Origin of the sequence: Streptomyces sp. NPDC048389, from assembly GCF_040706335.1 — a bacterium.
Lineage (GTDB): Bacteria > Actinomycetota > Actinomycetes > Streptomycetales > Streptomycetaceae > Streptomyces.
The window spans coordinates 56,637-106,966 of sequence record NZ_JBEZKP010000001.1; the positions used below are offsets into that span (position 1 = coordinate 56,637).

A 50,330-nucleotide genomic window follows, 5' to 3' on the forward strand; every position below is an offset into this window, starting at 1 on the left:
CCACGCCTCGTAGCCGGTCACCGATCCACGTCGGTCTGGCCGGCTGGGTGAGCGCGATGGCGTTGCGGGCTTCGGCGAGAGCGGCTCTATCCGCCTCGGAGACGCGTTCGCTTGCCGATGCGCGCTCGACCGCAGAGTCCGCGCGGCGCCACCGGTCCCGGCGCTGTCGGGTGAGCCTGCCGGTCAGCCACGTCGGACCTGAGAGCAGCCACACCCTCTCCACCACGCCGCCGAGTCCACGCGCCAGCAGACCGATTCCGGCCCCGACCACCAGGATCACCACGGACAGCAGGACGGCCCGCACCGGGCGATGGTCGAAGTGGGCGGCGAAGTCCTCGGCGGCGCGAGCCAGCCGCCGCCAGGCGAGGGCCTCGCGGTGCCCGAGCACGGACCCCGCCGCGGCAAGGACGATGAAGAGCGCACCGGGCAGGGCCAGCAGGCTCACCCAGCGTTCGGCGAGCTTCTTGCCCAGCTCGGACAGGAACGTGTTCATCCGAAGGACATCGGCTCGCCGAACAGGGCACATTCAGGCAGCGGGCCGCCCGGATCGCGGCGCTTCGCACGCGAACAGCGCCGGCCCGGACAGGTGTACAAGCCGGCCGGTGGCGGTGCGGGCGCCTGGCCGGGGGCTGGCTCGTACCCCCGCCGCCGCGCCGGCAGGCCCAGGCGTCGGCGGATCTCTTCCGCTACGGCTGCCACCGGCCGCGTACCGTTCCGCAACTCGTCGACGGCCCTGTCCAGATCGACGGCCCACTCCCTCTTTGCCGCCCTTGTGCGCAGCTCCGGCAGGTCACCGCAGAACCACGTGAGTTCGCTCATGTCCGCAGCGGTGGGTTCCACCCGTTCGCCCCCTCTACACGACCTTCACGGCATGGTCTCATTGGTCATACGAGTGAGTCATGAGTTCGGCGGCTTTCCACGCGGCCACCCGGGGGGGCATGAGCATCGAAACACTCACCTTCGCCATGGAGGACCGGCTCGCCGCCTTCTCCGCCGGCGGCGATCCCGCAGTCCTGCGGGGCCCCGAGGCACAACAGCTCGCCGAGCGCCTCTACTACGCCATCGACTGGTTGGCTCCCCAGACGGAGGCCGTGGAGACCGCGCGGGCGTTCAACGTCGCCATGCTGCTGGCCAGCTTCCACTGGCAACGCTTCCAGGACGACGGCTCGGCCGAGGACGCCGGGCGCGTCGGCTTGTTCTACAAGTTGGTGAGTCGGGTGGCTCCGCACCACGTACCCACCGACCTGTTGGAAATGTTCATGGAGCAGGGGGAACCGATAGGCGACACGCCCACGAATCAACTGACCGCGTGGACGGCCCAGGGCGTCAACCTGCTCAAAGAGGCGGAGACCAACGGAGATGCCCGGCTGCTCGACGACGCCGTCGCCTTGTGCCTGTTCGCCGCACGGGCGAACCCGCGGCAGGACGTGGTGTGGGCGGAGTCCCTCGTCATACTCGGGAACGTGCTCACCCGCCGGTACGAGTACACGGGCGACGTGGATTCCCTGACCCGTGCCTTTAACGTGACGCTCAAGGCCGAAGACGTACTCCCGGAAGGTGACCCGTACCGTCCGAAGTTCTTCTCGGCTCTCGGGCACATCGCGATCAGAATGTACGAGCGCGATGGGGACCTGGACAGGCTGGACCTCGCCGTCCGGGCGCTGCGCGAGGCAGCGTACGGAGCCCCCGGCTACGACCAGTACCGCGCCGCCTACCTCACCAACCTCGCCACGGCCCTGAGCAACCACTACGGTCACACCGGTCGGGTCGACTCCGCCAACGAGGCGCTGGAAGCACAGTTCGAGGCGGTCCGGACCACCCCGCGCGACCATCCGGATCTGCCGAGCCGACTGGTGAACCTGGCGGGGGAGCTCCAAGGCCACCCCGGAACGGTCCCGAACGGAGTCGACCGGCATGCGGAAGCCGCCGCCCTCCTCCGGGACGCCCTCTCGCTCACCACAGACGGCCACCCCGACCGGCCCCACGGCCTGCGCCTCCTAGCCGGTGTCCTTCAGGAACGCTTCACATCGAAACGCGACCCGCGCGATCTCACCGATGCCGTCGAGGCAGGCCGGGCGGCGGTCGAGGCCGGCGGAGTCAGCAGCTACCAGAGGCCGTACCTGCTGCGCGGCTCCGCCGAAGCCCTGATGGTGTACGCCGGCCACTTCTCGGCGCCGAACGCCCTCGACGAGGCCATCGGGGCTCTGAGGGAGGCCGACGCACTCCTACCCGAAGACCACCCGTACCGCACGGCCACCCTGATGACATTGGGGTACGCCCTGCGAGACCGCTTCACAGCCGGCGCGGACCCCGCCGACCGCGAGCAGGCGTTGCGGGCCCTGCGCGACGCCTCCTCGATCACCTCCGCACCGGCTCGGGACCGCGCCCGGGCGGCCGCCGCGGCCGGGTACCTCGCGGCCGACTCCAGGGACTTCACCGGCGCTGTCGAGTCCTTCGCCCTCGCCCTCGAACAGCTGGAGCTGACCGCCTGGCGCGGGCTGGACCGGGCCAACCGGGAGCGCCTGATCGCGGAACACCCGGACCTGGTCGCACACGCCGCCGCCGTCGCCGTACGGGCCGGCCGTGCGGAACGCGCAGTGGAACTCATCGAACAGGGCCGTGGCATCCTGCTCGCCCAGGCACTGGAGAACCGCACCGACCACAGCGAGCTGCGCGCCCGGGCACCGGAGCTCGACCACCGACTCCGTCAGATCCTCGACGAACTGGACCGGCTGCCCGACCGTTCGTACAGCACGGCCGCGGACGAGGTGCACGAGCGCCGACGTGCGAACGACCGACGCGCGGCCCTCTCCCGCGAGCGGGAGAAGGTCCTCGCCGACATCCGCAAAGAACCCGACCTCGCCGACTTCCTGCGGCCGCGGCCCTTCGCCAAGCTACTCGCCGCCGCGGAGCTCGGGCCGGTGGTCCTCCTGTGCGCGAGCCGGTACGGGTGCTACGCGCTGCTCCTGAGCGGGGCCGGGGTGAAGGTCCTCGACCTCAAGCTGGACGAGCGGCACGTGGCCGACCGGGCCGCCCGCTTCACCCGCGCCGTCGACGGCGAACCGTCACCCCTGAGGGCCAGTGAGGCCCTCAGGGAGGGCCTGTCCTGGCTGTGGGAAGCCGTCGCAAAGCCGGTGCTGGAAGCACTGGGCCACACCGAGCCGATCGGCCCCGGGGGCGAGTGGCCCCGTCTGTGGTGGTGCCCCACCGGACTGTTCACCCTGCTGCCGATGCACGCCGCGGGACGTGATCTCCCGCAGAGCGGCGGTGACACGGTGCTGGACCGCGTCGTCTCGTCCTACACCCCCACACTGCGCACCCTGCTGCACACCCGAACGCACCCGCCGAAGCACCCCTTGACGCACCCCCGGCCGCCTGGCGCCGGGGACGCCGCACGCGGCCTCATCGTCTCCATGCCCTCGACTCCGGGCTGGCCCGACCTTCCGGCCGCCGAGCAGGAAGCCCGGGCAGTGCACCAGCGGCACCCGGACGCCGAACTGCTCACCGGCCCCGCCGCTACGGCGCCGTCGGTACGAGAGGCCCTCACCCACTGCTCCTGGGCACACTTCGCTTGCCATGGCGCTCAGGACCTTGGTCGCCCATCGCGCGCCGCCCTCATCCTGCACGACGGTCCGCTGACACTGCGCGACATCGTGAATCTCCGGCTGCCGCATGCGGAGTTCGCGTTCCTCTCCGCCTGCGAGACCTCGCGCGGCGGCATCGTCCTGGCCGACGAGTCCATCAGCTTCGCCACAGCACTCCAGCTCGCCGGCTTCAGGGACGTCGTCGGCACCCTGTGGTCCATCGACGACACCCTCGCGTCCGACATCACCGACCTCGTGTACGAGCACATGTCCCGTCGGCCCGCGCCCAACCCTGCGACCGCGCTCCACGCCGCACTGCACGCCGTACGGGCACACCACCCCGACGCCGTGATGAGCTGGGCACCGTACGTCCATGTAGGCCCGTAGGAGGTCGATCGGTTGGTGGCCGAGCGGCCTGGGGAACGATTGATGTGTACCTGCCGCTGAGCACTGGGCTGCAGACCAGAGCGTTGGAATCTGGCCTGCCCTGAAAGCCCTTGGTGGCCGAGCCGCCGACGAGGAGGGGCAGTCCGTTCGCGTCCGACAGGACGTGCATCTTGGAATCCGGCTTGCCCCGGTCCACGGGGCTCGGGCCGGTGAGTTCGCCCCGTTTTCGCGCGGACGTGGGCGGAGTCGAGGACGGCGCGTGAGAGGTCGAGCAGGCCGGCGTCGTCCAGGCGCTGCAGGATCTCCTCATGGAGACGGCCCCAGACACCGGCACGCGACCAGATCAGGAACCGGCGGTGCGCGGTCGACGTCGCCGCTCGACTTTCTCCCCTACTGTGAGGGCAAGCCGCTGCCGGGCGGGTTCCGGCTCGGTGTCTCGCCCGGCATGGTGAAGCACGAGGGTTGTGCTTGCCGGAAACCTCATCCATGCAGGTGAGGGCCTATCTGGGGGCAGGGTACTCGCGCGGCTGGTGGTCGCCCCGGCATGATGGCCGGTCGTGCTGCTGCGACTGGCCTGTCTGGGTGTGACGAACGTGTTCGCCCTGCTGCGCCTACTGCCGATGAGCGACCATGGCAAGGACGCCGAGATCCTCGCTCTTCGCCATCAGATCGGGGTACTGGAGCGCCAACTCGACGGCCGGAGAGTGCGGTTCGCCCCGGGCGATCGCTCGTTCCTGGCAGCATTGCTGCGCCGGTTGCCGACGGAGGTGCTGCGCGGGGTGCGGCTGCTGGTGCGGCCGGACACGGTGATGCGCCGGCACCGTGATCTTCTCGCGCGCCGCCATGCGGCCCGTTCCCGTCCGAAACGTTCGCCACGGCCACGCACGGTGCGCTCGATCCGCGCTCTCATCCTGCGCCTGGCGAGGGAGAATCCCGGGTGGGGATATCGGCGCATCCACGGTGAGCTGCTCGTCCTGGGCGTGCAGGTGGCCGCTGTCAGATTCCGTAGTCGTCTGCGCTGATGTCCGAAGTCCTCTGCACGCGCGTCGGCTGAGGTCGGCGACGGTCGCGCTCGTCCGAACTTCCCGTGCACTCGATTACGACCGCGCTGGTCACCCGTGCAGACGACTTCGGACATTGACAGCGGCATCCCGCCCAGGGACTCGAACTCGCGTACGCCCGGGTCTCCACCACCATACAAAGCCTGGAACACCAACTCGACGCTCTCGGTGCGGCGGGCATCCCGGAGACACGGATCTGTGTCGACAAGAAGAGCGGCGCCACCGTCGAGCGCCCTGGCCTGAACGACCCGCTCGCGTACGCCCGCCCCGGCGACACGATCGTGGTCCACACCCTCGACAGGCTCGGAAGGAACCTGCGAGAGGTCCTCAACCTCGTCCACGACCTGAACGACAAGCAGATCGGCGTGCGCTCCCTGGCCGATCCGCTGCCGATCAACACCGCCGACGAGGGTATGGGCCGAATCGCCGTCCTGCTGCTGGCCCTGTTCGCCGAGATGGAACGCACCTTCACCGCCGAACGCGCCACCCACGCCCGCGCCGTCGCCGAAGCCGCCGGCCGCCGCATCGGCCGCCCCGTCGCCCACCCCGCCGACAAGATCGAGTACGCGCGCCTGCTCAAGGGCCAGGGCGCCAGCTACGGGGAGATCAGCACCAAGACAGGCATCCCGAAGACCTCCCTGCACCGCTACCTACGGGGATAGCCGACCGAGGCCGACGGACCACTTCGCGCCCCAGGTCCACGGCCAGGCCGTGCAGCGGCGGTATCGATAATCTCCTCGTCGATCGGCCGAGTGCACGGCGCGCCTCGGCCGGCGCCGGTGCGGGCCGGTGAAGGATCGTTCGAGGCGGCGCCCGGCGATGTGCCAGCCGGTACCGCCGCGCCCGCTGAGGACCGGGCACTCGCACTCTTCGCTGGAGGTACCGGATGACCGCCGGAGCGAACACCTCGCCCGCCGAGCTGGAGCGTGTCTGGGATCTCCATACGAACAGCGAGTTCGTCATGCTCGACGTCGACGCGACAATGGCCACGATGACGGACGATGCCCAGGTCCTCCATGTGCCCACCGCGATGGGCGCCCGCGGCCGGCAGGCCGTCCGCGACTTCTACCGGCGCTGGTTCGTCGGCCACAACCCCCGGGACTTCAGTCCCACGACACTCACCCGCACCACCGGGCCCAACCGCATCGTCGACGAGATGCTCGTCTCTTTCACCCATGACACCCCCGTGCCCTGGATCCTTCCGGGGGTGGCACCGACCGGCCGGCGTGTCACGGTCGCCGTCCTCGCCGTCGTCTCCTTCGACGGCGCCCTGATCGCGAGCGAACACATCTACTGGGACCAGGCCACGGTCCTCGCCCAGACAGGGCTCGTCGGGCCAGAGGCGATGGCCGGGCTGCCCGTTGTGACCGACCAGCACGCCACCCTGACCGACGGGCCCCTGAACCGGCTGGCGATGGCGGGTGAGGACAAGCGCAGATGACCCTCAGCGACAGCACGGCCCCGGCAGCTGCCCGACGGCCACACGCCGATCGCCGCCTCGGCCTGCATCCCCGTCGTACGACTTGACTTCTTGGCGCCCCACCTGACCCTGCCCCGGACGGCCTCGGAACTCGGCACGACGACCACGGACCTCCAGCGGGTGATCAGCGGCGAATCCCGATGAAACCTTCTCACTCAGCGCTACACGCCACCTGGCCAGAGCTACACGAGAGCAGCACACACACGACGAGCTCCGCCGCCAGGTCCGGATCAGGGCCGGACACGACCCCGAGCCGTCGGCCACCGTGATCGACGCCCAGTCGATCAAGACCAGCGAGGGCGGCGAGGCACGGGGATTCGATGCGGGCAAGCGAACGACAGGACGGAAGAGACACGTGGTCGTTGACACGATGGGCCTGCTGCCCGTCGTCGCCGTCACCTCCGCGTCCGTGCAGGACCGCGCCGGAGGCCGCACCGTTCTGGCCCGACTCGCCGCCGGCTTCCGCACGATCAGTCTGGTGTGGGCCGACGGCGGATACGCCAAATCCGTTGATTCCACGCTGCTTTCATGGTCTCGCGACGCGTTGAACATCGTCGTCGAGATCGTGAAGCGGACCGACGACGTCAAGGGCTTCAAGGTCCTGCCCCGCCGCTGGGTGGTGGAGCGAAGTTTGTGCGCCACGAGGCGCTCTGTTTGTATCCCCGGCGCAGCCGGGAGGAACTCGCAAGGAGGTTCCTGGGCCGGATGACTTACCTGGATCCGAAAGGTGAAGGGGACAACAGCATGTCAGAAAACCAGTGACCGGGTTCAGTTGTCAGAGACGGTGCGCTGGGCGGCCCGCGCGATATGGCGAAGACTGGATTGTTTGAAGCCCAATCTCCAGAAGATGCAAGTTCCCATCCGCCGGAAACGACAGCTGAAACCGGCGCCGTGCTCTGCCCTGGATTCGAAGGTTGTCCGGGGCACTTCCGGAGTGCGGAGCGATGTCCAGCGAGGACATTCAAGGAGATGAGTGGGACGCCTGTGTCGCGCCAGAACGTACAGACAGGGACGAACGTGGGATCGCCTAAGGGATGAGAGTCCTATGGCGACGGAGGCCCCGTAGTAGTCGCCGGAGTCACGACCGGCCAGGGAGGGCGGGAAAGCCGTCCACATCGGGCGAAGGAGGCCAGGTGATTCGGACACTCGAACCCGGGAGGTATGCGGAATGCAGAGCGCCAAAACGGTGCTGGGTGTCCTGCGTGAACGCGGCAGACGCGGTCTGCCGTGTGATGAACTGTATCGGCAACTGTTCAATCCGCAGTTATATCTGCTGGCCTACGGGCGGATCTACGCCAACCATGGTGCGATGACGCCCGGGGTCACGTCGGAAACTCCGCGTACGACGTGCTGGGCCGCCCGACCACGGTCAGCGACTCCGTGCCGTCGTCGGTGACGTACACCTACGACCACACCACCGAGCCTCGCGGCCTCGCCGTCAAGGCCACGGACTCCGTCGCGGGCGCCTTCGGCGCCACCTACAGTGCCGACGGCGACATTGTGAGCGAGTCCCTTCCGGGCGGCTACACGATGAAGCAGGTCCGCGACGCGGGCGGTGAGGTCGTCCAGCGCACCTACACCCGCGACTCCGACGGCGTCAGCGTCTACACCGACGCCGTCGCCCGCACCGGTCTCGGCCAGGTCTCCCGTCACTCGGGCTGGTCCGACCAGCAGTACACGTACGACACCGCGGGCCGCCTGGTGAGCGTGGCGGACACCGCCGACACGGTCTGCACGGTCCGCACCTACACGTTCGACAAGCGGGCCAACCGCACCGGACTGACCACGGCGACCGGCACCGCGGGCGCCGACTGCCCGACCACCGGAGGCACCAGCACCACCAACACCTTCGACAGCGGCGACCGCATCACCAACAGCGGCTACGCCTACGACGCCTTCGGCCGCACCACCGCCATGCCCGGCGGCGCGACCGTCGAGTACTACGCCAACGACCTGGCCCACCGGCAGACCGCGAACGGCACCCGGCAGACCTGGAACCTGGACCCCTCCTTGCGGTTCCGTTCCTGGACCGTCGAGACCGGCAGCGGTACCACCTGGACGCAGACCCAGTCCAAGGTGAACCACTACGACTCCGACGGAGACAGCCCCCGCTGGATCACCGAGGACACCAGCGGAGCCGTCAGCCGCATCGTGGAGTCCCTCGGCGGCCCGCTGGGCGCGACCACCGGAAAGACCGGTGGGGTGATCCTTCAGCTGGCCAACATCCACGGCGACGTGGCCCTGCAGCTGCCGCTCGACACCGCCGTCGCGCCGGTCGCACTCGACAACGACGAGTACGGCCGGCCCCGCACCGGCCAGACGGCCGCGCGCTACGGCTGGCTCGGCCAGAACCAACGCTCCGCCGAGACGGTGACCGGCGCGATCCTGATGGGCGTGCGCCTCTACGACCCGACGGTGGGACGCTTCCTGTCCGTCGACCCGGTCCACGGGGGCAACAGCAACGCCTACGAGTACTGCTCGGGTGACCCGGTCAACTGCACCGACCTCGACGGCCGCTTCAGCCGCTCGAAGGCCCGCTACTTCTCGTGGGGCCGCATCTCCGCCAAGTACTGGGCCCCAACTGGGGCACCGGCTTCGGCGGCGTCTCCCTCAAGATCGTGGCACCGCCACCGTCGACCGCGCCTACGGTGCACCCCTGTTCTGGAGCGCCACGGTCAGCTTCGCCGTGGCCTGGTACATCCAGCGCAAGGCGGCCGACGGGCGCTGACGGCGTCCACCACCTGCTGCCTCTCGCTCCGTGGGACTGACACGAAAATGACCCCTTGAATCGGGGTGGTTCAGGCTGTGATCGGTTCGAAGCGGATGGTCATTCCGAGGCTGTTGGCTTCCTTGATCATGCGGCGCATGGCGCGTTCGGGATCCCGGCGGGTGAAGTGGTCGGCGCCGAGTTCTCGGTAGGGCGCGTGGTCGTGCAGGACGTGCCGGATGGCGATGGCGAGTTTGTGCATCACGGCGACCAGGGCCCGCTTGCCTCCTCGTCTGGCTGCCAGTCGGCGGAAGAAGACACCGAGGTAGCAGTCCTTCTTCCTGATGGCGACCATCGCGGCGATTCCGAGAAGGCGTTTGAGGTTCTTGTTCCCGGGACGGGTGCGTCCGGACCGGTTCACCCCGACCGACTCGTTCTGCCCGGGGCAGACCCCGATCCAGGACGCGAGGCGGTGGGCTGAGGCGAACTGGGCCATGTCGCCCCCGGTCTCGGCGATGACGATCTCCGCGGCGAGACGGCCCAGGCCAGGAATGGTGGCCAGATTGGCGAGGTCCCTCTCCCGTTCCGCCAGCAGGACGGAGACCCGGGCATCGAAGGCCGCGATGACGCTCTTCCATCGGTCGATCTCGTCCAGGTAGTGCCGGACCCTGGGAGCTGCCGATCAATAACTCTTCGGTTTTCGTGGGCTGTTGGGTCGTAGGATGCGGGGGTGTCGGAGGGGACGAAGGCAGAGCTGGTGGATGTGTTCGGGCTGTTGCCGCCGCATCTCGATGAGCGGCAGCAGCGACTGACGCTGGGTGCCGCGGCCCGCGTTCTGGGCCACGGCGGGATCAGCTCCCTGCCCCGAGCACGGCCAGTTTAGGTTCTCGGTTTCCGCCTGCCACTCGTGCGCACGACGACCCCGCACTCGCTCACTGCGGAGTCGGCCGCGCGCAGGCCGCCCGCCCGGTTCACAGCAGCGATATGCGGTGCCCCTGCGGGGCTGGCGGCGCTGGGTGATCCTGGACAGCAGCCCTGACGATCTGGGAGGACCGATGGCAGCGAAGCCGAAGCGGACCGTTTACCACATCACACCGGCAGCCGGCAGCGGTGAGGAGCGGTGGTAGGTCCAGCACACGGAGGGCGCCCGTAAGGTCGCGGAGCCGCATCCGACGCAGAGGGACGCGATCAATTCCGCCCGCCAGCAGGCCAAGCAGCACAAGCCGGCTCAGGTCGTCGTCCACGGCCGCGACGGGCGCATCCGCACCGAGTACACCTACGGCGACGACCCTCGCGACATCCCCGGCTGAACGGGGCAGGGGCGTGCCAGCTCAGGCGGAGTGATCAAGGAGCCGACAACATCGGGTCCGCCGTCGGCTCCGCAGCTGGCTGTCCGAATCGAGGAAGTCGCTCTACCGGCCGCCCGACAGTCCCCTAGGCGTCCATGGAGAGGACTTCGAAGGAGTGGCCGGGGAACGGGATGGCCTGGAGCGGCAGGTCACAGGCTTGCACTGCTGCCGCGCTGCCGGACCACCAACGCCTGCTACCCCTCTTCGGCCCGCCGTGTGTTCGCATGACCACAAACTACTGCGGGGTCTCGCTGGGCGCGGCAGTCACGGAGAACTGCGCGGGCCGGGCTCCTGGCGGTCTGGCATCGTTCACTCCGAGACCGTCACTGGTCAGGTCGTCGGACCCTCTCCCCTGCGGACCAGCCGCCACGCCTCGGTGAACAGCTCGGGGAGCGTGCCCGGAAGCAGCTCGAAGGCCCTCACCGTGCTCCCGTCGGCGCTCAGTTGCGCGCCGACCAGAGGCGCTTTCCAGGACTCCATCGGCGGCAGCGGCTTCTTGCCGTGCGCCCACGGGCCGGGCAGGAAGAGGGTGCGTCCCGCACGGGCCCGGCGCTCCTCCACCACCAGGCCGCGGGACAGCAGTTCCGCTGCGGCCGCCTTGTGGCGGGCCGGCGTCCAGGCGTTCCAGCGCCGCACAGTGCGGTCCGACGGCGCGGGAAGTACCAAGAGTTGGAGGTAGAGGGCGGCGGGGTCCTCGGACAGGGCGAGGGTTGCGGCGACGTCGGCGACCAGGTCGGGGACGCAGGCGCGCGGGTCGGACTCGTAACGGCCCGCAGGCAGGTCGCCGGTGGTGATGCGGGCCATGACGCGGTCGCAGGTGCCGTCCGTCAGCCAGTCCCAGCGCCGGCTCCCCCGGTTGCCGCGGATCACGCCCGAGTGGAGGACCCGGGCTGGTGAGTCGCGGCCGGCCAGCACCTTGCGCAGGTGGTGGACGGCCTTCGGCGCCCCGGCGCGTACGGGGTCCCCGGCGGGAAGGTTCGCGTACGCCCACGGGAGACCGGTGAAGAGGGCGTCAGCGACGGTATCGGCGTCGTAGCTGCCCATGACGTCCCACGCGGTGCGCAGGTGGCGGTGCTCGGGAGGGCAGGGCCAGACCCGCAGGTAGAAGCCCGGCGGCAGGGTGGCATTCGCCGGGTCGAGGAACAGGTGGCACAGGTGGGTCGCCGGCATCCGGGTCTCCAGGGCGACCGCGGCCTGCCAGGTGCTCCAGGGAGCGTGCGGACGGCCTCCGTGCTGCTCCACCCAGACTGCGGCGGTGCGCTCCGCGACGCGGGCAAGGCCGCCCGGCTCCCACAGGTCCACGGGGTCCGCCGGCATCACGTCGGCGAGCAGGGCGAGCCGCTCGTCGTCGTGCAGCATCGACAACTCAGCGCGTGCCGCTTCGAGCTCCACCACCTTGAAACCGAACACGGCGCGCTCGTGCTCGTCGAGGAAGGGCTGGTAGCAGCCGTCCGCACCGGGGTTGCCGGCCAGGACGAGGGCCGCAGCAGGGCGGCTCAGACCGGTCGCCTCGCTCAACGCGAGAACAGCTTCCGCGTCCCAGGCGAATGGGCCGCGCTCCCGGACGAGTTCCACCAGGCGCAGCAACTGCGCCGGGGTACCCCAACCACGGTGGCAGTCCACGACGTAGAGCGGTTCCTCGGGGCGCGGGGCGGCCTCGCCACCGGGGAGCACGGCCTCGAAGTAGCGAGTCTCGCGCGCAGCCGGCAGGTGCAGGCCGAAGGAGGCGCCCTGGTGGTCGCGAACGGTGAACGAGGTCGTCTCGGCCAGTCGGCCCAGGCGGAAGCGGTATGCCGGGTCGGCGAACGGCGTCCGCGCCCACATCTCCAGGAAGTCGAGCAGAACCTCACGGCGCTCCGGCCTGGTGGCGGGAGCAGCCGCACGCAGCGCGAGAGCGCCCGGGCGCCCTATCAGCTCCGTCCAGCTACCGGCTACGGGCGGTCGGACATCCCGTTCACCCGGCCCGGGCTGCCAACTGCCTTCGATGTAGCGGCCGATACGCCTGATACTGGCGAAGGAGTCCTCGTTCCAGCAGCCCAAGGCCCCGACAAGGCCCTGCAGAGCGGCGGATGCGGCAAATCCGCTCCACGTGCGGGAAGTCCAGGATTCGGCCGTGGCGATCTCGTTCATGCGCCCCATCATTACGGACGGCACCGACAACGGGTCGCGCTGAGATCTCGGGGCTACAAGGGGCCGTCTCCATGGCCTGGATCATTTCGTCGGTGACGTCACCGGGTCGGAGTGCACTCATCGCCCCACCTTGGACGACGGCCTTCGCTGATGGCCATACCTCCAGGGCGCTGACCCATGACGTGACGGAGAAGCCGGCCAGTAGCCGTACGAAACAAGGCCGGCCGTTGGCTGGCGGTGGGGCGTGCCCCTGTCGGGGCCGCACGCGTCGGGAGTGGGGGCCGGGTTCCTTGCAAGGCCCGGACTGACGTCCGGGCCTCACCTCGGACCGGGGCTCGCGCCCTGGCAGCATCGACCGCCCACCCTACGGGCACTACCGGCTGGCGTTCTTAGCTCCCCATCGCATCCCGAGACGGCTCAACGCCTCTTCCTAGTCAGCAGGCAGTCGGCCGTCGCGAAACGCGGCGCGTTGACGGCCGAGCCAAGCGTCCAGGCGCAGCCCGTCGGACTGGTAGCGCCGTGGCACGCGCAGGTGGCCGTGCACGCGGGAAAACTCCTGCGCGGCGGCGTACCCGCGCTCCCATCCCTTGTCGGACCGAGCCTGGTGGGCTCTGGATTGATCCGGGATTCTGCGGGGTGGAGGCTGGGTCCCCTTCTTTGGGTGAGTGGAGATGCCGGAGACCGCGTACTGCTTGTACGTGGCCTGGGTCCTCGCGGTCCGCGGCCACGACGCCACCGGGATCGAACGGCACCTCCATCTGCCGACCCGAAGCTGCCAACCTGCTGGTCGCTGCGGCCCACCGACGGAGTTGATCACCTGGGACGGGACTCGGCCGCGCCGGTCGCCTCGGTAGTCGTCGAGGGTCAACCTGAAGGCAGATCGTCGATGTCGCGGCGGGGCGCGCCGCCTGCCGTTGGAAGGGTACGGTCCCCGTGCCGGCGCTCATCCCCATGGCCTGCGAGGAGGATGCGTTGACGTTCACCGCCGCGCTGATCGTTCTGGGTGGCGCTGCCCTGTTGATGTCTGTGGCGGGCAGGCTGCCTGCGGACCGGGGCCTTCGCTGGCGCTTTCCTGTGGTCACCGTCCTGATCGCCGCGGCCGACGCCGGTCTCGCGGTGACGGCCATGGCCCGGCCGGGACGGGAGGTCGGGCTGGTTGCTCTCCTCGCGGCGGCCCTGCTGGTCTATGGCACGTACCGGCGTCTGCGGGCCGTCCGCAGTGTCTGACTCCGTCCCGGGGGTGGGTTCAGACGCCCAGGACGGCTTTCGCGGTGAGGAAGTAGATGATCAGGCCGGTGGCGTCCACGAGGGTGGTGACCATGGGGGCGGAGACGACCGCCGGGTCGATCCGCAGGCGTTTGGCCAGCAGTGGCATGGTGCCGCCGATGGTCGCTGCCCATCCGCAGATGATGACCAGGGTGATGCCGACCACCAGGGCGATCTTCGCGCTGACGACCAGCGTGCCCACCACCAGGCCGAGCAGGGCCAGCAGTGAGCCCAGGACCAGTCCTACCCGGCATTCGCGCCAGATCACCTTCAGCAGGTCCGAGCCGCGGACCTCGCCGACCGCCAGGGCGCGGACGCAGGCGGTGGCGGCCTGGGCGCCTGCGTTGCCGCCCGCGCCGATGAGCATGGGGATGAACAGGGCGAGGGAGGCGACCTGCTCCAAGGTGGCCTCGAACGCCTGGGTCACGCCGACAGTGAGGGTCGCCGCGACCAGCAGCAGGCTGAGCCACAGCGCCCGGTAGCGGGCGAGCTGCCACACGGAGGCGGCCATGTAGTGACCGGCCCACGGAGCGGCGCCGGCCTGGCGGGCGACGTCCTCGGTGTCGGCCGCCTCGATGACCTCCACGGCGTCGTCGATGGTGAACAGCCCGACGAGCCGGTCCTCACTGTCGACGACCGGCAGGTTCAGGTCGTTCGTCTCCCGCATCAGACGGGCCGCGGCCTCGGCCGAGTCGGTGGCGTACGCCGAGGCCGGCTCGGTCACGACAAGTTTGGTGATCATCGTGTCCGGCGCGTTGAGTACCAGCTCGCGCAGTTCCACGATGCCGGTCAGCCGCCTGCCGGAGTCGACCACGGGCAGCGTGTACACCGTCTCCGCGTCCGCCCCCTTCGCCCGTACGGTCCGCAGCGCCTGCTCGACGGTCAGTTCCTGCGGCAGCGCGACCACCTCGGGTGTCATGTAGCGGCCGACGGAGCCCTCCGGGTAGCCGAGCAGCGAGGAGGTCATCTTGCGCTCGTTGGGGCTCAGCCCGCCCAGCACCCGCTTGACGACCTTGGCAGGGGCCTCCCGCAGCATCCTGGCCCGGTCGTCCGGGTCCATACCCTCGATGAGATCCAGGAAGGAGCGGTCCCGCAGCCCTACCAGGATCTGCTGCTGGTCGACCGGCTCCAGCTCCTCGAACACCTCCAGGGCCCGGTCCTTGCCCAGCAGCCGGAACGCCACCCCGGCGTCGACCGCGTCCATACGCGCCAGCTCATCGGCGATCACATGCGGCGGATGCGCCTCCAGCCACTCCTGGGCGGCATCCAGCCGCTGGTCCTTCACGATGTCCCGCAACGACTCGGCCGGCTCCGCGCTCGGCTCCTGGGACAGGTTCGACTGCGGCATGGCAGGTCCTTAGGCACAGCGGTGGGATCAAAACATCGGGCATGAACCGCACGCGAGCACCAACCGATACTCCGCTCCTACAGCAGCGGGACGGCGGCACCACGCGACATGCGGACTAGGAGGCTCGCTGCTCATCGCAGCACCACCCCCGTTCCTCAGATCCACTGCCGGCACCCCACGCCACCTTGAAGACGCGATCGCAGGATACCGGGTGCAGTCCGTCAGGCACGTGGCAGTCCCGGTTGCCTGACCGAGCGCATCGAGCGGTTCGGCGAGTACGGAGGGCTTGTACTCGGCTGCCGCCCGAAGCGCGCGAGGGGAAGCTGGAAGGTGGTCTTCCCGCTCGCCTGTCCACAACCTCCCGGGACAGAACACCTAGCCCGCCCTGCCATCCAGGCGGTCCGGCGAACCGGGCCACCCGCAGCGGAAGACGCGCGGCTCGCCTGCCAGCGGCTTCAGGGCGCCACGGTGAGGTGGGCGGGGCCTCCTGCTGACCTCACGGCCTCAGCGACCGAGCATCGGCGTTTCGGCCACCGTCCCCGAGCCGCGTGTCCTTGCGCGGCAAGGGTCGGTGCACCGCACACCTTCGGAAACCCGCTCAATCACAGGGTGCACAACCCGTCCAAAAGGAACAGGTGCTCGAAATCGTGCGGCGTCGTTGAACACGTCGACGCCACCACCACGTCCACGAAGGGGGAACACATTGACGCTGATCGAACCAGGCAGCGACAAGTCTGCGGACCGCCCGAAGGCCGGAGCCACGGAGAACATCTCGGACGCCGAGCGGGAGCTGTACGGAGGCCGACTGCGCTACGACCAGTCCTACGTGCGCCACGAAGGCCCGCTCACCCGGCTGGGCTTCGGGCACATGGCGGCCGCGCTCCCCCGGATGGTGGGCATGGTGCTGCGCACCGGCTGGCAGGTGGACCGGCGGGCGCTCGCCGGTCTCGTGGCGGCGCAGCTCGGGCAGGGCGTGGCGGCCGGGTGGGGGCTGGGTGGCAGTCAACAGCGTGCTCACGCAGCTGTTCGCCGACGGTCCGACCGCGGACAAGCTCCGCGAGGCGCTGCCGTCGCTGGCGGTGCTCGCGGTCGCGGCGGTGGCCACAGCAGTGCTGTCGGCGTGGTCGACGGCGATGTCGGGCCGGCTGGAGCCACAGGTGGAGCGGGCGGTCTCCGCCCGCTACTACACGGCCGTCACCGGCGTGGAGGTGGAGGCGACCGAGCGGCCGGAGGTCCAGCGGATTCTGGAGGCGGGGAAGTTCGGCACGGACTCGGCCCGCAGCATGCTGCGGCTGTCGGTCGGCGTCGGCAACGTGGTGATCGCCATCCGTACGTCGACGGCACGGCTCACGTCGCTGGTGCAGCAGGTCAACCGCTTGTACGAAGAGTTGCTGTTCCTCACCGACACCGAGGACGCCATCGCGGCGGCGGGCGAGAACGCGATCCCGCTCACCGGCACGCCGCTGCCCGTGCCGGTCCGGGAGGTGCGCACGGAGGCGGTGTCCGTCACCTATCCGGGTGCCGACGGCCCCTCCCTGAAAGGGGTGAGCGTGTGCGTGCCGCGGGGAAAGGTGACGGCCCTGGTGGGTGCGAACGGGTCGGGGAAGACCACGCTGACGAAGGTGCTGGCCGGGCTGCTGCTGCCGACCGAAGGAGACGTGTGGTGGGTGGGTGAGTCGGGCGAGCGAGTCGGGCTGCGTGAGGCGGACCGCGCCCAGGTCTTCGCCGAAGTCGGGTTGTTGGCGCAGGACTTCCCGCGCTGGGAGATGACGGCGGCCGCGAACGTGGCCATCGGTGCCGGCGACCGTCCCCGGGACATGGACCGCGTCCGCAAGGCCGCCGGCGAGGCAAACGTTCTCGAGCTGGTCGAGGGCCTGCCGCATGGCTGGGACTCGATCGTTTTCAAGGGCTACGAGCGCGGTGTCCAGCTCTCGGGAGGCCAGTGGCAGAAGCTGGGGACCGCTCGAACAAGGTACCGGCAGGCGCCGTTCCTGCTGGTCGACGAGCCGACCAGCGCCCTCGACCCCCACGCGGAGATCGCCGCCTTTCAGGGGCTGTGGTCCCTGGCCGAGAAGGGGCACGCGGTCGTCCTCGTCACCCACCGGCTCGCCGCCACCATGCACGCCGACCACATCTACGTCCTCGACCAGGGGCGCGTCGTCGAGGACGGCACCCACGAGGATCTGATGGCTCGCGAGGGCGGCCTGTATCAGGGGATGTTCACCGCCCAGGCCGCCCAGTACGGGCTCGCGCCGGGGACCGACAGGCTTCCCGGCCCCCGTGGTGTCCAGCCGTCCGGCCACGAGGCGGCGAGCTGACCTTCAGCAGCGCGACTTCCACCAGCCCGGCCCCGCAGCACCCCGCCCCCTACGTCGAAGGCGAGACGACGCTCATGCCACCCAGCTCCTCCTCGATCCGCAAGACGGTCGAGGCATACCTCGACCGCCACCCAGGCGAGCGTGACGCCCTGGCCGGACTGCTCGCCGCACTGGACCGTCCCGTCGACGTGACCGCCCGGACGACGCTGCCCGCGCACGTCACGTGCAGCGCCGTCGTGATCGACCGCCGGTGCCGGGTCCTGCACATCCGGCACCGGGCCACCGGTGGCCTCGTGCTCACCCCCGGTGGCCACATCGAGCCCGAGGACCGCACGCTGCTCGCCGCGGCGCTGCGCGAGGTCTCGGAGGAGGCCGGGATCCGGCCCGGGGCCCTGTGCCTGACCCGGCAGACGCTCGGCTCCCCGGTCGACATCGACGTCCACGGCATCGACGCCAGCCCCTCGAAGGGGGAACCGGCTCACGAGCACTACGACTTCCGCTACGTGTTCTACCTCGCCGAGGAGGAGCCGCCGTCCGTCACCTTGCAGGACGCGGAGGTGTCCGGCGCCGAGTGGCTCGCCATGTCGGAGGTCACGTCGCCGGCACTGCGCGAGAAGCTTCTCCAGGCGCGGCTGGACGGCCGGCCGGAGCCGGTGAACGCGTCCGCGCTCACCTACGACGGGGACGGCCGCTACTTGCTCCATCTGCGTGACCACAAGCCCGGTGTCATCTGGCAGTCGGGGGCGTTCGCCCTTCTCGGCGGCGGCCGCACGCACGACGACCAGAGCCTTGAGGGCACGCTGCTGCGAAATCTGTCCGAGGAGGTCCCCGACCTTCGCCTGGAGGGCTTGGAGCCGTACGCCGTGGAGGAGGCCACCAGCGTCGACGGCCTCAGCGTCCCGGTCCAGGTGTTCGCGGGCCGGTGGCGTGGCAACCCCGACCGGCTCCGGCTGCACGAGGGCGTGTTGCTGAGGTGGTTCACTCTGGACGTTCTGGATCGGCTGCGCCTGAGCCCGGCGACGCGAGACCTCATTCGCCGGCACGCGGCCGAGAACGCGTCGGACGGCGGGCCGGCTGTCGTCCCTGCTCCGTGCGCTGGGGGCAGTCGGACCGTGCTGAACGGGGTCGGTGTCCACCTCCACCTGGAGGACGACGAGGGGCGGGTGCTCCTGGGTCTGCGCCATCCCGACTCGGCGTACGCGGGGAACACGTGGCACTACCTGGCCGGCAGGTGCGAGCAGGAGTCTGCGGTCGCGTGCTTGGTGCGGGAGGCGTGGGAGGAAGCGGGGCTGGTCATCGAGCCTGCGGACGTGGATCTCGCGCACGTCGTCCACGTCGTCGACACGCCGGGCGGCCAGCCGTTGATACAGCTCGTGTTCCGTGCCCTCCGCTGGAAGGGAGAGCCGAAGGTCCTCGAGGACGACAAGTGCCTGACCTGGCAGTGGTTTCCGACCCACGAACTCCCGGAGCGGCTCGTCCCCTACACCCGGACGGCTCTGGCCGCCATCGCCGAAGGTCGCCCCTACTCCCAGTTGGGCTGGTGAACGGCGTGAGCACACCTCTCGGGAACGGGCGGCGAGCCCTGTCCGTCCGCAGGCCAGCGCCGTCGGGGGTGCCGGGATGAGTGCCGAGTCCGACGTCATGGTCATGGCCGGGATCCTGGCGCTGCTGTACAGGATCACGCCGACCGACATGAGCGAGGGCCCGGCGGGAACGGCGACCCGTAATTACGTGGCCGAGGACCGCGAGGGCGGGCTGTCGGTGTCCGTGACGGAGTACGTCGCGGGCGCGGAGACGGCCGAGGGCGGGCTGTCCGGCGGCCGGTGGGCGGCGGTGGGCGAGGCGGTGGGCGAGGCGGTGGGCCGTCTGCATCGGGTCCTGGCCTGCCACCCCGTCGGACCGCCGTGCCCGGTGGCATCCCGGCAGGTGTGCGACATCGCGCGGGCCGGGCGGCGGCTGGAGGAACTCCTCGCCCAGTGGGCCGCCGCGCCGCCTGCCCCGGAAGGGTTCGCCGCCTGGTGCGCCCAGACCGCGAAACGGCGGCTTGCGACCACCCACGGTCCGTACTGACCTGGCTTCGGACCAGCTCCGGCCCGAAGATCCTCACCGAGTTCGTGTCCCAGGACACGGAGATCACCCATGCGTCTCTGGACGCTCTGTCCGCGGACTACAACACGACCCATCACTTCCGGAAGCTCTTGGTGGCGACCGGCGTCCTGCCGGAGCGAAACGAGAACCTCGCCCGTCTGGAACTGTGGTCTGCCGATGCTCTGGCACGACTTCCGCAGCATCAGATGAAGATCATCCGCCCCTTCGCCGAGTGGCACATCATCCGCAACGCACGACGCCGGTCAACCCGCGGCCGGTACACCACCAACGCCGCCACCAGCGATCGCAGGGACATCCGCGCCGCGATCGACTTCCTGAACTGGCTCGATGAGAAGCAGCTCGACCTGGCCGCAGCCGGCCAGGAGGACCTGGACATCTGGCTCACCACTCATGCCACACGCCGAAGGTCGATCGGAGCCTTCATCCGATGGGCCAAGGCCCGACGACTCAACAGCACGATGACCCTCACGGCAGAGCGAACCGGTCTCCCAACGCAGTTCATCACCGAAACTGCGCTGAACGAGCAACTAAAACGCTGTCTGAACGACGACCAACTCCCCCTCGACGTTCGCATCGCGGGCGCTTTGATCGGGCTCTACGCCCTGCCCGTCGTCCGCCTGGTCGAACTGACCACTGACAGGTTCGAACGCACTGGAGACGACGCCTACCTCACCATCGAACGCAACCCAGTTCTCCTGCCGCCCAAACTGGCACTGCTCATCGAGCAACAGATCGCACGACCGACGGTCCACTCCATGCTCCGGCCGCCACAGGACGGCTGAGGGGCCCCGAAGATCCCGGACAGGGACCCAATAGGGTTGTCCTGTAAGGAATCGAGGGAAGAAACAGTGGCGCCACCGAGCAAGTACTCGCCGGAGTTCCGCGACGAAGCCGTCCAGATTGCGCTCCGGTCCAGCAAGACCATCTCCGAGACAGCTCGCGAACTTGAGCTCAACCCGGAGACACTCCGAGGCTGGGTGAAGAAGTACCAGAAGCAGCACGAGCCGCCCGCCGATGCGGATCTCTCGGTGAGTGAACGCGCCAGACTGAAAGAGCTCGAGCGCCGCAACCGTGAACTGGAGATGGAGAACGCTTTCCTGAAAAAAGCCGCGGCGTACTTCGCGAAGGATCCCCGGTAGCGAGCAAGTACGAGTTCATCGATGAGATGCGGATCGACACGGCGGAGTACGCGTACAGCGTCGAGTTCATGTGCATCCGGCTCGGCGTTTCCAAATCCGGCTACTACAACTGGAGAAGCCGTCCGGAATCCGCGACGGTCCAGCGGCGCGAGGAACTGAAGCTGCTCATCCAGAAGGCATTCCAGAACTCCGACAGCACCTACGGCTACCGGCGCATCCACGCCCAGCTGCACCGCTGGGACATCGCCGCAGGCTTGGAGCTGGTCCGCCGACTCATGCGCGAGCTGGGCCTCGAGCCCTGCCAGCCGAAGCCGAAACGCTTCGGCCTCACCCGGCATGCACCCGGCCCCCTGCCCGACCTCGTCGGCCGGAACTTCACCGCTGACGCGCCGGGAGAAAAACTCGTCGGCGACATCACCTATATACCGACTGGAGAGGGGTGGCTGTATCTGGCGACCGTCATCGACTGCTGCACGAAGGAAATCATCGGATACGCAATGGACGACCACTATCAAACCCCTCTCATATCCCGGGCCATCCGGAACGCGGCACGGAACAGGAAGCTCGCGAAGGGTGCGATATTCCACTCCGATAGCGGAAGTAACTACATGTCGGCCGAGTTCGGGAAGGAGCTCAAGGGACTCGGGCTCCGTCAATCTGCCGGCCGCACCGGAATCTGTTTTGACAACGCCATGGCCGAATCGTTCTTCAGCGTCCTGAAGAACGAACGCGTGTCACGGGTGACTTACCTGACCCGTGAGGCCGCTCGCCAGGACATCACCCGCTACATCGAATTCTGGTACAATCGCAAGCGCCTTCACTCGGCGGTGGGTTACCGCCCACCGCGCGAAGTCCACGTCGAGTACCAGAAGTTGCGTATCGCCGCGTGAAATCAGCGGTCAGACGACTGTCCGGAAAACGCGGGGCCCCTCACTCCCCAGGTAAGAACGATCACTGTCCCTGGATCCCCGCCGCGTTTACGCACTGGCCTTCTTGGTGGAGACGGGCTTCACCTTCCGTTGCAGGCTCACCCGGCCAGCACGCCTCATACACGGTTCGTGTTCCTCGGTACCCAGGTCTCGCCTCGGGCTTCCTCCAGACCCCACCTCACGATGACGCCCTTGCCTCCGGCTCGGGGTTAGCACCACCTCTTCCCCCAGGGGACTTCCACCCCCAAGCAATCGCCCATGCTGGGCGCACAACGCGAGAGGCCCCGGACTTTCGTCCGGGGCCTCTGGCCTGTGTGCACTCGGCAGGATTCGAACCTGCAACCTTCTGATCCGTAGGATCGGGCAGCCTACGAGACGGGGGCTCCCTCATCCTCTTGGCTGTTCGCTGGTGACTGTGATCAACGGTGCGTGAGTGCCGTCGTTGCCGTCACAGTTGCCGTCAGCTCCGGCTAGGGCCTGTCCGGCGGATCATGCTGGACAGGCACCGGTCCGGGGAGCCGGGCGGCGCGAGCGGTGAACCGGGGCCGCCCGCCCGGATCAGTGGTGCCACGCGTCACCTTTCACGTTGTGGATCATGCGCTGGAGGACCTTGAGGGTGCGGGCGTACTCTTCGTCCGGAATGCCCTCGTGTACCTGGCGGCGCAGCTCCGACTGCCGCGCCGCCGCACGGGAGTACAGCTCCGCGCCCGACTCGGTCCGCAGCAGGTGCCCGTCCTCGTTCTGGGAGACCAGGCCCCGGGCGACGAGGCTGTCGATGTCGCCGGGCAGGTCATCGTCGGGGCCCGGGTAGTAGCTGAGGAATTCGGTCAGTTCCGCGCGGCCCCAGCCCTTCGGGCGCTCGCTGAGGTGGTGCAGGACCCACCAGGCGGGCTGGGTCAGGCCGAGGACGCCGAGCGCGGTCCGGATGTTCTGGACGACGGCCTGGCCGGCCGCGTTGGCCCAGTATCCGATGGGCTGGGCGATGAGGCCGGCGTCGTCGTGGGAGGGGGCGAAGGGGGCTGAGGTACTGCTCGAAGTGGTCATGGGAAGAACGTAGAAACTCAACTTGACTTGAGGTCAAGCGCCTTGGGGTAACGAGTCGGGCCGGACGGCCGACGGGCGGACTTGTCCGGTCGCTCATGTTCGGAGCCAGATAGTGAGGGCTGCGGCTGTTGCGGTGCCGAGGAAGACGTATCCGCGCTTGTCGTATCTGGTCGCGCCGGCTCGGTGTTGTTTGAGCCGGTTGATCGCTCGTTCGACGGTGTTGCGTTTCTTGTAGCGCTCTTCGTCGAAGCCGGGTGGCCGTCCGCCGCGTGAACCTTTGCGCAGGCGGGCGGCCTGGCTGTCGGTCTTCTCCGGGATGGTGTGCCGGATGCCGCGTCGTCGCAGGTACTCGCGGCAAGGCCCGTTGCTGTATGCCTTGTCCGCCGCGACGCTGTCGGGCTTCTTGCGGGGCCGGCCCGGGCCACGCCTGAGGACGCGGATCTTCTCCAGCACGGGCTCGAACTGCGTGCAGTCCGCGCGCTGCCCCGGTGTGACGATCAGAGACAACGGGCGGCAACGGCCGTCCGCGCTCAAGTGCAGCTTGGTGGTCACCCGCCGCGCAGAGGGCGACTACGCCGACCTCGTGCAGCGGGCGTTCGAGTTCTGCGGGGACGACCTGGAAGAGGCGAACGAGAAGCTGAAGGAACTGGTGCAGCTGCGCCGCGCCCGTTCCGCGTCCATCCGCCGCGTGCTGGGCGTGAAGAACTTGTGGCACGTCGGACCCTCGGAGGACTGGCCGCTGATCGTCATCGTCATCGACGAGGCCCACACCTACTTCCGCGACTACAAGGGCTCTGACCCCGCCACCAAGAAGCTGGCCGCGCTCGCGGCGGAGAACGCCCGCCTCGTGGAGGACCTGGTGAAGAAGGGCCGCTCGGTCGGCTTCCTGACCTTCCTGACCACGCAGAAGACCACCGGAGACGCGATCCCCACCTTTATCCGCGACGTGTGCCCGATCGGACTGTCCTTCGCGCAGAAGACCGCCGACGCCGCCGTGGCCGCGCTCGGTGACGACATCCGCGAGTGGCCCGACGCCAGCCCGGTCAACCTCCAGGACCCCGCCTACGTCGGCGTGGCGGTCATGTCCCAGCACGGCCGTCCCGGCTTCGTCCGCATCCGCACCCCCTACGTCGCCGACCAGGACGCCGCCCGCGTCGCCGAGCAGACCGCCCACCTCGTGCGCCACCCGGCCCAGCTCCTGGAGGACCTGACCGGACGAACCGTCGTCGACCTCACCAAGACCGACCCGGACGACGACGGCTCCATGCCGCTCGCCGCCTGACAGTGAGGATGTACGTGAGCGTTCCCCGGCGGGGTCTGACCCACCGCCTGACTGACTCAGGGTCCTCAACGGGATTTGTCGGCTCTGCCCGGGGGGCGCTCGCGTGCATCCGCCGGACCGGGGGACGTGACTTCATAAGAGCCTGGCCAGAGGCCCCATCACTGTCTTGTCCGTCCTCCCGGCCGACGGGTGCCATCCCGCCCGGTCGAATGGAGAGGACGGCACGATCCACGATGGCACAGCATGAGGTCGAGGTCACCGGCGGCGTCGACACCCACAAGGATACCCACACCGCAGCCGCGATCGACTCGGCGGGGCGGGTCCTGGGTTCAGCCCAGTTCCCCGCCTCCGCGCTCGGCTACCGCAAGCTCCTGACCTGGCTCCGCTCCTTCGGCACCCTGGTGCTGGCCGGGGTCGAGGGGACCGGAGCCTACGGCGCCGGTCTGTCCCGCTACCTTCGTGAACACGACGTGACGGTGGTCGAGATCGACCGTCCGGACCGCAAGACCCGCCGCTGGCAGGGCAAGTCCGACCCGGTCGACGCCGAGGCAGCGGCCCGGGCCGCCCTCGCCGAACGCCGCACAGGCACGCCGAAGTTCCGTGACGGCCGAGTCGAGGCTCTTCGAGCCCTGCGAGTCGCCCGTCGCAGCGCGGTCCAGCAACGGGCCGACGTCACCAGACAGATCAAGACCCTGATCATCACCGCACCGGAAGGCGTCCGCACCATGCTGCGACACCTGAAGGACAAGGACCTGCTGACCATCTGCGCGGGATTTCGCCCCAGCCTCGACCAGGCGGGTGACCCCATCGCCGCGGCCCAGCTCAAGAGGCGACTCGGCATCGGCCTGCCCATGGCCACCGCCCTCCACGCCACCCTGTAGCGCCGCACCCTCCGCCGGCCTTCCCGGCACCGCCCGCCTTCGCCCGCCCCTGGGCCAGTCGACCCGTCATGCCTGCGGGCAGCAGCCCGAGCGCTGATCGCTGCTGCCCGCAGGTCCCACCCTCACGCCAGAAGGGAGACCCCGCCACTCATGCGCCGCCCCCTCGACCTGCACCACATCATCAGCCCCGGCCTGCGGGACCTGATCGAGCTGGCCAACACCCACGACTCGACCGCGTACAGCAGCAGATCCGCGACCTGCGTGGCTGCACAAGCCCCATCAACCTCCACGGCTTCACCGTCACGACCGACGCGGCCACCAAGGAAGTGGTCCGCTCCTACAGCTCCGAAGACGAACCCTCCGGGCGCCTGCTCACCACCTGCGGCAACCGCCGCGCCTCGCGCTGCCCCGCCTGCTCCCGCGTCTACGCCGCCGACACCTATCACCTGATCAAGGCCGGACTGTCCGGCGGCAAGAACGTCGCCGGAACTGTCCGCGACCACCCCCGCGCCTTCGTCACCCTCACCGCCCCCTCCTTCGGCCCCGTCCACAACCGCCCCACCACCAACGCGGGCAAGCCCCGCCCCTGCGCCTGCGGCGACACCCATGCCGAAGACGCCCCCGAACTCGGCACCCCACTGAACCCGGCCACCTACGACTACTCCGGCGCCGTGCTGTGGAACGCCCACGCCGGACAGCTCTGGGCACGCTTCACCACCTACCTCCGCCGCGCCCTGGCCGAACACCTCGGCATGACGCAGAAGGCCCTGAACTCGGCCCTGCGGGTCTCCTTCGCCAAGGTCGCCGAGTACCAGAAGCGCGGCCTGGTCCACTTCCACGCCGTCATCCGCTTCGACGGCCCCGACGGTCACACCAGCCCGCCCCCGCCCTGGGCCACCTTCGACGCCCTGAGCGCCGCCGTGGGTCTGGCCGTCGAGCGTGCCCGGCTCACCGTCGAGTCCGACGCCATCGGCGAACGCGTCATCGCCTGGGGCGGCCGGTACAAGGTCGACCCCATCACCGCCCTGGGCGACGGCGAACTCACGGACGCTCGCGTTGCCGAGTACACCGACGCCAAGGTCGCCGGATACGTCGCCAAGTACGCCACCAAGGACGCCGAAGGCACCGGCACCGTAGACCGCACCCTCATGTGCCGCCCCTGCGCCGGACGCGGCTACGTACGCGGCCCCGACGGCTTCCACGACGTGTGCGCCGACTGCGACGGCGCCGGACAGGCCGAACCCATCAAGGCCCTGCCCATCCAGCAGCACGTACGGCAGATGATCCGCACCGCCTGGGCGCTGGGCCACCTGCCGGAGTTCGCCCACCTCAAGCTCTGGAAGTGGGCCCACATGCTCGGCTTCCGCGGCCACTTCTCCACCAAGTCCCGCGCCTACTCCACCACCCTCGGCGCCCTCCGCAACGTACGCCGCGCCTGGCGCCTCGCCCAGACCGAAGCCGCCCGCACCCGCGCCGGCCTCCCCGCCACCGACGAAAGCACCACCCTCGTCACCACCTCCTCCTGGACCTACCTCAGCAGCGGCTACCGCCCTGGTGAAGAACTCCTCGCCGCCCAGGTCCGCCACGACATAGCCCACATCTCACGCCTCAAGCACGAAGGGTTGGTGCCTGCATGACGACCGCCGTGCTCACGGTGGACCAGGTCGCCGAGCGTCTCGGTATCAGCCGCTGGAAGGTCCACGACCTGATCCGCTCGCGCGAACTCGCCTCTTTCAAGATCGGCCGCTGTCGCCGCATCAGCGAAGCCGCGCTGGACGCCTACGTATCCCTCCGCACCGAACAGGAAGCCGCCTGATGGCCAAGCCGAAGAAGAACGCCAACAACGAGGGCACCATCTACCAGCGTAAGGACGGCCGTTGGGAGGGCAGCGCGTACGTCCTGACGACGGACGGCACGTACAGGCGGCGCAGCGTCTACGGCAAGAACTGGGACGAGGCGCACGAGAAGCTGACCAAACTCAAGGCCGACTCGCTCAGCGGCCTTCCGGTGGCCACCAGCAAGATGACGATCACCGAGTACCTGGCGTACTGGCTGGCGAACGTCGCCAAGACCAAGGTCCGTCCGACGACCTACGTCGACTACGAATCCCTCGTCCGGAACTACGTCACCCCGGAGTTCGGCAAGAAGAAGCTGGTCCGGCTCGCCGCCCGTGACATCCGGGCCTTCCTCATGAAGACGGCGGCCACCTGCCAGTGCTGCGCGCAGGGGAAGGACAAGAAGCGGCCGGAGCACAAGCGGCGCTGCTGCGCGCTCGGCAAGTGCTGCAAGAGGCTCCCTTCGGACCGGACCGTCCGCTTCCTGCTTGTGATCCTTCGTGCCGCTCTCCAGCACGCCGTGCGGGAGGATGAGCTGCCCCGCAACGTGGCCCGGAACGTGGAGCTGAGCATGGGCACCAAGCGCGAGATCGAACCGCTCACCGCTGCGGAAGGGCATCAGCTCCTGGCGGCGGCACGGGACAACCGACTGTGGGCCGCGTACGAGATGGCGGTCCGCATCGGCCTCCGGCGGGGTGAGTTGCTGGGGCTGCGCTGGTCGGACGTGGATCTCCACGAGGAGGTTCTCACCGTCCGGCAGGCTCTTCAGCGCGTGGGCGGCGAGCTGCTGATCGTCGCTCCGAAGACTCAGCGCTCGGCCCGTCGCGTTGCCCTGCCGGCCGAATGCGTGACCGCTCTCCGTGCCCAGCGCGCCCAGCAGATCGCCGACCAGAAAGCCGCGAGCACCAACTGGAAGGGGACGGGGCAGGGCCTCGTCTTCACGACGAAGAACGGAACTCCCATCGAGCCCCGCAACCTGAACCGGTCCTTCGAGGCCCTGTCCGCCCGCGTCGGCGTGCGCAAGGTCCGCTTCCACGACCTGCGCCACACGTGCGCGTCCCTGCTCCACGAACAGGGCGCCGACGCCCGCATGATCATGGAGGTCCTGGGCCACAGCTCGATCCGCGTGACCATGGGCATCTACACCTTCGTGCGGCTGGACTCCCAGCGCTCCGCCTTCGACCGCGTCGGCCAAGCCCTACGGAGGGACGACGACATGAAGTGAGCGAGTAGGTAGAGGCGAAACCGAGGCCCTGACTGGAACCCACTGTGGTTTTGCACATCCCGAGACGGAGCCCTCACCGCGTTGGCGAGGGCTCCGTCTCAGCACGGCCTACCTGAGTCAGCCGCTGATCAGGTCAATCGTCTCCACCCGAGCGGACCGGATTCTGAGCGTCACGACGATGTCACCGTCGCCATCGACCGTGTAGAAGTCGATGAAGTCGCCAACGGTCTTGAAGCCGGCGGCTTCAACCTCACGCTGTTCGCTGAAGTCCTTGTTGATCACGTACTTGCCCATCGCGATCAGCCCTTCGACTTCTTCGGGTCACTCCCCGGCGGAACGGTGTTCTGCTCCCGCACCTGGCCGTTCTTGCCGCGAACGCGAAGCTCTCCGCCACCGTCGTTGGCCAGGATCTCTTTGGCACGAGCGACTGCCTCTGCCTGAGTCGGCAGGACCGCACTGGCCTTCTCGGCTCCGGGCTTCGTCACCGCCCAGCCATCGTCGCGCTTGGACACATCCCGGGTGTTGGGTCGATCTGCCATGGCACATCCGTTTCCGGAGCCGGACGCGCCGAGCTGCCCATCTTGGAGGAACCAAGAGAGGGCGATAAGGTCCCAAGGCGCGACCAACGCATCAGGCCCCATTGCCGTGCGCCCAACCCCAAGTTGGGCCCCGGTCGGGGCCTGTTTTGGTTTGGCGGATCAAGTGAAGCACCCCGGATGACCCGCCAGCAAGCAAGACACCCCAACATGCGCCATGGAGTACGTCAGAGCACCACAACATCTTGTGTTTTCGGCAGAGCCCAACACCAGAGTACCGACACCCACCGACAACCCGGATGGCCCAGCAGGGCCGCCCCGGACTCAACAAAGCCGGGTCCTTGCCGATCAAGGGCGCCGTAAACGAGGGGAGGGGAGTCTCACCTGACGCCGGCAGGCGGATCACCCCTCACTCCGCGAGGGGGCCGGCGCGATCGGAACGGTTGCCGTCAACCACCGCCGTCACGGCATACGACAGAGGCCCTCAGGATTTCTCCTGAGGGCCTCTGGCCTGTTGTGCACTCGGCAGGATTCGAACCTGCAACCTTCTGATCCGTAGTCAGATGCTCTATCCGTTAAGCTACGAGTGCTTGTTACCGGCGGGCTTTTCTGCCCGGTCGGCGTTGCGGGAACAACATTACATGACCTGCGCCGCGACGCGAAATCCATTAGCCACACCCTGCCTGACCTGCGCAAATACCCGAACGGGTGTATCTGCGCGGCCCTGGGAACGACCGAAGCCCCGGCCTGGTGGCCGGGGCTTCGGTGATCAGCTGGCGGAGGCGGAGGGATTTGAACCCTCGATGGGCTTTAAGACCCAAACCGCATTAGCAGTGCGGCGCCATAGACCGGACTAGGCGACGCCTCCAGCACACCCGCGTGTGCGGGTGGTGCGTGCAGATGATGACACAGCCCAGTGGCGTGTCACCAATCGCCGTCCACGGTACTAGGCACCGGGCCCGCAGAGCAAAAAGCATCTGCGGTTGCGCAACGCCGGGACGTGAGCAGCGTTAGACATGCCGGGGGCCAGTCCCGGCCCCCGGCCGGAGCCGTGACCTTCCAGGAGACCCCATGCTGCGCCGCCTCGTCCTCACCGCAACCGCGTCCGCCGCCGCGCTGGCGGCGGCCGTGCCCGCAAGTGCCGCCGCCTCTCCGCTGCCCCTGCCCCTGCCCCTGCCGCTGCTGGAGAGACCCGATCGGCTGACCGTGATCGTCTCCGAGACGGGCAATGCCCGGACGGACGGCACGTACGAGCTCGAATGCGGGCCCGTCGGCGGGACGCACCCGGCGGCCGAGTCGGCCTGCAGCCGCCTCGAGGAGCTCTCCCGGGAGCAGCAGGACCCCTTCGCCCCCGTGCCGACGGGCCGGATGTGCACCCAGCAGTTCGGTGGCCCGGCGACCGCCCGGATCACCGGGACCTGGCAGGGACGGCACGTCGACGCCACCTTCAAGCGGAGCAATGGTTGCGAGATCTCACGCTGGCAGAACCTCCAGCCGGTGCTGCCGGACACCAGGTCATAGACCGGCGGCGCGGGCCGTGCACACACCACCTGGGCGAGAGCTCCGCCTCCTCCGCCGTCCCGGCCGCTGCCGCTGCCCTTAGACTCCCTTCAGTGACAGGCCGGGGCTCGAGGGGCAGGATGGGACAGGCCGTCCGCAATACGCAGTTGGTCAGGGAGGAACCGTCGTCGTGAGCAGCAGGCCATCCCGAGGCGCTGCTCGCCTCGCAGCCATACTCGACGCCCTCCCGGACGGGCTCGTCCTCGTCAACGCCAACGGCACGGTCGTCAACGCCAACACCATCGCGCTCGAACTCTTCGAGACGCCGGGCACCGCCCTCGTCGGACGGGGCCTACTCGATCTGCTGCCCGAGTTCGACTCCCGGCTGATCCCCGGCTCGATGCGCCGGCCCGACGCCGCCGATCACCGGGGGCGCACGAAGCCCACCCGCATGATCGCGCGGCGTACGGACGGCGGCGGGTTCCCGGTCGAGGTGACCAGCGCGAGCCTGGAGGACGGGCGCGAGGCTTACGACTCGTACAACGCGTACACCGGCGCCGAGCTGCTGATGCTGGTGGTCCGGGACCTGTCGGGGACCGTGGACACCGAGGCGGAGCTGGCACGTTCGCAGCGGCAGACCGAGATGATCCTCCGCGCCGCGTCCGAGGGCGTCGTGGGCACGGACACCGACGGGCGGGTCGTACTCGTCAACCCGGCCGCCGCGCAGATCCTCGGCTTCCGTGCCAGCGACCTGGGCGGCCAGGAGCTGCACCCGCTGATCCTCCACTCGCGGGCGGACGGGGAGCCGTTCCCGTACGAGGAGTCGCCGCTCGCCGACACCCTCAAGTCCGGACGCAAGCACCGGGTTCGCGGCCAGGTGCTGTGGGCGAAGAGCGGCCAGAAGGTCTCGGTCGACCTGACGACCGCGCCGGTCCGCGACGGGGACCAGCTGGTCGGCGCGGTGATGACGTTCACCGACCGGCGGCCGTACGAGGAGCAGGCGGAGAAGCACGCCGCGGAGTTGGCGGAGACGACGGAGCGGTACACCACCGAGCTGGCGGAGACGACGGAGCGGCTCACCGCGGAGCTCGACGCCGTGACCGAGCGGCTCACGGCCGAGCTCGCCGCCACCTCGGAGCGGTACGAGGCGGAACTGGCCGACAAGGTGGACCGCTACACCGCCGCGCTGGAGAACGGCGCCGAGCGGTACACGGAGCTGGCCGCCCGGCACGCGCAGCTGACCGCCGTGCTCGGGGAGTCGCTGCGCGGCCCGCTGGAGGAGCTGCGCACCGAGTTGGGCACGCTGGCGGCCGACCCGGCCGGACAGCTGTGGCCGGAGGCCAACCAGATCCTCCACCATCTGACCGCCGGTTACGCCCGGATGACGACGCTTGTCGACAATGTCCTCGGCTATCAGCTGCTCGACACGGGTGCGCAGCAGCTGACGAAGTCCAACGTGCTGCTCGACGCGGTCGTGACGGCCGGCGTCGACGGCGCGATCGAGCTCATCGGGCCCGGGCGGGCACAGTTCGCCGTACACGCACCGCCGATCGAGGCCGAGGTCGACGGAGCCCGTCTGGCCACGGCGCTCGCGCATCTCGTCGCGGACGTGGCGGGCGTCGACTCGACCGGCAGGGCCAAGCTGCCGCCCGGTGGCGGATACGTGGACTCGACCGTCGTCGTCGCGGCCGCCCAGCGTGGCGACGTCGTACGGATCGAGGTGCGCGGGCCGTTCGCCGGGGGCGACCCGGTGCACGAGCCGATCGTGCGCGGGATCGTACGGGCGCACGGTGGTGTGCTGCAGACGCACGAGGTGCCGGGCATGAGCGGCAGCGCCTACGTGCTCGAGGTGCCGCTCGGCGAGGGAGCGGGGACGGTCACCCCGCCCGCGGCGGCCCCCGCCCGGATGCCCGCTCTGCCCGCTCAGCAGTCGCCGGAGCCGTCCGGTCCCGCGGCAGCCCCCGGGCCGGACTCCGCCGTCGCCGCGGCGCCCGCCCTGGACCCTGCGACGCAGTCCGGCCTCGTGGCGGTCCCCGCGACGCAGTCCGGCCCGGCCCCCGCGACGGAGTCCGGCCCCGTGGCGGTCCCTGCGAACACGATGGGCGGTGGCGGTGGCCGCCGCCGGGCCCGGCGGGCATCCACGGACGCGTTCCTGGAGAGTCCCGTGGCCATGGAGGACCCGGTGGCCGCGCCGCCGACCGGGCGGCGCCGCGCCGCGCAGCCGGACGGGGAGCTCATCCCCGCCCAGAGCACCGGCGGCCCCACCGCCGAGCGTCCTGGTGGCAGCGGCGGGACCGGGCGCCGGCGTGGCCGCCCCAGCCCGGCCGAGACCCCCACGGCAGCCATGCAGCCCGCGGAGGGTTCCGTGGTGACGGCTGCGGAGAGCGCGAGCGGGCGAGCCGCGCTCGGGGAGACCGTGCCGCCGCAGGGCGTGCCGGTCGACGCCCACGGCGCCCAGTCGGTGCCTTCTGGGCGGCGCGCGCGCAGGGCCGTCGAGAGCGGCCTGCCCAGGCCGACGGAGGGGCAGCGGGGTCAGTCGTCCGCGCAGGCGCCGCAGCCCCAGCAGCCTTCCCGGTTCCCGCAGCTCCCTCAGCTCCAGAGCGCGCTGAACGTCCAGGACGCGCAGGAGGCGGCACAGGGGGCGCAGGATCCACACGAAGCCCTGCACCCCCACGCCCAGCCGCAGCCCCAGCACACGCCGCAGCCGACCGGCCGGCGGGCCAGGCGGGCGCTGGCAGCGGCACCGGCCGAGGCGGAAGTCGAGAGCAAGCCCCCGCGTACGGCGTTCGCGCTGCCACCCGCCGAGGCCGACAGGGCACCTGCCGCGGCGCCCGCAGCCGACTCCACGGTGGAGCGGCACGACGCAGTGGCCGGTGCCCCCGACACTCGGCACCACACACCGCCGCAACAGCACCCGGTTCCGACGGGACGCAGGCGCGCGCGCAGGGAAGCGCAGCCGCAGCCACCGGCAGTGGCTCAGCACCCACAGGAGCCCGCGGAGGCGCCGACCGCTCCGACCGGGCCGGCCGCTCCCGTCGGTCACGCAGCCACCGGTCAAGCGGGCGAAGGGCGGGACGACAGCCCGGGTGACACCGGCACGTCAGCCGCGCCCGCAGTCGCCGTACCGGTCGCCTCCGACACCGGGTCCGTATCGCTGCCCCTGCCGCCGGCGGCGCCGACACCGGCTGAAACACAGGCGGCGGCACCGACACCGGCTGAAACACAGGCGGCGGCACCGACACCGGCTGAAACACGGGCACCGGCGCCGGCGTCGGCCGAGGCGCAGGCACCGCCGCCGCAGCCTGGGAGGGCCGACGGCCCGCAACCCACCGCGCTGCCCGCAGCGGAAGCTGCCCGGCCGGTGGCCCCACGGGTCGCGCAGCCTCTTCCCGAGGAGCAGCCGGCCCCCGCGGACTCCACCCAGGGCCGCGCCTTCAGCGTGCGCACCCTGGGCCAGGGGGTCCCCTTCGCCCAGCACCTCACGCAGCAGCAGAACCAGACCCTCGGCTCCGGACGCCGCCGGAAACTGGGCACGCGTCCGGACGCCGACGATGCCGAACTCGACGCCCGCCCGCACCCGCAGCCCACGGCGGCACCGACCCCCGCGCCGATGCCGCCCGCCGTACAACAGAACGGCTCCCGGCTGCCCCCCGACCTGGGGGACGGGCGTCCGGAGGGCATGGCGGGCAGCCGCTCGGAGGGCCGGGCGTATGCGATAGGGGCCCCGGACGAGGGCGCGGAAGGCCCGGAGCCGCTCGACGGCCCCGGCGGCGCGGTCGAGGTCGCCAACCGGCCGCAGCCACAGCCCGTCGACGACGAACTGCCCCCGGAGCCGCTGGACAACCCGCGCCGGCTACTGGTGTGGCCCGCCCCCGACGTCTCCACCCAGCAGGCGCTGAGCGATCGCGGCTACCGCCCCGTCGTCGTGCATTCGCGCGAGGAGGTCGATGCGCAGATCGCGGCGTTCCCCGCCGCACTGTTCGTGGACCCGCTCACCGGGCCGATCACCCGGACCGCCCTGCAGTCCCTGCGCCAGGCCGCCGTCGCCGCCGAGGTCCCGGTACTGGTGACCGCGGGCCTCGGGCAGGCCACGCGGGAGGCCGCGTACGGCGCCGATCCGGCCGTACTGCTCAAGGCGCTGGCGCCGCGCGACAGCGAGCAGCACCCGTCACGAGTGCTGCTGATCGAGGAGCACGAGGAGATCGCGCTCGCGCTGACGTCCACCTTGGAGCGGCGCGGTATGCAGGTGGCGCGGGCCGGGGCCGACGCGGACGCGGTCACGCTCGCCACACAGATGCGGCCGAACCTGGTGGTGATGGACCTGATGCAGGTGCGCCGCCGACGCGCCGGGATCATCGACTGGCTGCGGGCGAACGGCCAGTTGAACCGCACTCCGCTGGTCGTCTACACGTCGGCCGGTCTCGACCCGGCCGAGCTGCCGCGCCTGTCGTCGGGAGAGACGGTGCTCTTCCTCGCGGAGCGCTCGACGAGCAACGAGGTGCAGGCGCGCATCGTCGACCTGCTGGCGAAGATCGGCACCAACTGAGGACCGGGAAGCGGCAAGACCGCGAAGCGCAGGACCGGGAGGCGCAGAGTCGCGAAGCGCAGGACCGCGAAGCGGCGAAGGCGGCAAGCAGCAGACCGGCGAGGGGCCGGCGGTCGATGACCGTCGGCCCCTCTTCCACGTCCGCCCCACTCTTCCACGTCCGCCCCACCGGGAGAGCGGCGCGCCCGCCCTTCGCAGCTCGGGACCGGCCCACCCAGGTACGGCGGCCCCGCACTCGCGGACCCTGCGGCTACAGCTGGGTGACGTCGAGCTCCCCGTCCGCGTACTGCCTGCGAATGACCTTCTTGTCGAACTTGCCCACGCTGGTCTTCGGCACCGCCGGCACCACCGCCCATCGCTCCGGCAGCTGCCACTTGGCGATCTTCCCGGCCAGGAACGTCTTCAGCGTCTCGTAGTCCGCGGTCGACCCCTCCTTCAGCACCACGGTCGCCAGTGGACGCTCGCCCCACTTGTCGTCGGGCACGGCGACGACCGCGGCCTCCGCGACCTCCGGGTGCGCCATGAGCGCGTTCTCCAACTCGACGCTGGAGATCCACTCGCCACCCGACTTGATGACGTCCTTGGCCCGGTCGGTCAGCGTCAGATAGCCGTCGGGGCTGATCACGCCCACGTCGCCGGTCCTCAGCCAGCCGTCCCCGGCGAACTTGTCCTCCGGCCGGAAGTCCTCGCCGCCCGCACCGCCGTAGTAGGACGCGGCGATCCAGTTGCCGCGCACCTCCAGCTCACCGGCCGACTCGCCGTCCCACGGCAGGGACTCCCCGCCGGGATCCACCAGGCGCGCCTCCACACCGGCCGGGAAACGGCCCTGTGTGATGCGGTACGGCCACTCCTCCTCGGCGCTCAGCCCGGCAGGCGGGTGAGCCATCGTGCCGAGCGGCGAGGTCTCCGTCATGCCCCAGGCGTGGCAGAGCCGCACGCCGAGTTTGTCGTACGCCTCCATGAGCGACGGCGGGCAGGCGGCGCCGCCGATGGTGACCTGCTGCATGGAGGAGAGGTCGCGCGGGTTGGCGGTGACCTCGGCGAGCAGTCCCTGCCAGATGGTGGGAACCGCCGCGGCGTGCTGGGGCCTCTCCCGCTCGATCATCTCGGCGAGCGGCGCCGGCTGCAGGAAGCGGTCGGGCATCAGCATGTTGATGCCGCTCATGAACGTGGCGTGCGGCAGACCCCAGGCGTTCACATGGAACTGGGGGACGACCACGAGCGTGGTGTCCTTGTCGGTCAGCCCCATCGACTCGGCCATGTTGACCTGCATGGAGTGCAGGTAGATCGAGCGGTGGGAGTAGACGACGCCCTTGGGGTCGCCCGTCGTACCGGACGTGTAGCACATCGCCGCCGCGGTGCGCTCGTCCAGCTCCGGCCAGTCGTAGGTGGTCGGGCGGCCGGCGATCAGCTCCTCGTACTCGTGAACCTGCGCCTCCGTGTCGGCGAGGAGCGAGCGGTCGCCCGGTCCGGACACGACGATGTGCTCGATCGTCGGCAGGTGCGGCAGCAGCGGTGCCAGCAGCGGCAGCAGGGAGCCGTTGACGATCACGGCGCGGTCGGCGGCGTGGTTGACGATCCAGACCAGCTGCTCCGCGGGCAGGCGGAGGTTCAGGGTGTGGAGCACGGCGCCCATGGAGGGGATCGCGAAGTACGCCTCGACGTGCTCGGCGTTGTTCCACATGAGGGTGGCGACTCTCTGGTCGCCGTCAATGCCGAGCTCGTCACGGAGGGCGTTGGCCAGCTGAGTGGCTCGTCGGCCGGCTTCGGCGAAGGTGCGGCGCTGCGGCTCGGCCTCGCCGGTCCAAGTGGTGATCTGCGACTTGCCGTGGATTGTCATCCCATGCTGAAGGATGCGGGTCACAGTCAGCGGTACGTCCTGCATGGTGCTCAGCACGGCGTCCTCCCGGTGGGCGCTAGCGCTACGTGGCAGAAAAGGTGGGTAGATTCTGCGCACATACCAAGCGGTATGTCACTACCCAGGGGTAACGAATCGCAGCACATCCCCGCCCAACACCGCACAACAACGCACACGACCCGGCCACCTGGCGACGCGCCCGTAGACGCGCCCGTATATGGAGGACCCGCATACGGATGACGACCCTTAGGGTGAGCCGCACGGATGACGTGCGCACGGGCCCGTACACGGTGTGCGCGGAGGACCGTATACGGATGACGTGCGCGCGGACGGCCACCCGTGCGCGCGAATGACGTGTGCGCCGACGGCCACCCGTGCGCGGACGACCCGAGTACAGAAGAAAGGGCAGTCAGCGGACCGGTGCGAGATCCGGATCCTCGCGGAGCTTGGCCAGCGCCCGCGACACGGCGCTTTTGACCGTGCCGATCGACACCCCGAGCACCTCCGCCGTCTGCGCCTCGCTCAGATCCTCGTAGTAGCGGAGCACGACCATCGCGCGCTGGCGGTCGGGCAGCTTCATCACTGCGCGCCACATCGCGTCGTGCAGCACCTGCTGCTCTGCCGGATCGACTCCCGGGACCCTCTCCGGCTCCGGCAGCTCCTCGCAGACGAACTCGTCGACCTTGCGCTTGCGCCACTGCGATGTGCGCGTGTTCAGCAGGGCACGGCGGACGTATCCGTCGAGCGCCCGGTGGTCCTCGATCCGCTCCCAGGCGACGTACGTCTTGGCCAGCGCCGTCTGCAGCAGATCCTCCGCGTCGCTCGGGTTCGAGGTCAGCGACCGTGCGGTCCGCAGAAGTACGGGCCCCCGCGCCCGTACGTACGACGAGAACGAGGTGTAAGGGGTGTACGACGGCACCGGCGCGGCGGCCTTGGAAGCGCTCGTACAGACTGGCGTGGTCATGGCTCCACGCTAGAAGCGCGCCCGCTGTCGCGGATCGGCCCCAGGTCCCGAAGCGTTGTCCCCCTCAGGTTGTAGGGCCGACGGGAGCCGCACCTCCTGAAGGTGGAGGACACCCTCAGGTACTACCCGGGAGCGGCCCCGAGAACCAGCCCCGACGTCGGCACACCGGTGCCCGCCGTGACCAGCGCGGTGGCCGCCCCCGGTATCTGGTTCACCGCAGTGCCGCGCAGTTGTCTGACCGCTTCCGCGATGCCGTTCATCCCGTGCAGATACGCCTCTCCCAGCTGCCCGCCATGAGTGTTGAGGGGCAGCGCCTCACCGGCCACGAAGTCGGCCCCCTCACCCGGGCCGCAGAAACCGAACTCCTCCAGCTGCATCAGCACGAACGGGGTGAAGTGGTCGTAGACGATCCCCACGTCGATGTCGGCCGGGGTCAGCCCGGAGGTCTGCCACAGCTGTCGGGCCACGACCCCCATCTCGGGCAGGCCGGTCAGCTCGTCGCGGTAGAAGCTGGTCATCTGTTCCTGGGCCCTGCCCGCGCCCTGCGCCGCGGCGAGAACCACCGCCGGTGGGCGGGGCAGGTCGCGCGCCCGCTCGACACCGGTGACGACGAGCGCCTGGCCGCCGTCGGTCTCCTGGCAGCAGTCCAGCAGTCGCAGCGGCTCGACCACCCACCGGGAGGCGGCATGGTCGGCGAGGCTGATCGGACGGCCGTGGAAGTACGCCGCCGGGTTGGTGGCCGCGTGACGCCGGGCGGTGACGGCGACATGGCCGAAGGCATCGGGCGACAACCCGTACACGTGCAGATAGCGCCGGGCGGCCATCGCCACCCAGGAGGCGGGCGTGAGCAGCCCGAACGGGAGGTTCCAGCCGAGCGCCGCTCCCTCCGCCGACGGTTCACGGCGCTGCACGCCGGCACCGAAGCGGCGGCCGGAACGCTCGTTGAACGCCCGGTAGCAGACGACGACATCGGCGATACCGGCGGCGATCGCCAGCGCCGCCTGCTGCACGGTGGCGCAGGCGGCACCGCCGCCGTAGTGGACCCGGGAGAAGAAGGACAACTCACCGATGCCCGCTGCCTGGGCGACGGTGATCTCGGGGCTGGTGTCCATGGTGAAGGTGACCATGCCGTCCACGTCCGCGGGGGAGAGACCGGCGTCGTCCAAGGCGGCCCGTACCGCCTCGACGGCCAGTTTCAGCTCACTGCGCCCTGAGTCCTTCGAGAACTCGGTCGCCCCGATGCCGACAACGGCCGCCCTGCCGCCGAGCGAGTCCTTTCCCCGGATGGTCATACGCCTTCCTCCGGAACCGACTCGCCGCCGCCCGGAACCGTCTCGCGGCCGCCCGGACGTGGACATGGCGGCGCGGGCGGGCGTGGCGGCGCGGCCGAGACGGGCGACGTCGACGGGCGTAGCGGCGCGGCCGAGACGGGCGACGCGCCTGGACATGGCGGCGCGGCCGAGACGGCTGCCGTGCTCGAACGGACCTGCTTCTTTGGACGAGCCCGTTCGCTTGGGCCGACCCGCTTCTCCGGACGAACCCGTTGGACCGGGCGGTACGCCGTCTCCGGAAGCGGCCTCTGCCTCGGGAGGGCCACCGTCACCGTGCCGGTGACATGGTTGCCGAGACTGTTGGCACCGATGACCCGCACCTCCGCGGTCGTGCCGTCGAACCTACCTATCGTGCCGCTCAGCACCATCGTGTCTCCCGGATGGTTGGGTGCGCCGAGCCGGATGGTCACCTTGCGCAGTACGGCATGCTCACCGAAGAAGTCGGTGACATACCGGCCCACCAGGCCGTTCGTCGTCAGGATGTTCATGAAGATGTCCGGAGCGCCCTTTTCCCTGGCCAGCTCCGGATCGTGATGCACATCCTGGAAGTCACGCGAGGCAATGGCCCCGGCGACGATCAGCGTCCGAGTCACCGGGACGGTGAGGGGCGGCAGTTCCGTCCCGGCAACGATGAGACCGCGGCCCATGTCAGCCGACACCCCCCTGTATGGCCCGGAAAACGGGCAGCTCGAACTCGCCGTCGACGCAGGTGAATTCGAGCTCCACCGGCATCCCGATACGCACCTTGTCGTGAGGTACGCCCACCACGTTGCTGACGATCCGTACCCCCTCCGCCAACTCGACCAGTCCCACCGCGAACGATGGATCGAACGCCGGGAACGGGGGATGATGCACGACCACGTAGGAGAAGACGCTCCCCGAGCCGCTCGCCTCGACGGTGTCCCAGTCCGGCGATCCGCAAAAGCCGCAGCCGGGCAGCCATGGAAAGCGCAGTGTCCCGCACCCCTCGCAGCGTTGAATGAGCAGCCGGTGCTCTGCCACGCCCTCCCAGAAGCCCGCGTTGTCCCTGTTGATCACGGGACGCGGGCGGCGACCCTTCGGCTTACGTTCCCGGGGCGTGTACCTGAGGATCCGGAAGCGATGCGTCCCCACCGGCTCGCCTTCTGCGCGCACGTCCATCCGCGTGGTGATGAAGTAGCCCGTGCCCAGCTTGGTCGTCTTGCGCTCGGACACGGACTCGACCACCGCGTCGTACGTGATCCGGTCCCCCGGCCGCAGCGGCCGCAGATACTCCTGCTCGCAGTCCGTCGCCACCACCGAGGTGTACCCGGCGCCGTCGAGCAGTTCGAACAACTCGACCTGCGCGGCGCCCCGGTCGGTGTGCCCCGACAGACCGCCCATCGTCCAGACCTGGAGCATCGTCGGCGGGGCAATGGCGTCCGGCCCGGCGTACGCCGCGTTACCGTCCCCCATCGCCTCGCACCAGTGCCTGATCATCGCCTCGTTGACAGGATCCTTGCCCATGCCCGAGGCAGCGGCCGCCCTCCCCTCGTACGCCTTCAGCCGTACGTACAACGCGTCGGTCATCGCTCCCCCCTTCCTCTCCCTTCCCCGGAATCTGACTGTCCGTCAGCTTCTGGTGACATGTCAAGGTCGCAAGCGACATCAAGGCCCCAGACCCAACCCCGGCACTCCCCCCGTACTTCCCCCTTCGCCTGCGGGCGCCTGCGCGGCGGCGCCCCCAAGCACCACCGCACAGTCGGTCGCCTCCTGCTCACATCCCCCTCGGGCCGGGCGTCACCACAGCGGTGAGAAGTGCACGGCCACGTTGTCCTGATCGATGACCGTGAACCCGAGCCCGTTGGCGCCGGCGGTATTGCTCTGATTACTGGCGCCCGCCCCGGTCGCCACCTGCTGAGCGGTGGACGAGTTGCCGAAGTTGGCGCCGGTGACGCCGCTGCCGGTGATCGTCGCCACCGACACGTTCGACCCGTCGTCCGCGAACCCGCCGTTGCCGGCCTGGGCCACCCCGCCGAGGACCGAAAAGGCGAGGGGCAGAGCGGCGGCGACAGCAAGAACGCGGGCAGAACGGATGCTTGCCATGTCATTCCTCCATGAACGGAAACTGCTGAAGTGCTGTGGACTTCGGGGCGGTTGGCCGTCCGCTCCCGACTTGATCACGACGTCGCAAGATCAGAGTTGCCCACACCATCCCCGGCGAACCACCCTGGAAGGGACGATTCGCTCGCAAGCGTGAGGACATGTCGATAAACCCCTTTCTCGCCCCGAGAACGACACCCTGGCACGACCCGCCGGGAGCGCCGCCCCGCCCCGGCTGAAGCGTTTCCGCACCGTTTACACATCCCTCTCCTCCTTATTCGAACTCCTGTACGAATATGGTTCCATGGTCATCACCGCCCGGCAGACCTCCACCCCAAGCCCTCGCCCACGCCCTCTCGGCCGCCGAGCGCGGGCTCCCCGTCATCCCCCTGTCCGCCACCAAACTTCCCGCCCTGCGCTCCTCCCACAAGGGCGACCCCGATCCGGTCCTGTGCCGAGGCGAATGCGGTCTTCCGGGCCACGGCGTCCACGACGCCACCACCGACCCCGCGGCTGTACGGGCACTGTTCGCGGCCGCTCCCCGGGCCACCGGCTACGGCATCGCGTGCGGTCGGCCACCGCACCATCTGATCGGCATCGACCTCGACACCAAGCCCGCGACCGACTCCGTGGCCGAGCTCCAGCACCTGGCGCTCCGCCACCTGTTCACCATCCCGGAGACGGTCACCGTCCTCACCCCGAGCGGCGGCCGCCACCTCTGGCTCACCGGCCCGCCCGACACAGTCGTCCCCAACTCGGTGGGCCGGCTCGCCCCCGGCATCGACGTCCGCGGCACCGGCGGCTACCTCGTCGGCCCGGGCTCGGTCACAGCCCACGGCGCGTACCGCCTCGCACCGGGGACGGCGCACCTGCCCCCTGCGCCCTGCCCTCGCACCCTCCTGCGCCTGATCACGCCTCCCGCGCGCCGGCGCTCCACCCCTGGGCCAACCGCCCACCACGGAGACGGGCACGGCCTGGTCCAGTTCGTCCTCGCGGCACAGGAGGGCCAACCGAACACCCGCCTGTTCTGGGCGGCCTGCCGGGCCTACGAGAACGGCCACGGCGCCGCCCTGACGGCCGCCCTCACCGGCGCGGCGGTCCGCGCCGGCCTCACCGAACGCGAAGCCCGCGCCACCATCGCCTCCGCCGCCCGACTCACGACGGACCGCGGCCTCCGCTGACCCGCCCCGGCGAAATCACGGCACCGCCGGCCCCGCCCGAAGGTGACCCGCATACGGCGCACCCTCCTTGTCGTGCAGCACGGTGCACCGCGCTTGCCCCCGCTCGCAGGGCGGCCCGACAAGTTCGGAGCGGAGAACCGTGAGCGGAAGAAGCGGAACCGGCTGCTGAAGCAGGAGAGCGAGGTCGCGCGCCGCGCGGCGGCCTACCTGCCGCAGGCGAACCTGCCGGGAAAAGGCTCTACCTCGTCAGAGAACTCACCACCGGCAAAATTCCGCCGCCGTTGCGCGCCGAGCCCTGGAACCTGCCCGCCGGCACTCCTACCGGCGATTTCACCGGCCGGCGAGTTGGGCAGCCACCACGGGTCGAGCCTCGAAGATCAGGGCCCCATCGGGCCTTAACGGGCAGATCCACAGACTGCCCGATTTCACTCACCAGCATACAGGCCCCGATCTCTCGCCCCATGGCAGCTCCCGCCCAAAGCCGCTACACCGACATTGTTTGGATGCGACACGGTCCACGCGCTTCCACAGCCACAACGGGACTCAATGCCATGGACCGCCGCGAGGCGGCTGTGATCCACTGCAGTAATGAGTCTGTCAGTAAATGTCTTCGTCATGGGTGCGGACGGGGAGAGGCAGGTCCTGGACGTTCCCGAGGGGTGCTCTGACCTTGCCGGGTTCGAGCGTTGGCGAACCAGCGTGTGGGGTTCGGAGGCGGTCCGTTCGCTCGGAACTCGGTTCTTTCCGGTTCTGGCCGACGCAGACCTGCAGGTCGAGGCCGACCAGGTGCCCGCATTCCGGCGCGAGTGTGCCGTCCTTCGCCAAAACATCGAGGCGGTCGTTGCCGGTACGGACCCAGTGCGGACATTGGAGGAGCACAAGCGCCAGATCTCGGAGCGGTTGGCGAACATCGAGGACGCTGCCAGGCGTGCGCAGGCGGCAGGCGGCGGCGTCCTTATCTGGTGACGTGCGCCTGGTTGAGGCACGGGCCTACGGCGATGTCCGCTGGCCCGTAGCCGCGCGCCCTGCGTGCCCCACGCGTGCCCGACCGGAGAGGAAAGAGCGGGGAACACGGGGAACCGGGGCGATACAGCCGCTTCAATACAGGTCAGCCCCCACGCAGCTCAGCGGGCACCCACATACGGCGTCTTCCAAACTGGTGCTTCAGGACCGTCGAGACAGCGCTTGACTGGGCCATTGGGACTCCACCGACCTCATGCAGTCTCCGAGGTTGCTGTCCTCGACGCTGGTCAGCCACGGGGTAGAGCGAACCTCAAGGCCGTTCGGGCTTATGGGCAAGGAAGGTGGCGTAAGTCCTCTCCGCCCTTTCGCTGGGTTCCTCTACCAGTCGTGCAGTGAGGACGAGCCCGGCCTGCTTCAGGAGTTCGGCAATCTGATCCGGCGGCAACAGGTAAGACTCCCAGGACACCGGATGACCGCCGTACGCCTGTGTGGGGCGCAGATGCTGGCCGACTCCTACATGGCCGGCCAGCATCAGACAGCCGCCGGGCGCGAGAGTGCGGTGGAACTCGCTGAACACCACCGGCAGCAGAGTGGGGGGTGTGTGGTGGGTGGAGTAGTACGCGAGGATGCCGCCGAGGTCGTCGTCCTCTATCGGGAGCGAGGTCATCGATCCGACGCGGAAGCGCAGATCCGGATAGGCGCTCCGGGCCAGTTCGACCATGGCGGGCGAGAGGTCCATGCCGAACGCTGGCACTTGCCGCTCGGCGAGGTAAGCCGTCACTTTGCCAGGCCCGCATCCCAGGTCGGCGACGGGCCCGAGGTCGGCCGTTCGCACCATCTCCGCGAAGACGTTCAGCATCCCTCGTGACAGCGGATCCAGCTTCGCCGGAGGTTTGACCTGCTCGAAGTAGCTGGAGGAAACCGTGTCGTACGACTCCCGGACGGCGGCAAGGTAGGAGAGATCAAGCATGGGGGCGACCCTAGCCAGGACCCACAGCACACGCGATCACTTTCGTAGTCCGGCATAGGCGCCCCGTGCCCCTCGCGTGCCCCATCGAGCGGGAAACCACAGGGAAGAGCGGTCGGTCACGGGGAGCGGACACGGGAACGGCCCCTGACCGTGTCACCTGGTCAGGGGCCTTTTCACCTGGCGGTGGGTGTGGGATTTGAACCCACGGTGACTTGCGCCACGACGGTTTTCAAGACCGTTCCCTTAGGCCGCTCGGGCAACCCACCCACGCCCCGCCTCACCTGCTGCGGAGCGGGCTACAGACTACCGGGCTCGCGTCGTGGGGCACAGCAGCGTTGCGGGAAGGGGTGGGCTCGGGTGGGGTCAGCTGTCGCCCTTGCGTTCGCCGAGGACGAGCTCCACCTGCTGGGAGTTGCCGTCCCGTTCGTAGGTCAGGGCGACCTCGTCGCCCGGCTTGTGGGTCCAGATCTCGCTGATCAGGGTCGGGCCGCTGTCGATCGGCTTGCCGTTGAACTTGGTGATGACATCGCCCGGCTCGAGCCCCGCCTTCGCGGCCGGACCGTTCGGGGTCACCGCCGGGCTGCCGCCCGCACCGTCTTCCGTGATGCGCGCGCCCGAGCCCTGCTCGGACATGTCGACCGTGGCGCCGATCACCGGGTAGACCGGCTGGCCCGTCTTGATGAGCTGCTCCGCGACCGTCTTCGCCTGGTTGATCGGGATGGCGAACCCGAGTCCGATGGAGCCCGCCTGGGTCTGGCCGAAGCCGCCGCTGCCCGCCGACTGGATGGCCGAGTTGATGCCGATGACCGCGCCGCGCGAGTCCAGCAGCGGTCCGCCGGAGTTGCCCGGGTTGATGGAGGCATCGGTCTGCAGCGCGCTCATGTACGAGTTCTTGCCGCTGGAGCCGTCGCCGGAGGCGACCGGTCGGTTCTTGGCGCTGATGATCCCGGTGGTGACGGTGTTGGACAGTCCGAAGGGCGCGCCGATGGCGATGGTCGAGTCGCCGACCGCGACCTTCTCCGAGTTGCCGAGGGGCAGTGGGTCGACGGCGGAGGGGGCGTTCTTGAGCTTCAGGACGGCCACGTCGTAGCCCTGGGCCCGGCCCACCACGGCGGCGTCGTACTTCTTCCCGTCGGAGAAGATCACCGACAGGCTGCCGCCCTCCGCCGCGGAGGCGACCACGTGGTTGTTGGTGAGGATGTGGCCTTCCTTGTCGTAGACGAAGCCGGTGCCGGTGCCGCCCTCGCCCTCCGCGCCCTCGATGCCCGCGCCGCCCGACTTGGCTTCGATCGTGACCACGCTGGGCAGTGCGTTCGCCGCGACCGCGGCGACCGTGCCCGGGTCGCGCTTGAGGTCCTGCGGGCTGGCCGCGGAGACCGTGGTGGAACTGGAGCCGTCGTCGTTCCGTTCCGCCGCCCAGTAGCCGACGCCTCCGCCGACACCGCCTGCGACGAGTGCGGCGGCGAGGACGGCGGCCGCCATCCCGCCGGCGCGCTTCCGCCGGGGCTGCTGCACCGGGGGCGGCGCTCCCCATGCGGGGCCGCCACTGCCGCCACCGTACGAGGGGAGCGTGGGCGGCGGCGGCCAGCCGCCGCCTGCGTGCTGTGCGGTCGCGGGAGCGCCGGCCGAGGCCGGTGCGGGCGGCGGGGCCTCCCCGCCGTGGCCCGGCATCGGCGCCGTGGCCGGCTCGGGCCCGGGGCCGGGAGAGTGCCCGGGCTGCTCCGGCGAGACCGCTGCCGGCTGCTGCGAGGGGTGGGAGGGAACGGCGGGGGAGGGAGAAGAGGCGGCGGACGCAGAATCTGCCGCTCCGGGAGCCGACTCGGGCGACTCGGGCGCTTCGTACCCGCCGCGTTCGCCGTACCCGCCGTGTTCGTCGTGTCCGCCACTGTGCCCGCCGCGTTCGCCGTGTCCGCCACTGTGCCCGCCGCGTCCGGCATGTCCGGCGTCGTGCGACTCGGGCCCCGGTGCCGGGGGCGTCGATCCCTCGGGAGCGGCGCCCGGCACTGGAGGTACGGACGGGGCGGCCGGGACCGCGTTGCCCTCGTTCTCGGTGCTCACAGCTCTCTTCTCCTCAGGTTCCACGTCGGTCTCCGACCGGCGGCATCCGCACCGGCCGGTACCGGGTCACTTCATGACGTCCGCTTCGCACGTGTCCGCGGTCAGCTTTTCCCACAGCACGTCAGGCCACTGTAAGCAGGACCTGTGTGTATCCCGGCAATCCTTTACTTCCGACAAAAGGGGCGCACCTTCACGGCGTCCATCAGGTCACCCTCCGGCCGGACGTGAATTCCGCCCGCACCGAACCCGGGCGTCGTCCGGAGTCGCCCGACCCGGTCGTTTCAGGGGCCCTGCACACGCCTACCCCATGGCGGTGACACCATGACGCGGTGACCCAAGCACGGCAGCACAGCATTCAGGTCGTCGCCCACCGCGGCGCTTCGGAAGACGCCCCCGAGCACACCCTGGCCGCCTATCGCAAGGCGATCGAGGACGGCGCGGACGCCCTCGAGTGCGATGTACGGCTCACCGCCGACGGCCATCTGGTCTGTGTCCACGACCGTCGGGTGAACCGCACCTCCAACGGGCGGGGCGCGGTCTCCGCCCTTGAGCTCGCGGATCTCGCCGCCCTCGACTTCGGCTCCTGGAAGGACGCGGCGGAGAGCCCCGACTGGCGTGATCCGTCCCTTACCTCCGTCCTCACCCTGGAGCGCCTGCTGGAGCTGGTGGCCGATTCCGGCCGCCGTGTGGAACTGGCCATCGAGACGAAGCACCCGACACGGTGGGCGGGGCAGGTCGAGGAGCGGCTGCTGCAGCTACTGGGACGCTTCGGGCTGTCCGCACCGGCGTCCCCCGACGACTCGACGGTACGCGTCATGAGCTTCTCCGCCCGCTCCCTGCACCGGATCGCGGCGGCCGCGCCCGGCCTTCCCACCGTGTATCTGATGCAGTTCATGACACCGCGGATGCGGGACGGGCGACTGCCGGGCGGTGCGCGGATCGCCGGCCCCGGCATCCGGATGGTGCGCAATCACCCCGGCTACGTCGACCGGCTCCACCGCGCCGGCCATCGCGTGCACGTGTGGACCGTCAACGAGCCCGAGGACGTCGAGCTCTGCGTCCGGCTGGGCGTGGAAGCCATCATCACCAACCGCCCCAGGCAGGTGCTGTCCCAGCTGGGCAGGCTCTGATCCGGCCACCGGCCTCCATCAACGGCTCTGCCCGCACCACTGGAAGCACACCGGTCCGCACCGCTGGAAGTACACCGGTGCGCACCGGGGAGTGCACCGGTCTGCCCTACGGGGAGTGCACCGGCGCGTTCGGCACCTGCTCGATCGTGTCGAGTGCGTCACTGGTGCCCCCTTGGCCGGTTTCCGGTCCAGTCCATTGGGGCATTCACACCGTGGCGTGGGGCAAAGGAGGTCTCGGGGGTGGCGTTTGTGGTGGCACAGAAGGTGCCCACGTCGTCGAGCATGGCCGTACCCCATGGCCCTGCGGGCGTGGGCAGGGCGCGACACAGGATGCGCGAGCAGCTGTTCCGCAGCGGGGTACCGGAATCGGTGGTCGACGATGCAGTGCTGATCCTTTCCGAACTGCTCAGCAATGCGTGCCGGCACGGCAGACCGCTGGGACAGAGGGAAGCGGGGGACGGTGACGTACGAGCCGCGTGGCGGGTGGACGAGGCCGGACGGCTCACGGTCGAAGTGACGGACGGAGGCGGTCCCACCCGCCCTGTTCCGGCCACGCCCTCGGTGACCGCGCGGGGCGGCCGAGGGCTCAACATCATCAGCACGCTGGCGCAGGAGTGGGGCGTACGCGACAGCGCCACCGGTGAGGTCACGGTGTGGGTGATCGTCACGGAAGGGCACCGCCGCGAGGACTTCGCCGCGCGCGTCGCCGGACCCGCGTTCGAGTTCGCGGACGCCTTCGACGACCTCGACTGACTCGGCGGGGTGGCGGACAGCGGAGAGGACGGCAGCGGAGAAAACGGCGGCAGAGAGCAGGCAGGGAGGCCGGCAGGAGGCGTGCGGTCGGCGGGCCGCGCGCACGGCGGAGCCCGTGGCCCGGAGAGCCGCCCCGGAGCGCCGACTTGCCAGACACCTGGAAGGCGCCTGGGGCCCGCTGCTCCCCCGCGACGGCGGGGTACGGCTAGGCTCGCGCCGACACAGCACCGCCGCAATCGGGAGAAAGCCACACCATGGCCAAGAAGCGCCCCCAGACGAAGGCGACGAAGCCCCGGCCCAATAACGGGGCCCGCGCCGCAGGCGTCAATGAGCCGGTTCCGGTCGTGGGAGCCCGCGAGCCCTGCCCCTGCGGCTCCAGCCGCCGCTACAAGGCATGCCACGGCCGGGCCGCCTCGCACGCCGTGACGGAACTGGTCCAGCGCCCCTTCGAGGGGCTTCAGGGCGAGTGCGACTGGGTGGCCCTGCGCGAGCTGGTACCCGCCGCGACCGTCGAACTCGCCCTGAAGGGCGGTCTTCCCGAGGGCGTGCCTTCCGTGACGCTCGCGACGGTACTGCCGATGGCCTGGCCCGCCCTGCGCCGCGACGACGGTTCGGTCCTGCTGGGGCTGCAGAACGACACCCCCTCCGGTGACCTCAGCCGCGACCTCGCCGGCACGCTGCAACGGGCTCTCACGACCGAGCCGGGCTCCCCGGTCCCCGCCACAACCGCCGGAGCCGACGGCGTACGGCTGCAGGACCTGCTCGACCCGGACGCCGCTTTCGAGCCGACCGTGCACTCCGGCTTCGAGTTCTGGGTGCCGGGGTCGACCGAGGACACCTCGCCCGAGGTGGCCGCCTCTCTCGAGCGTGCCAACGCGGCGGCCATCCCGACCGTGAAGCTCTCGGGCGTCGACGCCTCCTACTGGTGCGAGACGCCGGAGAGGAACCACCTCCGCTGGGTCATGCCGCACCCGGAGGAGCGGCTGCTCGACGCCCTGGCCAGGCTGCATGCCGCGGGCAGCTCGTCACTCGGCGAGGGGACCCGCCTGGTGGGCTCGTTCCGAGCGCACGGCCTGATGGTTCCGGTCTGGGACCTGCCGACCACGATGAGCGCCGAGGACTGCGAGAAGCCCGCCGCCGAGTTCGCCGAGCGGCTGGCCGCCGCGCTGGCCACCGACGCCCCGCTGACCGCGGAGGAGCGCCGCGCGCGCGGTGGTCTCACCAACCGCCAGGTGACGCTCAGCTGAGAGTGACGATTACCGCCGGGCGTCGGGTGACACCAGTCACAACTCGCTCAATCGGAAGGTAAATCCCTGTCCGAATACGAGAGATCGAATTTGCGAACCGCAGATCTCTTGTTACGGTTCTAGAAGCCCGGTCGCTGGTGCATCCCCCGTCGCCAGCGATCGGGCGTTTCCATTTCCACCGCGCCTCCACCGCGCCTCCACCGCCTCAACGGCCTCTACGCTCCTGCGAGTTGCTACCGGATCGCAGCAGCAGCGGCCCGTCGCCCGTTCTGTCGTAAGCGGCGAACTCCACCACTGCCGAGTAGGCGGAAGCGGCACCGCGCGAAGGCTCATGGGGAGTTTCACAAGTACGTGGCTCGTCGCCCGCCCCGACGTCGCAGTTGGTCCGGACAGTACGTCCACCCGGTGCCATCGGAGTGAGTACGGACGTCAATTTCTCTCCCGTCGCATTGCGGTAATAAGTGCGGGCCCAGGTCAGACCGGCGCGTGTCAGTACGCAGGTCTGCGCGTCGACCCCGCCGGGAGAGGCGAGTTCCGGCCCACATCGGGAGTTCGTCCGGGCGGCGGAGTCGCCGTAGGCTTCGCCCTCGCCCCGCTCACCGGTACGCAGCGCCCCGTCCGCCCCGGCGTGCTCGTCGGCCGAACCGGATGTCCCTGCCCGTTCCACGTCGCCGCCGCCGGTGGTGGTGGTGGTAGTGGCGGCGGTGCCGAGTCCCGGCAACAGACGGGTGCCGACGTCCGCAGCACCGCCCTTGACCTGGTCGGCAAGGCCCTTCTCCGGCGAGGCCACCGGTTTCGGCGATCCGGCCGGTCCCGCCGACGCGACGATCGGCACCAGCGTGGCTGTGACCACCACGGCGGCGAGCCCGATCATGCGGAGATTCATCGGGCATCTGCCGGCTACGGGGGATTCGTCACGACGGCCCGAAGATATCCGGGGATGACGGGCGCACGGCTGACCGCGCGCCCAATTCCGTGACAACTCGGCCCGGCTGCTACCCGTACGAGTGACGGGACCGCATCGATACGGCCTGGCCGGGAGCCGAACCGGCCAAGCCGAACCACACCGACCGGAGCAGGAGCCGACCCGCCGGAGCGGGAGCCGAACCAACTCGGGGAACACGCCGCCCACCGGAGCAGGAGCCGGCGCACCGGAGC

Annotated in this window: 36 protein-coding genes, 3 tRNA genes and 9 pseudogenes (1 of these 48 only partly in view); 26 read left to right on the plus strand and 22 right to left on the minus strand. The window is 69.8% G+C overall.

Annotation, left to right across the window (positions count from 1 at the left end):
- Positions 1-493: the 5' portion of a hypothetical protein gene (locus AB0903_RS00260; RefSeq protein WP_366697394.1), read on the minus strand. It extends 383 nt beyond the left edge of the window; the window shows 493 of its 876 coding nt (coding positions 1-493); its start codon is at positions 491-493; its stop codon lies beyond the left edge, outside the window.
- Positions 494-938: 445 nt separating this feature from the next.
- Between AB0903_RS00260 and AB0903_RS00265 the strand changes: the two genes are divergently transcribed.
- The gene (locus AB0903_RS00265; RefSeq protein ID WP_366697396.1) at positions 939-3,971 is read left to right on the plus strand and encodes a CHAT domain-containing protein; all 3,033 of its coding nucleotides are present in this window, start codon (positions 939-941) and stop codon (positions 3,969-3,971) included.
- A gap of 127 nt (positions 3,972-4,098) precedes the next feature.
- On the opposite strand, the pseudogene AB0903_RS00270 reads toward AB0903_RS00265, so the two are convergent.
- Positions 4,099-4,303: pseudogene (locus AB0903_RS00270) on the minus strand (IS5/IS1182 family transposase); the annotation flags it as partial.
- Between the two features lie 225 nt (positions 4,304-4,528).
- Here AB0903_RS00270 and AB0903_RS00275 point away from each other — a divergent pair.
- The 6 genes and pseudogenes from AB0903_RS00275 to AB0903_RS00300 form a co-directional block, all read left to right on the plus strand.
- On the plus strand, positions 4,529-4,993 hold the full coding sequence (locus tag AB0903_RS00275) for a hypothetical protein (RefSeq protein ID WP_366697398.1): 465 nt from the start codon (positions 4,529-4,531) through the stop codon (positions 4,991-4,993).
- Positions 4,994-5,154: 161 nt separating this feature from the next.
- A pseudogene (locus AB0903_RS00280) lies at positions 5,155-5,694 on the plus strand (recombinase family protein); the annotation flags it as partial.
- Positions 5,695-5,918: 224 nt separating this feature from the next.
- The gene (locus AB0903_RS00285; RefSeq protein WP_366697400.1) at positions 5,919-6,473 is read left to right on the plus strand and encodes a nuclear transport factor 2 family protein; all 555 of its coding nucleotides are present in this window, start codon (positions 5,919-5,921) and stop codon (positions 6,471-6,473) included.
- Between the two features lie 268 nt (positions 6,474-6,741).
- Positions 6,742-7,221 (plus strand): transposase, encoded by a 480-nt coding sequence (locus tag AB0903_RS00290; protein ID WP_366697871.1) that lies wholly within the window; start codon positions 6,742-6,744, stop codon positions 7,219-7,221.
- 459 nt (positions 7,222-7,680) lie between these two features.
- Positions 7,681-7,848 (plus strand): annotated as a pseudogene (locus AB0903_RS00295) (RNA-directed DNA polymerase); the annotation flags it as partial.
- Positions 7,848-9,029: pseudogene (locus AB0903_RS00300) on the plus strand (RHS repeat-associated core domain-containing protein); the annotation flags it as partial. The pseudogenes AB0903_RS00295 and AB0903_RS00300, both read left to right, overlap by 1 nt.
- Before the next feature lie 281 nt (positions 9,030-9,310).
- Here the strand turns inward: AB0903_RS00300 and AB0903_RS00305 are convergent.
- Positions 9,311-9,874 (minus strand): transposase, encoded by a 564-nt coding sequence (locus tag AB0903_RS00305; RefSeq protein WP_366697873.1) that lies wholly within the window; start codon positions 9,872-9,874, stop codon positions 9,311-9,313.
- Positions 9,875-10,370: 496 nt separating this feature from the next.
- Here AB0903_RS00305 and AB0903_RS00310 point away from each other — a divergent pair.
- Positions 10,371-10,529: pseudogene (locus tag AB0903_RS00310) on the plus strand (DUF2188 domain-containing protein); the annotation flags it as partial.
- Positions 10,530-10,898: 369 nt separating this feature from the next.
- Here AB0903_RS00310 and AB0903_RS00315 read toward each other — a convergent pair.
- Together AB0903_RS00315 and AB0903_RS00320 are read right to left on the minus strand one after the other, a co-directional pair.
- Complete coding sequence (locus AB0903_RS00315) at positions 10,899-12,698, minus strand: hypothetical protein (protein WP_366697402.1); 1,800 nt, start codon at positions 12,696-12,698, stop codon at positions 10,899-10,901.
- A 430-nt stretch (positions 12,699-13,128) separates the two neighbouring features.
- The gene (locus tag AB0903_RS00320; protein WP_366697875.1) at positions 13,129-13,515 is read right to left on the minus strand and encodes a helicase associated domain-containing protein; all 387 of its coding nucleotides are present in this window, start codon (positions 13,513-13,515) and stop codon (positions 13,129-13,131) included.
- 155 nt (positions 13,516-13,670) lie between these two features.
- Between AB0903_RS00320 and AB0903_RS00325 the strand changes: the two genes are divergently transcribed.
- Positions 13,671-13,925 carry a hypothetical protein gene (locus AB0903_RS00325; protein WP_366697404.1) on the plus strand — a complete coding sequence of 85 codons (255 nt, stop codon included), beginning with the start codon at positions 13,671-13,673 and terminating at the stop codon, positions 13,923-13,925.
- A gap of 19 nt (positions 13,926-13,944) precedes the next feature.
- Here AB0903_RS00325 and mgtE read toward each other — a convergent pair whose 3' ends face one another.
- Complete coding sequence (gene mgtE, locus AB0903_RS00330; protein WP_366697406.1) at positions 13,945-15,312, minus strand: magnesium transporter; 1,368 nt, start codon at positions 15,310-15,312, stop codon at positions 13,945-13,947.
- 995 nt (positions 15,313-16,307) lie between these two features.
- Between mgtE and AB0903_RS00335 the strand changes: the two genes are divergently transcribed.
- The 5 genes from AB0903_RS00335 to AB0903_RS00355 all read left to right on the plus strand — a co-directional run bounded on the left by AB0903_RS00335 (position 16,308) and on the right by AB0903_RS00355 (position 21,768).
- Complete coding sequence (locus tag AB0903_RS00335; RefSeq protein WP_366697408.1) at positions 16,308-17,630, plus strand: ABC transporter ATP-binding protein; 1,323 nt, start codon at positions 16,308-16,310, stop codon at positions 17,628-17,630.
- 74 nt (positions 17,631-17,704) lie between these two features.
- Entirely contained in the window at positions 17,705-19,174 is a 1,470-nt protein-coding gene (locus AB0903_RS00340) for an NUDIX domain-containing protein (protein WP_366697410.1), read from the plus strand.
- A gap of 76 nt (positions 19,175-19,250) precedes the next feature.
- On the plus strand, positions 19,251-19,700 hold the full coding sequence (locus AB0903_RS00345) for a hypothetical protein (RefSeq protein ID WP_366697412.1): 450 nt from the start codon (positions 19,251-19,253) through the stop codon (positions 19,698-19,700).
- A 44-nt stretch (positions 19,701-19,744) separates the two neighbouring features.
- On the plus strand, positions 19,745-20,521 hold the full coding sequence (locus AB0903_RS00350) for a hypothetical protein (RefSeq protein WP_366697414.1): 777 nt from the start codon (positions 19,745-19,747) through the stop codon (positions 20,519-20,521).
- 66 nt (positions 20,522-20,587) lie between these two features.
- A protein-coding gene (locus AB0903_RS00355) for an IS3 family transposase (RefSeq protein ID WP_366697416.1) occupies positions 20,588-21,768 on the plus strand; the annotation gives its coding sequence in 2 pieces (ribosomal slippage) (positions 20,588-20,852 and positions 20,852-21,768; 1,182 coding nt in all).
- Between the two features lie 597 nt (positions 21,769-22,365).
- Here AB0903_RS00355 and AB0903_RS00360 read toward each other — a convergent pair.
- Entirely contained in the window at positions 22,366-22,851 is a 486-nt protein-coding gene (locus AB0903_RS00360) for a MarR family winged helix-turn-helix transcriptional regulator (RefSeq protein WP_366697418.1), read from the minus strand.
- 93 nt (positions 22,852-22,944) lie between these two features.
- Positions 22,945-23,403: pseudogene (locus AB0903_RS00365) on the minus strand (IS5 family transposase); the annotation flags it as partial.
- Positions 23,404-23,413: 10 nt separating this feature from the next.
- On the opposite strand from AB0903_RS00365, the pseudogene AB0903_RS00370 reads away from it, so the two are divergent.
- The 5 genes and pseudogenes from AB0903_RS00370 to AB0903_RS00390 form a co-directional block, all read left to right on the plus strand.
- Positions 23,414-24,133: pseudogene (locus AB0903_RS00370) on the plus strand (cell division protein FtsK); the annotation flags it as partial.
- Between the two features lie 233 nt (positions 24,134-24,366).
- Positions 24,367-25,014 (plus strand): transposase, encoded by a 648-nt coding sequence (locus AB0903_RS00375; RefSeq protein WP_366697419.1) that lies wholly within the window; start codon positions 24,367-24,369, stop codon positions 25,012-25,014.
- A gap of 150 nt (positions 25,015-25,164) precedes the next feature.
- Positions 25,165-26,651: pseudogene (locus tag AB0903_RS00380) on the plus strand (replication initiator).
- Positions 26,648-26,830 (plus strand): helix-turn-helix domain-containing protein, encoded by a 183-nt coding sequence (locus AB0903_RS00385; RefSeq protein WP_019324615.1) that lies wholly within the window; start codon positions 26,648-26,650, stop codon positions 26,828-26,830. The pseudogene AB0903_RS00380 and the gene AB0903_RS00385 overlap by 4 nt, the downstream one beginning before the upstream one ends.
- Positions 26,830-28,074, plus strand: a complete 1,245-nt coding sequence (locus AB0903_RS00390; RefSeq protein ID WP_366697421.1) for a site-specific integrase — start codon at positions 26,830-26,832, stop codon at positions 28,072-28,074. The genes AB0903_RS00385 and AB0903_RS00390 overlap by 1 nt, the downstream gene beginning before the upstream one ends.
- Before the next feature lie 117 nt (positions 28,075-28,191).
- Here the strand turns inward: AB0903_RS00390 and AB0903_RS00395 are convergent, their stop codons facing one another.
- The 4 genes from AB0903_RS00395 to AB0903_RS00410 form a co-directional block, all read right to left on the minus strand.
- Positions 28,192-28,368 (minus strand): hypothetical protein, encoded by a 177-nt coding sequence (locus tag AB0903_RS00395; protein ID WP_366697423.1) that lies wholly within the window; start codon positions 28,366-28,368, stop codon positions 28,192-28,194.
- A gap of 5 nt (positions 28,369-28,373) precedes the next feature.
- Positions 28,374-28,613, minus strand: coding sequence for a DUF2188 domain-containing protein (locus AB0903_RS00400; RefSeq protein ID WP_366697425.1), 240 nt, complete (start codon positions 28,611-28,613; stop codon positions 28,374-28,376).
- A 514-nt stretch (positions 28,614-29,127) separates the two neighbouring features.
- Positions 29,128-29,200, minus strand: a tRNA-Arg gene (locus AB0903_RS00405).
- A 184-nt stretch (positions 29,201-29,384) separates the two neighbouring features.
- Positions 29,385-29,478, minus strand: a tRNA-Ser gene (locus AB0903_RS00410).
- Between the two features lie 203 nt (positions 29,479-29,681).
- On the opposite strand from AB0903_RS00410, the gene AB0903_RS00415 reads away from it, so the two are divergent.
- On the plus strand, positions 29,682-30,131 hold the full coding sequence (locus AB0903_RS00415) for an SSI family serine proteinase inhibitor (RefSeq protein WP_366697427.1): 450 nt from the start codon (positions 29,682-29,684) through the stop codon (positions 30,129-30,131).
- Between the two features lie 169 nt (positions 30,132-30,300).
- Complete coding sequence (locus AB0903_RS00420) at positions 30,301-34,656, plus strand: PAS domain-containing protein (protein WP_366697429.1); 4,356 nt, start codon at positions 30,301-30,303, stop codon at positions 34,654-34,656.
- A gap of 250 nt (positions 34,657-34,906) precedes the next feature.
- Here the strand turns inward: AB0903_RS00420 and AB0903_RS00425 are convergent, their stop codons facing one another.
- The 6 genes and pseudogenes from AB0903_RS00425 to AB0903_RS00450 all read right to left on the minus strand — a co-directional run bounded on the left by AB0903_RS00425 (position 34,907) and on the right by AB0903_RS00450 (position 40,873).
- Positions 34,907-36,553: a long-chain fatty acid--CoA ligase gene (locus AB0903_RS00425; RefSeq protein WP_366697431.1), complete on the minus strand. Its 1,647-nt coding sequence runs from the start codon at positions 36,551-36,553 to the stop codon at positions 34,907-34,909.
- Between the two features lie 370 nt (positions 36,554-36,923).
- Positions 36,924-37,478, minus strand: a complete 555-nt coding sequence (locus tag AB0903_RS00430; protein ID WP_366697433.1) for a SigE family RNA polymerase sigma factor — start codon at positions 37,476-37,478, stop codon at positions 36,924-36,926.
- Positions 37,479-37,600: 122 nt separating this feature from the next.
- On the minus strand, positions 37,601-38,770 hold the full coding sequence (locus AB0903_RS00435; RefSeq protein ID WP_366697435.1) for a lipid-transfer protein: 1,170 nt from the start codon (positions 38,768-38,770) through the stop codon (positions 37,601-37,603).
- Positions 38,771-39,057: 287 nt separating this feature from the next.
- Positions 39,058-39,456: pseudogene (locus AB0903_RS00440) on the minus strand (MaoC family dehydratase); the annotation flags it as partial.
- A gap of 1 nt (position 39,457) precedes the next feature.
- On the minus strand, positions 39,458-40,357 hold the full coding sequence (locus AB0903_RS00445; RefSeq protein WP_366697437.1) for a bifunctional MaoC family dehydratase N-terminal/OB-fold nucleic acid binding domain-containing protein: 900 nt from the start codon (positions 40,355-40,357) through the stop codon (positions 39,458-39,460).
- A gap of 210 nt (positions 40,358-40,567) precedes the next feature.
- Complete coding sequence (locus tag AB0903_RS00450; RefSeq protein WP_366697439.1) at positions 40,568-40,873, minus strand: hypothetical protein; 306 nt, start codon at positions 40,871-40,873, stop codon at positions 40,568-40,570.
- A 293-nt stretch (positions 40,874-41,166) separates the two neighbouring features.
- Here AB0903_RS00450 and AB0903_RS00455 point away from each other — a divergent pair, with 293 nt between their 5' ends.
- Entirely contained in the window at positions 41,167-42,051 is an 885-nt protein-coding gene (locus tag AB0903_RS00455) for a bifunctional DNA primase/polymerase (protein ID WP_366697440.1), read from the plus strand.
- Positions 42,052-42,639: 588 nt separating this feature from the next.
- Positions 42,640-43,017, plus strand: coding sequence for a hypothetical protein (locus tag AB0903_RS00460; protein WP_366697442.1), 378 nt, complete (start codon positions 42,640-42,642; stop codon positions 43,015-43,017).
- A gap of 307 nt (positions 43,018-43,324) precedes the next feature.
- Here the strand turns inward: AB0903_RS00460 and AB0903_RS00465 are convergent, their stop codons facing one another.
- The 3 genes from AB0903_RS00465 to AB0903_RS00475 all read right to left on the minus strand — a co-directional run bounded on the left by AB0903_RS00465 (position 43,325) and on the right by AB0903_RS00475 (position 46,042).
- Positions 43,325-43,984, minus strand: coding sequence for a methyltransferase domain-containing protein (locus tag AB0903_RS00465; RefSeq protein WP_366697444.1), 660 nt, complete (start codon positions 43,982-43,984; stop codon positions 43,325-43,327).
- 178 nt (positions 43,985-44,162) lie between these two features.
- Positions 44,163-44,250, minus strand: a tRNA-Ser gene (locus AB0903_RS00470).
- 97 nt (positions 44,251-44,347) lie between these two features.
- Positions 44,348-46,042 (minus strand): trypsin-like peptidase domain-containing protein, encoded by a 1,695-nt coding sequence (locus AB0903_RS00475; RefSeq protein ID WP_366697446.1) that lies wholly within the window; start codon positions 46,040-46,042, stop codon positions 44,348-44,350.
- A gap of 329 nt (positions 46,043-46,371) precedes the next feature.
- On the opposite strand from AB0903_RS00475, the gene AB0903_RS00480 reads away from it, so the two are divergent.
- The 3 genes from AB0903_RS00480 (at position 46,372) to AB0903_RS00490 (ending at position 49,172) form a co-directional block, all read left to right on the plus strand.
- A complete protein-coding gene (locus AB0903_RS00480; protein ID WP_366697448.1) occupies positions 46,372-47,172 on the plus strand; it encodes a glycerophosphodiester phosphodiesterase in 801 nt (266 codons plus the stop codon).
- A gap of 153 nt (positions 47,173-47,325) precedes the next feature.
- Entirely contained in the window at positions 47,326-47,925 is a 600-nt protein-coding gene (locus tag AB0903_RS00485) for an ATP-binding protein (protein ID WP_366697449.1), read from the plus strand.
- A 254-nt stretch (positions 47,926-48,179) separates the two neighbouring features.
- A complete protein-coding gene (locus AB0903_RS00490) occupies positions 48,180-49,172 on the plus strand; it encodes a DUF5926 family protein (protein ID WP_366697451.1) in 993 nt (330 codons plus the stop codon).
- A 205-nt stretch (positions 49,173-49,377) separates the two neighbouring features.
- On the opposite strand, the gene AB0903_RS00495 is transcribed toward AB0903_RS00490, so the two are convergent.
- Positions 49,378-50,058: a hypothetical protein gene (locus tag AB0903_RS00495; RefSeq protein ID WP_366697453.1), complete on the minus strand. Its 681-nt coding sequence runs from the start codon at positions 50,056-50,058 to the stop codon at positions 49,378-49,380.
- Positions 50,059-50,330: the final 272 nt, after the last annotated feature.

What these genes read in the sequence shown, in the direction of transcription:
- AB0903_RS00265 (WP_366697396.1), top strand. Translation starts at nt 939, where the DNA reads ATGAGCATCGAAACACTCACCTTCGCCATGGAGGACCGGCTCGCCGCC.
- AB0903_RS00285 (WP_366697400.1), top strand. Translation starts at nt 5,919, where the DNA reads ATGACCGCCGGAGCGAACACCTCGCCCGCCGAGCTGGAGCGTGTCTGG.
- AB0903_RS00315 (WP_366697402.1), bottom strand. Translation starts at nt 12,698, where the DNA reads ATGAACGAGATCGCCACGGCCGAATCCTGGACTTCCCGCACGTGGAGC.
- mgtE (WP_366697406.1), bottom strand. Translation starts at nt 15,312, where the DNA reads ATGCCGCAGTCGAACCTGTCCCAGGAGCCGAGCGCGGAGCCGGCCGAG.
- AB0903_RS00340 (WP_366697410.1), top strand. Translation starts at nt 17,705, where the DNA reads ATGCCACCCAGCTCCTCCTCGATCCGCAAGACGGTCGAGGCATACCTC.
- AB0903_RS00345 (WP_366697412.1), top strand. Translation starts at nt 19,251, where the DNA reads ATGAGTGCCGAGTCCGACGTCATGGTCATGGCCGGGATCCTGGCGCTG.
- AB0903_RS00360 (WP_366697418.1), bottom strand. Translation starts at nt 22,851, where the DNA reads ATGACCACTTCGAGCAGTACCTCAGCCCCCTTCGCCCCCTCCCACGAC.
- AB0903_RS00375 (WP_366697419.1), top strand. Translation starts at nt 24,367, where the DNA reads ATGGCACAGCATGAGGTCGAGGTCACCGGCGGCGTCGACACCCACAAG.
- AB0903_RS00385 (WP_019324615.1), top strand. Translation starts at nt 26,648, where the DNA reads ATGACGACCGCCGTGCTCACGGTGGACCAGGTCGCCGAGCGTCTCGGT.
- AB0903_RS00390 (WP_366697421.1), top strand. Translation starts at nt 26,830, where the DNA reads ATGGCCAAGCCGAAGAAGAACGCCAACAACGAGGGCACCATCTACCAG.
- AB0903_RS00395 (WP_366697423.1), bottom strand. Translation starts at nt 28,368, where the DNA reads ATGGGCAAGTACGTGATCAACAAGGACTTCAGCGAACAGCGTGAGGTT.
- AB0903_RS00400 (WP_366697425.1), bottom strand. Translation starts at nt 28,613, where the DNA reads ATGGCAGATCGACCCAACACCCGGGATGTGTCCAAGCGCGACGATGGC.
- AB0903_RS00415 (WP_366697427.1), top strand. Translation starts at nt 29,682, where the DNA reads ATGCTGCGCCGCCTCGTCCTCACCGCAACCGCGTCCGCCGCCGCGCTG.
- AB0903_RS00430 (WP_366697433.1), bottom strand. Translation starts at nt 37,478, where the DNA reads ATGACCACGCCAGTCTGTACGAGCGCTTCCAAGGCCGCCGCGCCGGTG.
- AB0903_RS00435 (WP_366697435.1), bottom strand. Translation starts at nt 38,770, where the DNA reads ATGACCATCCGGGGAAAGGACTCGCTCGGCGGCAGGGCGGCCGTTGTC.
- AB0903_RS00445 (WP_366697437.1), bottom strand. Translation starts at nt 40,357, where the DNA reads ATGACCGACGCGTTGTACGTACGGCTGAAGGCGTACGAGGGGAGGGCG.
- AB0903_RS00450 (WP_366697439.1), bottom strand. Translation starts at nt 40,873, where the DNA reads ATGGCAAGCATCCGTTCTGCCCGCGTTCTTGCTGTCGCCGCCGCTCTG.
- AB0903_RS00455 (WP_366697440.1), top strand. Translation starts at nt 41,167, where the DNA reads ATGGTTCCATGGTCATCACCGCCCGGCAGACCTCCACCCCAAGCCCTC.
- AB0903_RS00460 (WP_366697442.1), top strand. Translation starts at nt 42,640, where the DNA reads ATGAGTCTGTCAGTAAATGTCTTCGTCATGGGTGCGGACGGGGAGAGG.
- AB0903_RS00465 (WP_366697444.1), bottom strand. Translation starts at nt 43,984, where the DNA reads ATGCTTGATCTCTCCTACCTTGCCGCCGTCCGGGAGTCGTACGACACG.
- AB0903_RS00490 (WP_366697451.1), top strand. Translation starts at nt 48,180, where the DNA reads ATGGCCAAGAAGCGCCCCCAGACGAAGGCGACGAAGCCCCGGCCCAAT.
- AB0903_RS00495 (WP_366697453.1), bottom strand. Translation starts at nt 50,058, where the DNA reads ATGAATCTCCGCATGATCGGGCTCGCCGCCGTGGTGGTCACAGCCACG.